Here is a 56817-nt window from a genome sequence, read left to right as displayed (position 1 = left end):
CTTGCGGATGTCGGCCTCGGCATTGCCGAGCATCTCGGTGACGGTGCGGTTCATGTAGATGATGTCGAGATCGTTGTTGGCGATCATCACGTTGGCCGAGACGTTATCCAGCGCACTCTTGATCCGCGCGTTGTACTCGGCGGCGTCGGCGTTGGCCTTGAGGCTGTCGCGCACGCCGTCGATGGCCTCGGTGATGATGGCTTTCTTGCCCGGCAGGCGGTCCATCTCCACCGAGTAGTCACCCTTGCCGTAGGCGGTCACGGTAGCAACCACCTTCATTTTCACCGCGATGTGCGCGGCGACCAGGTCGTTGATGCCCTTGGCGATGCGCGCCGGGCGGCCGGCGAACTTGTCTACCGGGATCACCTCGTCGATCCAGCCCAGCTCGTGCTGGCGCGTCATCTCCACCAGCCCGGCCTCCAGGGCTTCGGCCTGGGCCAGTTCAGTGCGCTGCTCGCGCAGGCTGCGCTGGACATTGCGCAGCCCGTCGTACAGGCGCTCGTAGCCGGGCGCGGGGGCTTCGCCGATGGCGACGTCGAGGTTGCCGTCCACCAGGCTGTGGAGGATGGCGGTGATGCGGTCGGCGCGTTGCTGCGCCACGGCGTGTGCGTTGAACAGACCCATGTTGTTTGTCCTCGGTCGCGATCAGGCGGCGGTTTCGTCGACCAGCGCCATCTCACGGCTGGTCATGAGTTTTTCGATGTCCACCAGGATGAGCATCCGCTCACCCGCGGTGGCCAGGCCCAGCAGATACTCGGTGTCGAAGCTGGCGGCGAATTCAGGGCGCGGCTTGATCTCCTCGCCGGCCAGGGCGATCACGTCGGAGACCGAATCCACCACCGCGCCGACGATGCGCCGGCCGACGTTGAGGATGATCACCACGGTGAACTGGTCGTAGCTGATGTCGGCCAGGTTGAACTTGATGCGCAGGTCGACGATGGGAACGATGGCGCCGCGCAGGTTGATCACGCCCTTGATGAAGGCGGGGGCGTTGGCGATCGCCGTGACCTGGTCGTAGCCACGGATTTCCTGCACGCGCAGGATGTCGATGGCGTATTCCTCGCGGCCCAGGGTGAAGGTCAGGTACTCCTGCACCGGGCTGCTTGCCGCGCTGGCTTCAGCTGCGCTCATGGGTGGGTTCTCCTTGTGCCGCCAGACGTGGCAGGGCATCGACATCGAGGATCAGGGCGACGCTGCCGTCGCCCATGATGGTGGCGCCGGCGATCCCGTCGATCCGGCGGAAGTTCTGTTCCAGGCTCTTGATCACCACCTGCTGCTGGCCGACCAGTTCGTCCACCTGCAGGGCGAAGCTCTTGCCCTCGGATTCGAGGATCACCACGATCCCCTGCTCCGGCGGCATGGGCTCGGCGCCGATGCGCAGCAACTGGTTGAGGGAGAACAGCGGCAGGTATTCGCCGCGCACGCGGATCACCGTCGACTCCTCGCCGGCCAGCCCGCGCACGTCGTCGGCGCGGGCCTGCAGCGACTCGACGATGTAGGTCAGCGGCACCACGTAGTTGACCTGCTCCACGGCGACGATCAGGCCGTCGAGGATGGCCAGGGTCAGCGGCAGGCGGATGCTCATGCGGGTGCCCATGCCCGGTGCCGAATCGATGTCGATCCGCCCGCCCATGGCCTGGATGTTGCGCCGCACCACGTCCATGCCGACGCCGCGACCGGACAGCTCGGTAACCGCTTCGGCGGTCGAAAAGCCGGGCATGAAGATCAGTTGCCAGACCTCGCCGTCACTCATTCCGTCGTGCACCGGCAGGCCTTTCTCGCGGGCCTTGGCGAGGATGCGCTCGCGCGACAGGCCGCGGCCGTCATCGGAGATTTCCACCACCACACTGCCGCCCTGGTGGCTGGCGGCGAGCTTCACCGAGCCCTGCGCCGGCTTGCCGGCCGCCAGGCGTTTGGCGGGCGTTTCTATGCCGTGGTCGATGCTGTTGCGGACAATGTGGGTGAGCGGGTCGCTGAGCTTTTCGATGACGCTCTTGTCCAGTTCGGTGTGCTCGCCCTGGAGGATCAGTTCGACCTGCTTGCCCAGGCGCGCGGAGGTGTCGTGCACCAGGCGCGGGAAGCGGCTGAAGATGAAGCTGATCGGCAGCATGCGGATCGACATCACCGATTCCTGCAGGTCGCGGGTGTTGTGCTCGAGCTGCGCCAGGGCCTGCTGCAGGCGCTCGAAGTGCGCGGGATCGAGGTCCTCGCTGAGCTGGCTGAGCATGGCCTGGGTGATGACCAGCTCGCCGACCAGGTTGATCAGGCTGTCGATCTTCTCGACGCTGACGCGGATGGAGCTGGATTCGCTGTCAGGGCGCGGCGCGGCGGCTGCCTTCGCCACGGTCGGTGCGGCTTTTGGCGCTTCGCTGGCGGCGGCTGGAGCGGCGGCGGGTGCGCCCGGTGCCTTGTCGAAGATGCCGTAGGGCTCGACGGGGCTGGCGTCCGGCGCGCCGGGGGCGTCGTCGAAGAAACCGAAATCGTCGTCACTGCTGGCGACCGCTGCGCTGGCGCCGGGCATGCCGGGCGCATCGTCGAAGAAGCCGAAGTCCTCTTCGCTGGCGCTGGTCCCTGCCGCGGCAGGAGCGTCTTCGAACAGACCGGAGTGGTTATCGGCAGTTGCCGCAGCCGGTGCTGCCAGCCAGGCGCGCAAGCGCTCCACGGTGGCGGCGACGGGCACGTCCGGATCGGGCACCTGGCTGCGGTGTGCGTCGAGCAGGCGCTGCAATACATCGCGGGCTTCGAGGAATGCGCCGATCATGTCCACGTGCAGGGCAGTCTGCCCGCAACGAATGCGGTCGAGCAGCGTCTCTAGCTCGTGGGTCACGGCGGTCAGGTCGTCGAAGCCGAACATGCCGCTGGAGCCCTTGATCGAGTGCGCCGCGCGGAAGATGCCATTGAGCGTCTCGGCGTCCGGCTGATCGAGGTCAAGCCCGATCAGCAGGAGTTCGAGGGTCGCCAGGTGTTCGTCGGTTTCCTCGAAGAACACCTGGAGGAATTGCTCCATACCGGTAGCCATTCAGGATTCCCCTAGGGCAGGACCTTGCGGGTCACTTCCAGCAGTTTCGGCGGGTCGAACGGCTTGACCAGCCAGCCGGTGGCGCCGGCGCTCTTGCCCTGCTGTTTCATGGCGTCGCTGGATTCGGTGGTGAGCATCAGGATCGGCGTGCTGCGGTAGCCGGCCATGTCGCGCAGGCTGCGGATCAGCGACAGGCCGTCCATGTTCGGCATGTTCTGGTCGGTGAAGACCAGGTTGTAGGTCTTGCGCTGGGCCTTGCCCAGGCCGTCCTTGCCGTCCACGGCCTCGTCCACCTCGTAGCCGGCGGACTTGAGCGTGAAGCTCAGCATCTGCCGGATCGAGGCCGAGTCATCGACGATCAGAATCTGCTTTCCCATTGCGTTGGTTCTCCTCGGATTGCAATGCGTTTGTTGTCGCCAGGCGCACAGAAACTCGCGCCATCCCGGCGCGCGGAAATGGTGTGTGGGGCTCAGCCGATGAGGGCGAGGTTGGCGAGCCAGCGTTCGTTAAAGCGGGCGAAGACGGACTGCAGCATGTCGGGGCTCCTGCTTTGCCTTCAGTTCAGAACAGTTCCACCTCGCCAGCGCTGAGGCTGGTCTGGGCGACCGGATTGCTCAGGGGGCGACCGAGTTCGGCGACTTCGCCGCGCAGGCGCTCGCCCCATTCGCCGGGCTCGCGGCCGTCCAGCGCGCCCAGGCCCCCGGCGAGTGCGCCGAGGCGGGCGCTGTGCTTGCCGACCTGGCCGAGCAGCTGGCTGCTCATGTCCTGGAATTGCAGGGCGGTGACCGCGGCGTTGACGCCGTCGCCCACTTCCAGGGAGATGCGGTCCAGCTCCTGCACCACCTTCACGGTGTGCTGGTTCATGGTGTCGAGGTCGTCGAGCATGTGCTGGATCTTCCTGCGCGAATCCAGGGCGAAGCTCATGTCCTTGTCGGCCAGCTGGCTGATGGCGCCTTCGGCGTCCTTGATCTCGTGGTAGACCACGTCGACGTGTTCGCGGATGGCCTGGGAAAAGTGCGTGGAGCGGGTCGACAGCGCGCGCACCTCGTCGGCCACCACGGCGAATCCGCGGCCGCTTTCGCCGGCGCGGGCGGCCTCGATGGCGGCGTTGAGGGCCAGCAGGTTGGTCTGCTTGGCGATGGCGTCCATGTCCTGGGTGGACTGCAGGATCTCGGCGATCTTGTGGGTCACGCGGTCCATGCGCTCGACCAGTTGCTGCGAGGTGCGGCTGGTTTCCAGGGTGGCTTCGACGAACAGTCCGAGGGTTTCCTGGGTGGCATGGATGAAGCGCTGGAAGTCGATGTCGCCGTCCATGTGGCCGCGGCCGTCGTAGCGTTCGATCAGCGAGTGGGACAGGCCGCGCTGGGTGTCGATGCGATCAGCGAGGGCGTGGAAGCTGTCGGTCAGCTGGCGGATCGCCTGGTGCAGGAGGCTGTCGATCTGGTGGGTATGGCCGTTGAGCTGGGCCAGGTGGCTTTCCACGGCTTCCTGCAGCGGGCGCCACTGAGGCAGCTCGTCGCTGTGCAGCGTGACTGCCTGCGCCTCGGCAGCGGCCTTGCCGGTGCCGCACAGCAGGCTGCTCAGCACCAGGCTGGAGATCCAGCCGATCGGCAGCATCCACCAGAACGGCACGCCGACCGCGCAGAGCACGGCGACCACCGCCCAGGGCAGGGTCTGGATGATGAGGCGCCGCGGCCAATCCTGGCCGGCTTCTTGAACCGCCAGAGGGTCCAACTGTGAATCGCGCATTGAAGTGCACTCCATTGCCGGGCGCCGGTAACCGGGCCAAACGGCTGCTGACAACGTCTTGAGCAGGAATTCGGCCCGGCGATTTAAAACTAGAGTGCCAATGGGTGATGTCAAACTGACGGCATATTCCCGTCGCAAGGGATAGACCCTTGATCTAGAGGGGTTTTCAGTGAATGACCGCTTGTCGCGGCTGTTTGGATGGCGACGGGCGGTAGTGCGCAGCCCTTGTGTGGCGCGGGCTGTAGCGATTTTTCGATGGCAAAACGTGCCCGCGGGAATGGCATCCGGAGCCACGTGATGGTCTTCGGTCAGGAAGCTTGTCGGCAGGCTGGGTAGAGCGGATTACAGGCGAGCCGATATTCGCTCGGGGCTTGCCCTCACCCCAACCCTCTCCCATAGGGAGAGGGGGCAGATTGTGCCGGCTGACGCTGGAGGTTCTCCCTGCACCGAACGGTCCCCTCTCCCGCTTGCGGGAGAGTGTTAGGGTGAGGGGCTCCGCTCGTATGGGCGCGGAAGGTATTTACAGCGTACCGAGCAGCTTGCGCGCCGCCTGGGTGTGGTCGGCGATCAGGCGCTTGAGGTCGAGGCCTTCGACCTCACCGTCGACGACGCGCCAGGTGCCGCCGATCATGATCCGGTCGGCCTTGTCGGCGCCGCACAGCAGCAGCGCGGAGAGCGGGTCGTGGCTGCCGGAGAAGCGCAGTTCGTCGAGCTTGAACAGCGCAAGGTCCGCCTGCTTGCCCACGGCCAGTTCGCCGATGTCGCTGCGGCCGATGAGCTTGGCCGAGCCTTTGGTGGCCCAGCCCAGCGCGCGTTCCGGGGTGATCTGCTCGGCGCCGTAGCGCAGGCGCTGGATGTACAGGGCCTGGCGGGCTTCAAGGATCATGTTGGAGGCGTCGTTGGAGGCCGAGCCGTCCACGCCGATGCCCACCGGCGCGCCGGCGGCTTCCAGCGCCACGGTCGGGCAGATGCCCGAGGCCAGGCGCATGTTCGAGCTGGGGCAGTGGCAGACGCCGGTACCGGCGGCGCCCAGGCGCTGGATTTCCTCATCGTTGAAGTGGATGCCGTGGGCCAGCCAGGTGCGCGGGCCGAGCCAGCCGACGCTGTCCAGGTAATCCACGGTGCGCTGGCCGAAGCGCTGCAGGCAGAAGTCCTCTTCATCCAGGGTTTCGGCGAGGTGGGTGTGCAGGCGCACGTCTTCTCGCTCAGCCAGTTCGGCGCTGGCGCGCATGATTTCCGGGGTGACCGAGAAGGGCGAGCAGGGCGCCAGGGCGATCTGCACCTGGGCGCCTTCGCCGCGCTGGTGGTACTCGCGGATCAGCCGCTGGCTGTCGTCGAGAATGTCTTCGGCGCTCTGCACGGTCTGTTGCGGCGGCAGGCCGCCATCGGCTTCGCCCAGGCTCATGGAGCCACGGGTGAGCATGGCGCGCATGCCCAGTTCCTGGACCACGCCGGCCTGCACGTCGATGGCCTGCTCGAGGCCGTCGGGGAACAGGTAGTGGTGGTCGGCGGCGGTGGTGCAGCCCGAGAGCAGCAGTTCGGCCAGGGCGACCTTGGTGGCCACGCCGAGCTGGTCAGGAGTCAGGCGCGCCCATACCGGGTACAGGGTCTTCAGCCAGGGGAACAGCGGCTGGTTCACCACCGGCGCCCAGGCGCGGGTGAGGGTCTGGTAGAAGTGGTGGTGGGTGTTGATCAGGCCGGGCGTCAGCACGTGCTGGCTGGCGTCGAAGGTCTGCTGGACGGGGGCCGAAGGCTGCCGGCCGGCAGCGACCAGTTCGACGATGCGGCCGTCCTGGACGACGATGCCGCCACGGGCGTCCTGATCATTAGCGGTGAAGATGGCCAGCGGGTTGCGCAGCCAGAGACGCGGGGAAGACATGGATGAATTCTCCAAACGGACGGAGCCGTTCGTTCGAGCCGGCTCCATGGGTTCATGGGAAGCCAGCTCAGTGTTCACCCTGTCTGCTGATCCAGGTTCGCTGACTCTGGAGTCAGGCGTGGGCGCATGGTAACGCCCACGGCGCGACTCGTCACCAGTCGATCGTCGTTCCCTGGTAGTCCAGGTAGAACTGGCCGCCACGGCCGGCGTGGCCTTCGACCTGGTCGGCAAGGCCTTTCACGCTGGTCTGCACGTCCAGCGGCGCGGACTCGCCGCCCATGTCGGTGCGCACCCAGCCCGGATGCAGGTTGAGCACGGTGATGCCGGTTTCGCCCAGTTCGGCGACGAAGCTGCGGGTCAGCGAATTGAGCGCCGCCTTGCTCGCGCGGTACAGCGCCATGCCGCCGGATTCATTGCCGGCGACGCTGCCCAGTTCGGAGGTCATGAAGGCCAGCACGCCGTTGTCGCCGTCCAGGCGTGGCAGCAGGCGTTCGGCCAGGCGCAGCGGGGCGATGGCGTTGACCATGAACAGCTGGCCGACATCGGCGAGATTGGCGTCGATGGCCGACTGGTGCGGCGGACCGTAGATGCCGGCGTTGATGTAGATGAGATCGAAGCGTGTGCCGGCCAGGGTTTCGGCGAGGCGGTCCTGGGAGTGCACGTCGTCCAGCAGGAGTGACTCGACACGCACCGGCAGTGCGGCCAGTTCGCCGGGTTGGTTGGCGTCGCGCACGGTGGCGGTGACGTCCCAGCCGCGGTCCAGCAACTCGCGCACGAGGCCCAGGCCGAGGCCGCGCGAGGCGCCGATGATCAAGGCGGATTTCGGGGTGCTCATGGCAGGCTCCTGTGGCGGGGAAAGGTGCCCAGCATACGCCAGCGCCGCTCAGTCGTCGGCACGCAGGCGATCCAGGCGCAGGCGCTCGCGCGGGTCGGTCAGCCGCCACAGCGACAGGTACACCGCGCCCAGTGCGGCGATGAACCCCGCGCCGGCGAGCAGGAACATCAGCAGGATCTGGTAGCGCGCGGCATCCAGTGGGTCCATGCCGGCGAGGATCTGGCCGGTCATGATGCCCGGCAGGGTGATGATGCCGGCGGCGGCCATCTGGTTCAGCGTGGGAATCAGCCCGGTGTAGAGCGCGCGGCGGATTGGCCCGCTGAGTGCGGTGTGGCGGTCGGCGCCCAGGGCCAGGCGCGCCTCGATGGCCGCGCGCTCGCGGGTGACGTTGGCGAACACCTGGTTCAGCGCCAGGCTGGCGGCGTTCATCGCCGTGCCGAGGATGATGCCCACCAGCGGAATGGCGTGGCGCGCGTCGTACCACGGCGTTGGCCGCAGGCTACCGGCCAGGGCGAACAGGGCGATGCCCAGGGTGGCGATGCCGACCGCGCTGCCGCCGATGCCCAGGTGCCAGAGGCCGGTCAGCTGCCGGCGTTGCCGCGAACCGACCTCGAAGGTCGCCGCGCCAAGCATCACGGCGATTACCAGCGCCGTCAGCCAGGGCGAGGACAGTGCAAACACCTGGCGCAGGAAGAATCCCACCAGCACGAGTTGCACCACCAGGCGCGCGGCGGAGATCAGCAGCGTGCGTTGCAAGCCCAGGCGCAGCGCCCAGGACAGCGCCGCCGCCGCGACGATCAGCAGCCCTGCCAGGGCCAGCTCCGGAACGCTCAATTGCAGCGGCGTCATGGGCGCAGCTCCGTCAGTCCGTCGTGGTCCAGGTGCAGTTGCCGCTCGCCGAGGCGCCGCGCCTGTTCGGCATCGTGGGTCACCACCAGCAGGCCCATGCCCTGCGCCTTGGCCGCCAGCAACAGGCGTTCGACATGCTCGCGATTGTCCGGATCCAGCGCGGCGGTGGGCTCGTCCAGCAGCAGGAAATGCGGGCGTTGCAGCAGGGCGCGCAGCAGGGCCAGGCGCTGCCGTTCGCCGGTGGACAGATGCGCGACCTGCGCCTGCAGCCGCGCCGGGTCGAGATTGAGCTGCGGGAGCAGCCGGCGGGCGCCGTCGAGGTCGCTGAAGTGCGCGGCAACGTCGTCTTCCCACCAGCCGGATTCGGCCGGCACATAGGTCACCCAGCGGCGCCAGACATGGGCCGGCTGGCTCTCGCGGTTCACCCCGCCGAGGCTGACCTCGCCCTGGTTCGGGTCGAGGTCGGCAAGCAGGCGCAGCAGCAGGCTCTTGCCGACCCCCGAAGGGCCGCTGAGCACCGTGCAGTGGCCGGGTTCCAGGTCGAGATCGAATGGCCCGCTGAGGGCTCCGCGCAGAGCGCGCGCGCTCAACGTGCCGGCGGGAAAGGGGGAAGGGCTCATGGGATTGGCTACGCGACCGTGACGCTGGCGAGGATAGCGCAGCGTCGCGCGTCACCGTAGAAACGACAAGGCCCGGCATGCGCCGGGCCTTGTGGATAAAAAGCCCCGGCGAGTGTGCGCCGGGGCCTGGGCAAGGAGCCCAATCAGTCGGTGGTGATCTTCGAGTGCTTCTGGGTGTCCTTCATGGTCACGTAGACCAGCAGCGAGCAGGCGATGCACGCGGTGACGTACCAGTAGAAGCCGCTCTCCATGCCGACGCTCTTGAACCACAGCGCCACGTACTCGGCGGTGCCGCCGAAGATGGACACGGTCAGTGCGTACGGCAGGCCCACGCCCAGGGCGCGGATTTCGGTGGGGAACAGCTCGGCCTTCACCACGGCGTTGATCGAGGTGTAGCCGCTGACGATGACCAGCGCGGCCATGATCAGGAAGAACGCGCCCCACCAGGTGTCGATGGTGTGCAGGGTGCTGAGGATCGGGTAGGTGAACACGGTGCCCAGCACGCCGAAGGCGATCAGGATCGGGCGACGGCCGATCTTGTCCGACAGCGCGCCGACGATGGGCTGCAGCAGCATGAACAGGAACAGTGTGGCCGCCGAGATCATGGTCGAGTCGTTCTTGCTCATGCCCACGGTGTTCACCAGGTACTTCTGCATGTACGTGGTGTAGGTGTAGAAGGCCAGCGTACCGCCCATGGTCAGGCCGACCACGGTCAGGACTTCCTTGGGATGGCGGAACAGGGTGCGGATCAGGCTTTCCTTGGGCTCGTCCTTCTTGGTGCTGAAGGATTCGGTCTCTTCCATGCCGCGACGCAGGAACATGGCTACGACCGCGCACAGCGCGCCGATGAAGAACGGAATACGCCAGCCCCAGCTTTCCAGCTGCTCGACGGTCAGGGTCTGCTGCAGCACGATCAGTACCGCCAGGGCGATGAGCTGGCCGGAGATCAGGGTCACGTACTGGAAGCTGGAGAAGAAGCCGCGCTGCTCCTTGTTGGCCATCTCGCTCAGGTAGGTCGCGGAAGTGCCGTATTCGCCGCCGACCGAGAGGCCCTGCAGCAGGCGCGCGAGCACCAGCAGGATCGGTGCGCCGACGCCGATGGTTTCATAGCTGGGGGTCAGGGCGATGATCAGCGAGCCGAAGCACATCAGCAGGACCGAGGCCAGCAGGGCGGCCTTGCGGCCTTTGCGGTCGGCATAGATGCCCATCAGCCAGCCGCCGATCGGGCGCATCAGGAAGCCCACGGCGAAGATCGCGGCGGTGTTCAGCAACTGGGCGGTCATGTCGCCCTGGGGGAAGAATGCCTTGGCGAAGTACAGCGAGAAGGCGGCGTAGACGTACCAGTCGTACCACTCGACCAGGTTGCCGACCGAGCCACTGAAGATCGACTTGATTCGCTGGGAAGTCGTGCGGGGTGCGGCAGAAGCGGAGACGGCGCTTGCGCTATCCATGGGTGTTCCTCTTGTCGTTGTTGTCGTCAGGCGTGCGGACTACGGGTTACGTCACGCCGGCGCGCCGCGAGGGCGGCGCAGTGCCGAGGGCGATAGCAGGCACCGTGCCAAGGCGCGAAAGCCACGTGGCACTAGGGTTTTATCGATTCATGGGGTGGCGGCGGCAGGCGAAGCGGCGCCGATTGGCGAGGGTGTTGAGCGGAAATCCGCCGATGCATGTACCTGTAGGAGCGAGCTTGCTCGCGAACGAATTTCCGGCGACACCGAGGTTGGGCGATTCGCGAGCAAGCTCGCTCCTACACCAGAGACGGTGGTGCGGGGTTCAGCCAGTCGCGGACGGCGTCCGCACCCACGCGGGGACTGGCTTGGGGTAGGAGCGGACTTCGTCCGCGATCGCCACCCGCTGGCACGGTCACCGCTGGCGGAACAAATCCCCCGGCGTAAAGCCGAACAACCCCTTGAACGAGGCGATATAGGCCGAGGTGGAGTCGTAGCCGCAATCCAGCGCCGCCGCCGTGACGCTGTCGCCCGCCTCCAGCGAGCCGAGGGAGGCGAGCAGACGCTGGCGCTGGCGCCACAGGCGGAAGGTCATGCCGGTCTCACGCTGGAACAGCCGCGACAGGGTTTTCTCCGACGTGCCGATGCGCTGCGCCCAGTCACCCAGGGTGTGGCTGTCGGTGGGGTGGTCGATCAGCGTCTGGCACAACTGCAGCAGCCGTCCCTCCTGCGGCATCGGCAGGGAGAAGGCGACCTCCGGCAGATCGCGCAACTGGTCCAGTAGCACTTCCACCAGCCGCGATTCGGCGCTGTCGCCTTGTGGATAATCCACCGGCAGCTCGCAGAAGCTCTTGATCAGCTCGCGCGCCAGCGGCGTGACCTCCAGTACCCGGCAGCGGTCCGGGGCCCAGCGGCAGGCGTCGTCGCGGATGTACAGGCTGCGCATTTCCGCCTGGGTCGAGGTCACCACCTCATGGTCGAGGAAGGCCGGAATCCAGATGGCCCGCTGCGGCGGGGCGAAGAAGCTGCCCTCGGCGGTGTGTACGCCCAGTACGCCGGTGATGGCATAGGACAGCTGCACCCACGCGTGGTGGTGCCGGCTGGTCCAGGAGCCTGCGCGTAGCCGCTCGGCCCGCGCGTAGACCGGCCGCGGCAGGCGGTCGAGCACTGGAATCAGGCGTTGCAGCTCGGGGGGTTGTCCCTTCATCGGTACATCTTCGGAAAGTGTCGCTGATGGCCAAAGTCTGGCAGGCCTGCCCTGGAGCCTCAAGCGTGGCCCTTGGCAGTGCCGGGAAACCGCTGTGCCCATGGTCTCCGGCAGCGCCGCAAAGCGCGACCGCCCGGCGGCCCGAGTCAACCTGACAGGTGTAGTCACCGCCCTTGTCTGGCATCATCCGCGCCCGGAAAAACGCGTGGTGTATTCCGACGGCTGTTGGGTAGATTTCCCACAAGGGAGTTGTATACACAATTTGTGTTGATTCGTTTCAACACAGGTTTGTCATGTATCCAATCTTCCGGATGGCGGTTGCCATTCCTGTGCTTCCCGATGGCGCGATGCCCTTCAATCAGGCGAAGTTGTCCTGTGAGTCAAGAAATGGCCCGGCCCGTGCACCCGCGTCTTCTCTGCCAAAGGAGCGGATCCCGAGGGGTTCGTCATAAAAATGGAACATCTGGTCAGGATTGGCTCCAATCTTGCTTTTCCTCGCCAGGCCTGACCGACCGGACAGGTTCCACCGACAATTAAAAAACGCAACACGACTGCACTGATTAGGAGCAACGCATGACTCGCACTCTCGCATCCCTGCTGCTCGCCGGCGGGCTGCTCGCGGCCGGGCAGGCCATGGCTGGCGGTGAAGACCTGACCCCGGCTCCGGCATCCAATGACGGCCCGCTGATCTGGCACAACGAAAGCCTGACCTACCTGTGGGGCAAGAACTTCAAGGTAGACCCGCCGATCCAGCAGACCTTCACCTTCGAGAGCGCGAGCGCCTGGACCTGGGGTGACATCTGGTTCTTCGTCGACCAGATCAACTACAACGGCAAGGAAAGCGCCACCAACGGCAAGAACACCTACTACGGTGAGTTCAGCCCGCGCCTGTCGTTCGGCAAGATCACCGGCACCGACCTGTCCTTCGGCCCGATCAAGGACGTGCTCCTGGCCAGCACCTACGAGTTCGGCGAAGGCGACGTCGAGTCCTATCTGCTCGGCCCGGGCTTCGACCTGGCGCTGCCGGGCTTCGATTACTTCCAGCTGAACTTCTACTACCGCAAGCCCGACGGCAACCGTGTGCCGTCCGGCGCCTGGCAGATCACCCCGGCCTGGGCCATCACCATCCCGGTGGGCAACTCCGACATCCTGTTCGACGGTTTCATGGACTGGGTCGTGAACAACAAGAGCGCCAGCTCCAGCGAGCGCAATCAGTCGGACTACCACGCCAACCTGCACTTCAACCCGCAGGTGAAGTACGACCTGGGCAAGGCCATGGGTTACGAGGCCAAGCACCTGTACGTCGGTATCGAGTACGACTACTGGTCCGACAAGTACGGCATCAAGGACTCGCAGTTCTTCACCACCGACCAGAACACCGTCAGCGCACTGGTCAAGTACCACTTCTGATGTTCCGACTGACCCCGCCGCCTGGCGGGGTCGGTCTTTCTGGGGCGCTTACATCGGTTTCGTGCGCTGCATTCCAATGTCTGCAAATTTTTCGGAAATGGCCGACGCTTAATCCGGCTAGCGACCAATTGGTCGCGCCTCCGCCAGCCTCTAGCTTTGCATCTCTTTCGCTTCACCTAGGAGATGTGAGCCATGAAGAAATTGTTGATCGCGACCATTGTTGCGAGCATGTGCACCCCCGTGCTGGCTGCGCCGCTCGGACACGAGAGCATTCAACCCACTGAGGTCCACGATAGGACTCATGCGGGAGGCTTCTATCAGGATGTAGTAACGCGTGCAGAGCCTGTAGCACCAGAGGAGCCGGAGCGGGAAGAAAAGGCTGTGGTCGCCGCGGGTGAGTGCCAACCCCTCTGGGGTGGCGGCACGAAGGATGACCAGGACGTCGCTCGCCAGGATGAACAGGACTCCAGGGAGCGTGGGGTGGCTGCCGCCACCGTACCCGATGGTTGTGCCGGCCTGGGCCTCGCCCGTCCGCTTTACGGTGAGCTGTCTGTAGGCGCTGCCGTTGGCATTGGCGCGGCGATCGTCGCGGTCGGCGCTGCCGTTGGCAACCACGGCGGTGGTGGCCACCACGGCTCGTCCGGTACCACCGGCACTACCCGGTAACGTCGACGCCCCTCGGTCTACGCCGAGGGCGTTGTCTCCGGAAGGCTGGAGCCGGTTGCCGCGCAGGTGCCGGTTCCCAGCTTTTTCCTTGCTTTTGCTTGAATCCCGCTACCCGCCTGGGTTATCCATGCAGCGCCACCGCTCAATGCACGGATATCCCGCATGACCCTCCAGGTACCCGCCCATACCGCGCCCAACGGCGAGAAGCCCGCTGGCCGCATTCGCCAGAAGAACGAGGAAGCCATCCTCGCCGCCGCCGAGGAGGAGTTCGCCCGCCACGGCTTCAAGGGCACCAGCATGAACACCATCGCCCAGCGCGTCGGCCTGCCCAAGGCCAACCTGCATTACTACTTCAGCAACAAGCTGGGGCTGTATGTGGCGGTGCTGAGCAACATCCTCGAGCTGTGGGACAGCACCTTCAACCACCTCACGGTGGATGATGATCCAGCGGTTGCGCTGGCGACCTACATCCGCGCCAAGATGGAGTTCTCCCGCCGCTACCCGCAGGCCTCGCGGGTGTTCGCCATGGAGATCATCAGTGGTGGCGAATGCCTCTCCGAACACTTCAGCCAGGACTACCGCACCTGGTTCGCTGGCCGCGCCGCGGTGTTCCAGGCCTGGATCGAGGCCGGCAAGATGGACGCCGTAGACCCGGTGAACCTGATCTTCCTGATCTGGAGCAGCACCCAGCACTACGCCGACTTCGCCACCCAGATCGGTTTCGTCACCGGTCGCAAGCGCATGTCCAGGCAGGATTTCAGCGACGCCAGCGACAACCTCATCCGCATCATCCTCAAGGGTTGCGGGCTGACGCCGCCGTCGACCTCCGCATGAGTTTCACCCTGGCCGGCCTCGCCCGCTACGAAGAAGACATCCGCAAGAGCCGCTTCCAGTGCGTGGCCGCACCGATTGCCAGCGAGGCCGAGGCCCAGGCCTTCCTCGCCGCGCACCGGGACGCCAGCGCCGGGCACAACTGCTGGGCGTGGAAGCTGGGCAACCAGTACCGCTTCAGCGACGACGGTGAGCCCGGCGGCACCGCCGGCCGGCCCATGCTGGTGGCCATCGAGGGGCAGGACATGGACCGCGTAGTTGTCGTGGTCAGCCGCTGGTTCGGCGGCATCAAGCTCGGTACCGGCGGCCTGGCCCGCGCCTATGGGGGCTGCGCAGCGAAATGCCTGCAGGACGCCGAGCGGATCGAACTGGTGCCCAGCAGGCGAGTGGCCTTCGATTGCACCTTTGCCGAGCACGCGCTGTTCAAGGCGCGAATCCTTGCGCTCGGTGCCAGCATCGAGGGCGAATCCTTCGGTGGCGAGGGCGTGCAGGTGACGGCGGTCCTGCCGACCACGCAGATCGAGCCGTTGCAGAAGCTGCTCGGCGACCTCAGCCGCGGTCGCATCCAGGCGCGCTTGCTGGACGCCTGATTCTTCTCCCCAATCCCCGTGGAACCACCTGTGGATAACCTGTGGCTGGTCGGCTCCTGCCTACGTCGTCCGGAGGCTGCAGGGCATCGCTCATTTTCTGAGCAATTCGTTGCCAGCCTGTTGAGCAAAATATGAACAAGCTGTGGGAAAGTTGTGGATGAATTGCGCCGGGAACGCCGCTTGGGATCACTCCTGACCATTCGGTAAATTATTCACTGGATTGATGCAGGGCTTGCGGGGCCTGGGCCCGGGCTTTTGGCTGGATGGGCGGACGGCACCCGACAGGTTGGGGGCAAGTCTCTGGACAATCTGTGGGCAACATGTGGGCAAGGTGTCTCGTCTTTGAGACATGTCGTGCGCTGATCGGTCGTCATCCACCGCCAGCCATGGCGGAAAGCCTGCCGCTTCGCTTTGAAAATCTGTGGGTAACTCTGGGGAAAAGGCGCCGGCATATTGCCGGCGCCAGCGTCTTCAAAGACGGAACTGCGCCATCTGCCGCGTCAGGTCGTCGGCCAGGGTGCGCAGCTCGCGGCATTGCTCGCGGCCATGCTGCACTTCGCGGGTGGTGGCGTGGGCGAGATCGGCGATGCCCTGCACGTTGCGATTGATCTCTTCGGTCACCGCCGACTGCTCCTCGGTGGCCGTGGCGACCTGGTGGTTGATGTCGCTGATGCGCTCCACCTGGTCGGCGATGGCGCCCAGGGAAGCGCCGGCCTGTTCGCTGGCCGCCAGGCTCTGCCCGGTGGTCTGCTGGCTGGATTGCATCGAGCGCACTGCGGCCTCCGCGCCGCCCTTCAGGCGCTGGATGATCGTGAGGATTTCGTCGGTGGAGCCCTGGGTTCGGCTGGCCAGCGTGCGTACCTCATCGGCGACCACGGCGAAGCCACGGCCCAGTTCGCCGGCGCGCGCCGCCTCGATGGCGGCGTTGAGGGCAAGCAGGTTGGTCTGCTCGGAGACGCCGCGGATCACTGCCAGCACCTGGTCGATGCTCGCCACCTGCCCGGCCAGTTCGCCTACCGCGCCGGCCGCCTCGCCGATCTCCCCGGACATGCGCTGGCCGACCTGCAGCGAGCCGCCGACCACGCGCCGCGCTTCGCCGGCTTCGTCGCGCGCCTGCTGCGATGCGCTGGCCGCCTGCTCGGCGTTGCGGGCGATTTCCTGCACCGTGCTGCCCATCTCGTTCACTGCCGTGGCGACCATGTCGGTCATTTCCTGCTGGCGGCCGGCACGGTCGGCGGTGTTGTCCACCACCTGCGCCACTTCGCCGACGGTGCGCAGCAGTTGCTGGCTGGTGCCGAGCACGGCACTGATCAGCGCGCGCTGGCCTTCGAGGAAGCGGTTGAAGCCGCGCGCCAGGTCGCCCAGTTCGTCCGCGCGGCTGTCGTCCAGGCGGCGGGTGAGATCACCGCCGCCACCGCCGATCTCCAGCAGCGCACTGGTCACCTGGCGGATCGGCCTGGCGAGGCTGCGCGCCATGAGTACCACCAGCGCCAGGCAGAGCAGGGCGACCACTGCTCCGGCGAGGCCGGAGAAGGCCAGCGCCTCGCGGGCGTCGGCATAGATTTCCGCCTCCGGCACTTCGCTCACCAGGGTCCAGCCCAGGTCATGCAGCGGCAGGCTGGCGGCGAGGTAGGCCTCGCCGTTGCGTTCGAAGCGAGCGCTGTGGAAACCCTGCTGGCCGAGCAGTGCGCTCGCCGCGCCGGGCCCGATCAGGTCGCCCAGGCTGCGCCCTTTGGGCAGCGTGGCGTCGGGATGAATCTGCACCTGGCCGTCGTTCTTCACCAGGTACACGCGCCCGGATTGGCCGAAGCGGAAGTCGCTGATCAGCGTCGACAGTTCGCGCATCTCCAGGCCCAGGCCGGCGATGCCGAGCAGCTTGCCGTCGCGCTCCACACGCTGGTCGATGAACAGCGCCAGTTCGCCGGTGCTGCCGTCGGTGTCGATGTTCCACATGCGCGGCTTGCCGCTGTCGATGAACTGGAAGTACCAGCTGTCCTTCGGCTCGCTGCGGCTCAGCGTGCGTTCCTTGCCCTTGTCGCTGTAGTAGGCGCCGCTGGTGTTGGAGGTGATCAGCGCGGAGAAGGCCTTCTGCGAGGCGCGGATGCCGCCCAGGTAGCGGGTGAACTCGGCCAGTTGCGCGGGGCTTTCGCCGGCGGCCAGCCAGTCCTGCACCAGGGTGTTGTCGGCGATGCCGGCCGCTGCGGTGATGGGGCCGGTGAGGCGCTTCTCGAAGTCATTGGCAATCGCCTGGATGCTCGCGGGCAGCGCCTGTTCGAGCAGGTAGCGCTCGCTGAGGCGGTTGACCAGCACGGCATACAGGCCGAGGACGATGAGCAGGCTGATGAGCAGGGCGGCGCCCATGCTGAGGATGAGCTGGGTCTGGATACTTCGCAGGCGCATTTTCTTGTTTTCCTCCGAACGCACAACGAAACGCCCGCCGGGCGGCGGGCGAAGAGACGGGGTCGTTGAGTGTATCGGCGGTAGCGGGAAAAACTGTTGTCCCACTGGTCAGGTTTTTGCGCCCGCTGGCGTGTCATTGCACGCATCTTCGCTACACAGCGCGGCCCATTCCACGCCGTCACGCGTCTGCCGGGCGGGGGCGTCCTGGTGATAGCGGGCGATGACCTGGGCGGCGACCGAGATGGCCACTTCCAGCGGGCGCTTGCCGGGTACTTCGGAGAGGCCGATGGGGCAATGCATCTGCTCGATCACCTGCTGTGGATAACCATGCTGCTCCAGCCTCATCTGGAAGCGCCGCGCCTTGGTGCGCGAGCCGATCATGCCGAGAAAGCCGGCGTCGCCGCGCTTGAGGACGGCTTCGGCAATGGCGTAGTCCAGCGGATGGTTGTGGGTCATGACCAGGAAGTAACTGCCCGGTGGCGCTTCGTGCACGGCGTCTTCCGGCTCTTCCAGCAGGCGCATGCGCACGCCCTCGGGGACGGACTGGGGAAACTCCGCCGCGCGGCTGTCCACCCATTCCAGGCGCAACGGCAAACCTGCCAGCAGCGGCGCGAGGGCGCGGCCGACGTGCCCCGCACCGAACAGCACCACCTGTGGCCCACGCGCGGCAAAACACTCGAACAGCAGGCTGGCGCGCCCGCCACAGCACTGGCCCAGCCGCGCGCCGAGGGGGAAGTGTTCCAGCGCCTGGCGATCCTTGCCGGCCAGCAGCAACTGGCGGGCGTGCTCGATGGCAGCGAACTCCAGGTGACCGCCGCCGATGGTGTCGAAGATTTCCCCGGCGGTGACCAGCATCTTGCTGCCGGACTCGCGGGGCGTGGAGCCCTGCACGCCGACCACGGTGATCAGCACGTAGCCCTCGGCGCTGTCGCGCAGGCGGGCGATGGCGTCCATCCAGGTTCGGGTCATGCTCCGTTCTCCTGGCGCATCGCCTCGCAGGCCCAGAGCACCCGCTCCGGTGTCGCCGGCGTATCCAGGTCGGGGCTCAGGCGGTAATCCGCGAGGCTGGCGATGGCATCGCGCAGTGCCGACCACACCGAGATCGCCAGCATGAACGGCGGCTCGCCCACGGCCTTGGACAGGTACACGCTGTCCTCCTCGTTGGGGCGCTCGAACAGTGCCACGCGGAAGTCTTCTGGCGTGTCGCTCACCGCTGGGATCTTGTAGGTCGCCGGCCCCACCGTGAGCAGCTTGCCCGCGTCATCCCAGCGCAGCTCCTCGGTGGTCAGCCAGCCCATGCCCTGGATGAAGCCGCCCTCGATCTGGCCGATGTCGATGGCCGGGTTAACGCTGCGGCCGACGTCATGGAGGATGTCCACGCGCAGTACGCGGTACTCGCCGGTCAGCGTGTCCACTTCCACCTCGGACACCGCCGCGCCGTAAGCGAAGTAGAAGAACGGATGGCCCTGGCCCTTCTCGCGGTCGTAGAAGATTTTCGGCGTGCGGTAGAAACCGGTGGCGGAAAGCTGGATGCGCGCGAAGTAGGCAGCCTGGATGGCCTCGACGAAGTCGAGGTGCCGGGTTCCCACCGTTATGCCGCCGTGTTCGAAACGTACTTCCTGCGGCTTCACCTCGTCGCGTTCGGCAAGGAAGTCGACCAGCCGTTTCTTCAGCGTACGCGCCGCATCGCGGGCGGCCATGCCGTTCAGGTCGGTGCCGCTGGAGGCGGCAGTGGGCGAGGTGTTCGGCACCTTGTCAGTGCGCGTGGCGGTGATCACCACGCGCTCCAGCGGCACCTGGAATTCCTCGGCGACGATCTGCGCGACCTTGGTGTTCAGGCCCTGGCCCATCTCGGTGCCGCCGTGGTTCAGATGGATGCTGCCGTCGGTGTAGAGGTGGATCAGCGCGCCGGCCTGGTTCAGGTGCTGCGCGGTGAAGGAGATGCCGAATTTCACTGGTGTCAGGGCGAGGCCTTTCTTCAGCACTGGGCTCCGCGCGTTGAAGTCATGGATCGCCGAGCGGCGCGCGGCGTAGTCACTGCTCGTTTCCAGGCGCGCGATCAGCTCGCCCAGCAGGTTGTGCTCGACCTTCTGGTGGTAGGGCGTCAGCTCGCGCCCCATTCCGCCGTAGAGGTTGAGTTTGCGCACGTCGAGCGGGTCCTTGCCCACCGCGCGGGCGATGTCGTCCATGGCGCGCTCGATGACCATCATCCCCTGCGGCCCGCCGAAGCCGCGAAAGGCGGTGTGCGAGACGATGTTGGTGAAGCTGCGGTAGCCGGAGATGGCCACGTCGGGGATGAAGTAGGCGTTGTCGGCGTGGAACATCGCGCGGTCGACGATGGCGTCGGAGAGGTCCGGCGAATGGCCGCAGTCGCCCACCACTTCCAGTTGCGCGGCGAGCAACCGGCCCTCATCGTCGAAGCCGACGCGGTAGCGGTTGTGGAAGGGGTGGCGCTTGCCGGTCAGGCGCATGTCGTCGGCGCGTGGCAGGCGCAGCTTCACGGCTTGCCCGGTCTTGCGTGCGAGCAGCGCAGCGAGGCAGGCGAAGGGCGCGGCCTGGGTTTCCTTGCCGCCGAAACCGCCGCCCATGCGGCGCACTTCCACGGTGACCTTGGCCAACGGGATCGCCAGCACTTCGGCCACCAGTTTCTGTACTTCGCTGGGGTGCTGGCTGGACGTGTGCACCAGCATGCCGCCGTCGTCGCCGGGCAGCGCCAGCGAAGCCTGGCCTTCGAGGTAGAAATGCTCCTGGCCGCCGATGAACTGGCGGGCTTCCAGCAGGTGCGGGGCTTTCTCCAGCGCCGTTTGCGCATCGCCCCGGCGCATGTGGTGCGGCGGGCGTACGAAGCGTTCCTCGGCCTTTGCCTTGAGCGGATCGATCAGCGGGTCTTCCGGCGCGTATCCGACCTTCGCCAGGCGTACCGCCCGGCGTGCCTGGATCAGGCTGTGCGCCGCGACGGCGAACAGTGCCTGCCCGTGGTACTTCACCCGCTCGCCGGCCAGCAACGGGTCGCCGGGGAACACCGGGCCGATATCGGTGTGGCCGGGCACGTCGTCCAGGGTCAGCACGGCCACTACGCCGGGGGCGCTTCGCACCGCGTCGAGGTCGAGGGAAAGAACGGCGCCGCAGGCGATTTCCGTGATACCGACGGCGGCGTGCAGCAGGTCGCGCGGCTCTTTCAGGTCGTCCACGTAGCGCGCGGTGCCGCTGACGTGCAGCGCTGCGCTGTCGTGTTCACGGGGCTTGCCCGCGCTGTGGATGGCGATCGCGACGCCATTGCTGGCCAGCGGTGGCAGGCTACGCATGGCGCACCTCCGCGGCATTGTCGGACAATTCCAGTAGTGCGCGCTGCAGCAGGTTCTGCGCCACCTTCAGGCGATAGGCGGCGCTGGCGCGCAGGTCGTCGATGGGCTGGAAATCCTCCGGGATCGCGGCCTGCGCCGCAGCGATGGCCGCCGCGTCGAATGACTTGCCGCGCAGCGCCGCTTCAGTCCGCAGGCCGCGCAGGGGCGTGGCCGCCATACCGCCGCAGGCGAGGCGCACGTCGGTGACGATGGCGTTGTCATCGAGGTCCAGTCGCAGCGCCATGCACACGGCGGAAATGTCGTCGTCGCGGCGTTTGGACACCTTGTCGACACGGAACCGCTGGTGGCTGCCCAGACGCGGGATCAGCACCGCTTCGATGTACTCGCCGGGCTGCAGGACGGTCTTGCGATAGCCGGTGAAGAATCCATCGACAGGGACCTCGCGCACGGCTCCCGACTGGCGCAGGCGCAACGTCGCATCCAGGGCCAGCAATACCGGTGGCATGTCGCCGATGGGCGAGGCGTTGGCGATGTTGCCGCCCAGGGTGCCGCGCTGGCGGATCTGCAGGGAGCCGAGGCGTTCCAGCAAGGCGATCACGCCGGGGAATTCGTCCAGTGCAGCGAGGCAGTCGGCATAGGGGCGCGCGGCACCGATCAGCAGGTGGTCGGCATGGCGTTCCAGGCGTTGCAGCTCGTCGACGCGGTCGAGGTGGATCAGCGCCGGGAAGGCTTTAAGGTTCTGCGTCGCTTCAAGCGCCAGGTCAGTGCCGCCGGCGATCAGCCGCGCCTGCGGGTGACGCTGAAGCAAGTCGTCCAATTCGTCCAGCGAACCGGGCAACCAGGCCTGCGCCGAGCCTTCGCAAAGGGCACCGGCTGTGGAGATGTCCCGCAGGCGGGCGACCGTCAGGGTACTGTTCTGCTCGAAGCTGTCCAGGCACGGCTGCCCGGCGATCTGCGCGGCAGCATCGAGGATCGGCCGGTAGCCGGTGCAGCGGCACAGGTTGCCCGAAAGTGCCGTCAGCGCCGTCTCGCGGTTATGTGGCGGGGGTGAATGGCGCCAGGCGAACAGCGACATGACGATGCCGGGTGTGCAGAAGCCGCACTGCGAGCCGTGGCAATCGACCATGGCCTGTTGAACCGAGTGCAGCGCGCCGGGTTCGCCCAGGTGCTCAACGGTCAGCACCTGGCGTCCGTGGACCGCCCCCAGCAACGTGATGCAGGCGTTCACCGCACGGTAGCGCAGGGCTTCGCCCTCGGGCTCGGCGAGCACCACGGTGCAGGCGCCGCAGTCGCCCGAGGCGCAGCCCTCCTTGGTGCCGGTGCGGGCGCGGTAGATGCGCAGGTAGTCGAGCAGGCTGGTCTCGGGCGCGAATCCGTCGGCCTGGACTGCTTCTTCGCCGAGCAGGAACTGGATCATCGGGAGTCCTCGTCGTCATGCGTGCGGCGTGCCGCTTCGCGAAGGCTGACCGGAACGGGCGAGAACCCTGCGTTAGCGGCCCACGCAAACAAGCATAGGCGCGCGGGCGGGCAGGGCAAAAAAGCAGGGGCTGGCAAGGTAGGGCGAGGCACCGTACGTCGCGTTTGCCGTTGCCCTGGAGCGGCTTTCGCGCCAAGGTGTGAAGACCGGCGCCAGCCGCCGGACTCAGGGGGGAGGGCTTGAGGCCGCCAGGCAGAGCCCTTGAAGCGGGTATTCAGGTGTAGGATCCCGCGGTTCGCTTGATAGGAAACTTCTTCCTTTTATAGCTACCCTCATAGAAATACTCAATATTCCTAATGCCCTAAATCAATGGGCCTTTTTTGTCATCAGACGATAATCTTCTACCTGTCGAATTTCTAACGATCGACCCACTCGATTAAACGACAACTCTCTACGAGGAATTGCCTAATGAACCTGATCAACACCCAAGTCCAACCGTTCAAGGTCAACGCTTTCCACAATGGCAAGTTCATCGAAGTCACCGAGCAGTCCCTGAAGGGCAAGTGGTCGGTACTGATCTTCATGCCGGCAGCCTTCACCTTCAACTGCCCGACCGAGATCGAAGACGCCGCCAACAACTACGCTGCGTTCCGTGACGCTGGTACCGAGGTTTACATCGTGACCACCGACACCCACTTCTCCCACAAGGTGTGGCACGAAACCTCCCCGGCTGTTGGCAAGGCTCAGTTCCCGCTGATCGGCGACCCGACCCACCAGCTGACCAACGCTTTCGGCGTGCACATCCCGGAAGAAGGCCTGGCCCTGCGCGGCACCTTCGTGATCAACCCGGAAGGCGTGATCAAGACCGTCGAAATCCACTCCAACGAGATCGCTCGTGACGTCGGCGAGACCCTGCGCAAGCTGAAAGCTGCCCAGTACACCGCCGCTCACCCGGGCGAAGTCTGCCCGGCCAAGTGGAAAGAAGGCGAGAAGACCCTGGCTCCTTCCCTGGACCTGGTCGGCAAGATCTAAGAACGGCCGGGAAGCGGTTGCGCGGCAGCTCCTGCCGCGCAACCACCGGGCGCCCGCCCACAGCGCTTCCCCCACCGTTTTGCAGTACCCCGAGGATGCCTACCGGCATCCTCCCTGCCTAAAGCCAAAAGCGTGCGTAGGGTGGGCCAGAAGGCTCGCCGGGGAACCCCTTTGCTCAAATTCCGAGGATCTGGATCATGTTGGACGCCACTCTTAAAACCCAGTTGAAGGCCTACCTGGAAAAGGTTCAGCAGCCGTTCGAGATCGTCGCTTCCCTCGATGACAGCGACAAATCCCGCGAACTGAGCGAACTGCTGCACGACATCGTCGGCCTGACCGACAAGATCACCCTGCGAGAAGATGGCAGCGATGCCCGCAAGCCGTCGTTCTCGCTGAACCGCCCGGGGGCGAACATCGGCCTGACTTTCGCCGGTATCCCCATGGGCCACGAATTCACTTCCCTGGTGCTGGCGCTGCTGCAGGTCGGCGGCCACCCGTCCAAGCTCGAGGCCGATGTGATCGAGCAGGTCAAGGGTGTGCAGGGCAAGTTCGAGTTCGAAACCTACTTCTCGCTGTCCTGCCAGAACTGCCCGGACGTGGTGCAGGCGCTGAACCTGATGGCCGTGCTCAACCCGAACATCCGCCACGTCGCCATCGACGGCGCGCTGTTCCAGGATGAAGTCGAGCAGCGCCAGATCATGTCGGTGCCGAGCATCTACCTGAACGGCGAAGTGTTCAGCCAGGGCCGCATGGGCGTGGAAGAAATCCTCGCCAAGATCGACACCGGCGCCGCTGCCCGCGAAGCCGAGAAGCTGTCGGCCAAGGAAGAGTTCGACGTACTGGTCGTCGGCGGTGGCCCGGCCGGCGCTGCGGCTGCCATCTACGCCGCCCGCAAGGGCATCCGCACCGGCGTTGCCGCCGAGCGTTTCGGCGGCCAGGTGCTGGACACCATGGCCATCGAGAACTTTATCTCGGTGACCGAGACCGAAGGTCCGAAACTGGCTCGCCAGCTCGAAGAGCACGTCAAGCACTACGAAGTCGACATCATGAACCTGCAGCGCGCCAGCGCGCTGATTCCAGCCAAGAGCGTCGGCGGCCTGCACGAAGTGCAGTTCGAGGGCGGCGGCAGCCTGAAGGCCAAGTCCGTGATCCTGGCCACCGGCGCCCGCTGGCGTGAAATGGGCGTGCCGGGCGAGAAGGAGTACAAGGCCAAGGGCGTGTGCTTCTGCCCGCACTGCGACGGCCCGCTGTTCAAGGGCAAGCGCGTGGCGGTGATCGGCGGCGGCAACTCCGGCGTCGAAGCGGCCATCGACCTGGCCGGTATCGTGTCCCACGTGACCCTGCTGGAGTTCGACAGCAAGCTGCGCGCCGATGCCGTGCTGCAGCGCAAGCTGTTCAGCCTGCCGAACGTGGACGTGATCACCAGCGCGCTGACCAGCGAAGTGAAAGGCGATGGCCAGAAGGTCACCGGCCTGGTCTACAAGGACCGCAACTCGGAAGAGTTCAAGTCCATCGAGCTGGAAGGCATCTTCGTGCAGATCGGCCTGCTGCCCAACAGCGAATGGCTCAAGGGCACCATCGAGCTGAGCCCGCGTGGCGAGATCATCGTCGATGCCCGTGGTGAAACCTCGCTGCCCGGCATCTTCGCCGCCGGCGACGTGACCACCGTACCGTACAAGCAGATCGTGATCGCGGTCGGCGAAGGCGCCAAGGCGTCGCTTTCCGCCTTCGATCACCTGATCCGCTCCTCCGCGCCAGCCTGATGACCTCGCGCTAGAGAAAGAAACGCCCGGCTCACGAGAGTGAGTCGGGCGTTTTCTTTTGTGCGGCAAAAGCATTCGCGAGCAAGGACTAGGCGTCCCCCTCGGTCCTACGAAGTGCGAGCCCACCATGAGCCTGTAGGAGCGAGCTTGCTCGCGAACATGGCCCGCACCAGAGCCTTCAGAGAATCGGCGACACCAGCCGCGCCACCCGCATCCCCAGTTGCTGCAGCCGGTGCACGCGCCTGCGGTCGTCCAGGGTCATCTCCACCGACTGGGCGAAGTCCTCTTCCAGCATGGCTTCCACGTCGCGGGCGAAGCCTTCGTCGACGGTGATCACCATGATCTCGAAATTCAGGCGGAACGAGCGGTTGTCCAGGTTGGCGCTGCCCACCGCGGCGCTGTCGTGGTCGATCAGCACCACCTTCTGGTGCAGGAACCCTGGCTGGTAGCGGAATACCCGCACGCCAGCACGCACGGCCTCCAGCGCATAAAGGCTGGAGGCGGCGTATACCGTCTTGTGGTCCGGCCGCGAGGGCAACAGGATTCGTACGTCCACGCCGCGCAGCACCGCCAGGCGCAAGGCAGCAGCGACGGCTTCGTCCGGGACGAAGTAGGGCGTGGTGATCCACACCCGCTCAACCGCCGCGTTGATCGATTCGACGAAGAACAGCGAGCAGGTTTCCTGGGTGTCCGCCGGGCCACTGGGAACGACCTGGCAAAGCATCCCGGCGTCGTCGTAGCCATCGGGCAGGATCAGTGTCGGCAGGGTATGGGTGGCCCAGAACCAGTCCTCGGCGAAACACTCCTGCAGGCACGCTACCGCCGGCCCGCGCAGCTCGATGTGAGTGTCGCGCCAGGGCGCCAGCGGCGGCTTCTCGCCCAGGTACTCGACACCGACGTTGTGCCCGCCGACGAAGCCGCGCAGGCCATCGACGACCACTATCTTGCGATGGTTGCGGAAGTTCACCTGGAAGCGATTGATCATCCCGCTGCCGGTGCTGAACGCATGCACCTGCACGCCGCCCTGGCGCAGCTTGTCGATGTAACGGCGCGGCAGCGAGTGGCTGCCAATGCCGTCGTACAGCAGGAACACGTCGACGCCATTCGCCGCGCGCTCCAGCAGCAGCTGCGCCAGGCGCTGGCCGAGGGCGTCGTCGCGGATGATGAAGAACTGCACCAGCACGACCTTCTTCGCCGCCGAGATGGCTTCGAACATCGCATCGAAGGACGCCTTGCCGTTCACCAGCAGGCGCACCTCGTTGTTCGCCAGCGTCGGCATGCGCGCCAGCCCGACCATCGCCTTGAGCGCCTTGTAGCCATCGTACTGGCGGGCGGCGAGGGCCTCTTCCACCCAGGGGCGCCAGTCCAGTTCGGCGGCGGCCACGTGCATCTCCTCGTTGGCTTGCCGGCGCGCGCCGATGTAGGCGTCGAAGCGGCTGCGGCCGAAGACCAGGTAGGGCACCAGGGTCAGCAGCGGCATGAATACCAGCGAGGTCGCCCAGGCAATGGCGCCCTGCGCGGTGCGCACGCTGAGCACGGCATGGACCGCAGCGATGATCCCGAGTAGCTGGACCACCACCAGGAAGTGGGCGATGTAGGCAGAGTAATGCATGGGCGCGCGATCGGTTCCTTGTGGTCGGCGATTGGGCTGAGCTTAGCTGGCTGCCGGATACTGCGGCCAACGGTGGATGGGGCCGCGCCAATGTTCGTAGGCCTTGCCCAGGCGCAACACCTCGACGTCGGCGAAGCGCGGGCCGACGATCTGCAGGCCGATGGGCATGCCTTCGGCAGTGAAGCCGCAGTTGATTGAGAGTGCCGGTTGCTCGGACATGTTCCATGGCACGGTAAAGCCGATGTGCTCGAAGGGCTGCGCCGGGTCGTTGGTGGGTGAGGCCCACTCGGCGGGGAAGGCGGCGACCTGGTTGGTCGGCGAGAGCAGGAAGTCGATCTCGTGGAATTGCTCGGCGGCCCGGCGGCGCATCTCGAACGTCTGGTTGAAGCCGCGTACTGCTTCGGCACCGCTCACCGCCGCGCCGCCCTCGGCCCACTGGAAGATGTAGGGCAGCACCTTGGCCTGGCGGTCCGCCGGCAGGTTCTCCAGCTCGGCCCACAGGCGCGCGCGCCAGAACCTGTCCAGGCCCTCGAGCAGCTCGCGGTCGAGGATCGGCCGAACCTCGATGATTTCCGCGCCGGCCTCGGCGAACTGTCTTGCGGCGGCTTCCACCGCAGCGCACACCTCGGGCTCGGGGCGCAGGCCGCAGCCGGGGTCCAGCTGCAGGCCGATGCGCAGGCCGCGCACCTCGGCGTAGTCGATGTGCCAGTCGAGATCGGCTGGCGGCAGGGCCGTGGCGTCGCGCCAGTCGGGGCGTGCCAGGTGCTTCATCATCAGCGCCGCGTCGTCCAGCGTGCGGGTCATGGGGCCGGCGCAGCGCCCTGTGAAGTAGGGATCGATGGGGATGCGCCCCAGGCTCGGCTTGAAGCCGACCAGCCCGCACCAGCCCGCCGGCAGGCGCACCGAGCCGCCAATGTCGGTGCCGATGTGCAGCGGCCCGTAGCCGGCCGCGGCCGCCGAGGCTGCACCGGCGCTGGAGCCGCCCGGATTCATGCGCAGGTCCCAGGGGTTGCGGGCCAGCTTGTGGAAGCTGGAAAGCCCGGAGGAGAGCATGCCGAAGTCCGGCACCGTGGTCTTGCCCAGCAGGATGGCGCCGGCCTCGTTCATCCGCGCGGCGGGCGGGGCGTTCCCGGTCGCCGGTTGCAGGAGGGTGGCGGCGCTGCCCTGCGGAATCGGGTCGCCGGTGGTGGCGATCAGTTCCTTGATGGTCACCGGTACGCCGTCCAGCTCGCCGCAGGGCGCGCAGCGGATCCAGCGCGCCTCGGAGCGCCGTGCCTGCTCGATCGCTCGCTGCGGGTCGAAGGCATAGAGGGCGCAGAGCTGCGGTTCCCAGCGTTCGATATGGGCGATCAGATGGTCGAGGTACTCGACCGGGGAAAGCTGGTGCGAGCGGTAGAGGGCAAGCAGTTCGACGGCGGACAGATCGTGCAACGGTGGCATGGCGGTCTCCGGCGGGGGCTGTGCCTCACCCTAACCGAATCCGCGCGCCGAGGGGATGGGGTGCGGCACTCATGCCGCACCCGCTTGCGTGGCTCAGGCGCGCTGACGCGACTGCTGGTCGATCAGGTACTGCAGGCGATACAGATGACGGTAGCCCGCTTCCCAGGCGCCGTGGCCGGATTTCACGTTGATGTGCCCGGCGGAAGGCAGGATCACGGTTTCGGCGCCCCAGGTGCGACCCAGCGCCATGGCGCGCTGCGGGCTGCAGGCGGCGTCGTTGTCCGAGCCCACCAGCACCGTCGGGAACGGCAGCGTCTGGGCGGCAATGGGGGCAAAGTTGCGCAGCGCGTCGTGGCAGGTTTCCCGTTCCACATCCGCTGGCGCAACCAGCAGGGCGCCGGATACCCGGGCCAGCGCGCGGCGGTCGGCGCGGGCCGCCCAGGTGGCGACGGTGACGCAGCCCAGGCTGTGGGCGATCAGCACCACGCGGCCGGGCTCGCGGCGGATTTCGCGGTCGAGTTCGGCGACCCAGTCGGCACGTTGCGGGGTGATCCAGTCCTGCTGCTGCACCCGCGCGGAGTTCGGCAGGGCGCGCTGCCAGTGGCTCTGCCAATGGGCGTCGTCGGATCCGTGCCAGCCCGGCACGATCAGGTAGCGGATGCGGTCGTTGCGCATGGAGCGGCCCTCTCGAATCGTCATGAGAAGGCATTCTAGGGAGGGTTTTAATATTCGTTAAGGAATAAGAAATTCTTTGCTTATGCAGTATTTAAGCTAAACGAATGGCTATAAGCGGTTATTCCTGCGCCCGGCGCAACGGGCAGCAGCGCGCCAGGATGCCTTCCAGATTGAGGTCGGGCATGGCGTATTCACGCAGTGCGCGGGCGGTCTGCTCGACGTAGTCGCGGGTGGTGCCGAAGTGGCCCTGGGCGCTGGCCAGCACGTGCTCGACGATGTTGTCGGGCAGGGAGCCAGCGTAGCTGGGCAGGTGGCGTTCGAGGACGAAGCCCAGGGCGCGCACGCGCGTGCCGTCGTCGAGGCGGCAGTTGAGCCATTCCGGGCGATAGGAGGCGTAGGGCATCTCCCTTTCCCAGAGCGCGTAGAGGTTGGCGTCGAGGTGATCTTCCGGCAGGCGGAAGGCGAAGCCTGAGCAGGAGCCGCCGCGATCCAGGCCGAGTACCAGGCCGGGTGCTTCCGGGGTGCCGCGGTGGGTCAGGGACCACAGGTAGAGCCCGCGATGATAGCCGTGCACCCGCGCGCGGCGAGCTTCGGCCACCGGGAACTCCGGGCGCCAGATCAGCGAGCCGTAGGCGAACAGCCACACCGGGCCGGCGCCATGTTCGCTCATGGTGATATCGAGCGAGGCGCGCAGCTGTTGTGGTGTGAAGCGTTCCGGCACCCCCAGTGTCGGCGGATAAAACGGGCCTTCCGAAGCGGGAGACGATGTCATGCGGTACCCCTCAGGTCTCCGAACTGTCTTCAACTTAGTGGAAGAGCGGCGGCCACGGAAGGGCCTGAAAGGCATAGGTTTATTGCCGAGGCGGGGATGACGACGAACGGCGGAGGCGAGGCTGTGGATGTTAGCGCCAAAGCCCGTCTCCCTTAAGGGAGAGGGAGCCGATTGGCGTTGCCGGGAGGTACGGGGTTCCGCTTGATGCCATTCAGTCCCCTCTCCCTGCGGAGCGGGGCGCGCAGCCAGGGTTAGGGAGAGGGTGCTACCGGCGGCTCGGCCCCTGGGAATCGCGAATAAAAAAAGGCCGCTCACCCCTGCCTGAGTATTGGGAGAGCGGCCTTGAAGCTCGGTACGTTGTGGAGGTCCCTTTCTACACCCGCTCTGTTTCAGGTGTCTTACAGGTGCCTCAGCGCGCGGTAATGACCGCCAGTTTGGTAATCCCGGCCTTCTCGATGGAGGCCATGGCCTTGGCCACCTGGCCGTAGTTCACGGTTTCGTCGGCCTGCAGTTGCACGCGGACTTCGGCGTCCTTGGCCTTGGCCGCCGCCAGATTGCTTTGCAGCAGGTCCGGCTGGATCTCGTCCTTGTTGATGAACCACTTGCCGGCGCCGTCGATGCTCACCACCAGCGGGTCCTTCTGCTCCGGCGGGGCGACCGCCTCGGTCTTGGGCAGGTTGATCGGGATGGCGTTGGTCAGCAGTGGCGCGGTGACGATGAACACCACCAGCAGCACCAGCATCACGTCCACCAGCGGGGTGACGTTGATCTCGGAGAGAACCTCGTCGCTGTCCTGGGTCGAGAAGGCCATGTCAGCTCGCCTCCTTCACGCTGGCGCCGGCAGCCGGCTTGCGTGCAGCGGTGGGCAGGGCGACGACGCGGAAGGCGCTCTTCTGCGCGAGGCTGTAGAAGTCGTGGGCGAAGTCGTCGAGGTCAGCCGCAGTGAGCTTCAGGCGACGGAGGAAGTAGTTGTAGACCAGCACCGCCGGCACGGCGACGGCGATACCCACGCCGGTGGCGATCAGCGCGCTGCCGATGGGGCCGGCGACGGTTTCCAGGCTGGCCGAGCCGGCCGCACTGATGCCCTTGAGCGCTTCCATGATGCCCCAAACGGTGCCGAACAGGCCGATGAAGGGCGAGGTGGAGCCGATCGAGGCGAGCACGGCAAGGCCCGACTCCAGGGAGCGGCGCTCGCGCTGGATCTGCTGGCGCAGGGCGCGCTCAAGGCGGTCCTGGTGGTTGATCGACTGGGCCAGGTCCGGCTGGCCGTTGTCCTGTACCTGGATGGCGGCAAAGCCCGCCTGGGCCACACGGGCGCCGGCGCCGGGCTTGCCGGCGGCCTGGTCACCGGCGGATTCGAGGCTGGTGGCGCTCCAGAACTGCTTCTGGAAGCGCTTGTCCTGGGACTTCTGGCGGGTGAACTGGACGCCTTTCACCAGGGCCAGCGCCCAGGTGACGACGGAGAAGCCGACCAGCAGCCAGATGACTGCGCCTTCGACGGATTCCAGGGGGTTCAGGGGCAGACTCATGGGTGTTCTCCTTCCGCGATTCTTGTGCGGCTGATCTGGGCAAGTGGAATCAATGCAATTTGAAGTCGATGGGTACGCTGACCCAGCCGTCCTGGGCCACATCACCGCGCTTGGCGGGGACGAAGCTCCAGCGTTTCACTGCGCGCACCGCGGCATCGTCCAGGGCGTCGCGGCCGCTGCTCTTCTGCACCTGGATCTCGCTCGGGCTACCGCTGGCAAGCACGTGCACACGCAGCAGCACGGTGCCTTCCCAACCGCGACGCTGGGCCAGGGGCGGGTATTCCGGCGCCGGGTTCTTCAGGTAACCGGCGCTGGCCGAGGGCGGCGTCAGCGGGGCCGGAGCCGGCGCTGGCGGAGCAGGTGGCGCCGGTTGCGGCGGCGGAGTTTCAGCCTTGGGCGGTGCCGGTTGCTCGACCGGCTTGGGAACGGGCTTGGGAACCGGTTTCGGCTTGGGTTTGGGGATCGGCTTGGGCGGCGGCGGTTTCACCGCGTTTTCGTCCACCACCGGGGGTGGCGGCTCCTGCACCACTGGCTCGGGGATCGGCTCGGGCGGTGGTGGCTCAACTACCGGCGGTGTCGGCGCGGTGAATTCGATGGTCATCGGCGGCACCTGTGGCGGTACCTCCGGCAGCTTGGGCGTAGGCTGCTGGCTCAGCCAGTAGATCACCGCGCCGTGCAATGTCAGGGCGAACAGGCCGAGCAGCACGCCTTCGCGGCGGCTCAGCGCGCGGGCTTTCGCCGGCACGTGGCGGCCCAGCTCCAGCGCGTGGCGCAGCGGGCGGCCGAGATCGACCAGGTCGCCGCCGGGCACGTGGCGCAGGAACGCATCCGGCGCGAGGGCATGCTGGGGTTGAGCCATGAACGATCTCCTTGCAGGTCTGCGCGGCTCTGCGTCGCGCTTGAAACGGACCTGCATGATTGGTGGAGCGTCTTAGCTCTTGAAGTGATTATTTTCGTTATTGAAATAACTTTCTGAACTATATGGTTTTGCTGGGTCGCTGCAGGCCGCGCCATTCGCGCCTTTGAGCGAAATCGAAAAAAACCGATGCCTTTGCGGCATGGAAAATATGCAGGGAAGGTTGGCGAAAATTTGTCCAGAAGCGCCGAAATAGACGGTTGCCTGTAGGAGCGAGCTTGCTCGCGAACGGGATTTTCAGGCCGCTCCGGAGCTGGGCGGGTTCGCGAGCAAGCTCGCTCCTACCAAAAACCAAAAACCAAAAACCAAAAGCCGAAAACGAAAAAGCCCGGTCATTCGACCGGGCTTTTCAGCGGGTGAAGCTGCGTCGGCGATCAGAACGCCGGAACGACGGCACCCTTGTACTTCTCGAGGATGAACTGCTTCACCTCGGGGCTGTGCAGGGCGGCGGCCAGCTTCTGCATGGCGGCGCTGTCCTTGTTGTCCGGGCGGGCAACCAGGATGTTCACATAGGGCGAGTCGGCGCCTTCGATGGCCAGCGCGTCCTTGGTGGGGTTCAGCTTGGCTTCCAGGGCGTAGTTGGTGTTGATCAGGGCGAGGTCGACCTGGGTCAGCACGCGCGGCAGGGTGGCCGCTTCCAGCTCACGCACCTTGATGTTCTTCGGGTTCTCGACGATGTCTTTCGGGGTCGCGGTGATGGACTTGTTGTCCTTGAGCTTGATCACGCCGGCCTTGTCCAGCAGCAGCAGGGCGCGGCCGCCGTTGGTAGCGTCGTTGGGGATCACCACGGTAGCGCCCGAGGGCAGCTCTTCGAGCTTCTTGAACTTGGTGGAGTAAGCGCCCAGCGGCTCGATGTGCACGCCGGTGACGGCGATCAGGCTGGTGCCCTTGGTCTTGTTGAACTCATCCAGGTACGGCTGGTGCTGGAAGAAGTTGGCGTCCAGGCGCTTCTCGGCGACCTGGGTGTTGGGCTGCACGTAGTCGGTGAACTCCTTCACCTTCAGTTCCACCCCTTCCTTGGCCAGGATGGGTTTGACGAAATTGAGGATCTCGGCGTGCGGCACCGGGGTGGCGGCGACGGTCAGGCTGTCGGCAGCCTGGGCCAGCGGGGCGGCGATCACGGCGGCGGCAGCGAACGCGGCGAACAGTTTCTTCATGGTTGGCTCCTTGGCGGCCCGCATCCGGCGGGCCTTGTGGTTATTTGCGGGAATAGTGGACCACCAGCTTGTCGCCGACGGTCTGCAGGATCTGGACGAGTACCACCAGCATCACCACGGTGAGCAGCATCACGTCGTCCTGGAAGCGTTGGTAGCCGTAGCGGATCGCCAGGTCGCCGAGGCCGCCGGCGCCAACCACACCGGCCATCGCGGTGTAGGACACCAGGGTGATGGCGGTGACCGTGATGGCGGCGATGATGCCCGGGCGGGCTTCGGGCAGCAGGGCGTTCCAGATGATCTGCCGGGTGCTGGCGCCCATTGCCTGGGTGGCTTCGATGATGCCCTTGTCCACCTCGCGCAGGGCGGTTTCCACCAGGCGCGCGAAGAACGGCGTGGCACCCACCACCAGCGGCGGGATGGCCCCGGCGACGCCCAGCGAGGTGCCGACCAGGATCACCGTGAGCGGGATCAGCACGATCAGCAGGATGATGAACGGCAGCGAGCGCAGCACGTTGACGATGAACGCCAGCACGCCGTAGATGCCGCGGTTGGCGAACATCTGCTTGGGCCCGGTGAGGAACAGCAGCACGCCTAGGGGCAGGCCGAGGATGACGGTGAACAGCAGCGAGCCTCCGAGCATCCAGAAGGTGTCGAGGCTGGCCTGGAGAATTTCAGACCAATCGATGTTTACAAAAAAATCGCTCATGCGCGCAGCACCTCCACATGGACTTCGGCGGCGTTCAACTGCGTCATCGCGGCCTCAATGTCACCGCCCACCAGGGACAGGGTGAGCTGGCCGTAAGGCTGGTCCTTGATGCGGTCGATGCGCCCCGCGAGGATGCTGTAGTCGACGCCGGTCTGGCGCGCGACGGTGCCCAGCAGCGGCGCGTAGGTCGCCTCGCCACGGAAGGTCAGGCGCAGGATGCGGCCCGGCACGTGGGCGAAGTCATCGTGCTGCTCGTTCTCGTCCACACGCTCGGCCTCGAAGACGAAGCGGCGGGTGGTTTCGTGCTGCGGGTGGAGGAAGACGTCGGCGACGTCGCCCTGCTCAACGATGCGCCCGGCATCCATGACGGCGACCTGGTCGCAGACCCGGCGGATCACGTCCATCTCGTGGGTGATCAGGACGATGGTCAGCTTCAGCTCGCGGTTGATCTCCGCCAGCAGTTGCAGGACCTGGCCGGTGGTCTGCGGGTCGAGGGCACTGGTGGCCTCGTCGCAGAGCAGGATGGTCGGCCGGCAGGCCAGGGCGCGGGCGATGCCGACGCGCTGCTTCTGGCCGCCGGACAGCTGTGCCGGGTACTTGCGGGCGTGGTCCTGGAGGCCGACGCGCTCGAGCAGTTCGTCCACCCGCGCGGTGATCTCGGCGGCGCTGAAGGTGCCGGCGAGCTTCATCGGCATGGCGATGTTGTCGGCGACGGTCTTGGAGGCCAGCAGGTTGAAGTGCTGGAAGATCATCCCGACGCGCTGGCGGAAGCGGCGCAGGCCGTCGGCGTCCAGGGCGGTGATGTCTTCGCCGTCGATGACGATGCGCCCGCCGCTGGGTTCTTCCAGGCGGTTGATCAGGCGCAGCAGGGTACTTTTACCGGCGCCGGAATGGCCGATCAGGCCGAAGACCTGGCCGCCTTCGATGGACAGGCGGGTCGGCTGCAGGGCCGGGATATCGCGTCCGGCGACGCGATAGGTCTTGTGGACGTCGTGGAATTCGATCACGTAGCGAACCTTGTGGGTACGGGGAGGCGCTGCCCGTTGCCGGAGCCGTTGGATGAACGAGTGCTGGCAACGAGCGTAGGCGGTCAGCCAAAACCGCGCATTTTAACCTGCTTTTTTATGGCTGATTAATCTTTGTTCAACTAACTACGGAACAAAAGGGAATAACCGGCGCCGCGAGCGGGCGCCTTGGGCTTACGGGGTGCAGGTCGGCTGGGCAGCCGGCGCCACGGGAGTGGCGGGCTTCTGCAGGCCGCTCACATCGGCGGCGACGCCGGGGGCGCGGGGCATCAGCGAGCGGGCGCGGGTCAGGGCGGTGGTGGCGCCGTTGACGTCGCCCTTGGCCAGGGCCTCGCGGCTGCGCTCCAGGTAGGCGTCGGCCAGGCGCTTGCGGCGCTCCGCGAGCTGGGTGGCGTCTTCCTGCTCGGAACCCAGCGCGAGCTGCGCGGATTCCAGACGGCCGGCGGCCAGTTCGGTCTCGAAGGCGCTGCTGCTGGTTGGGGTGGTCGCGGTGCTCTGGCAGGCCGCCAGGGCAAGCGCCATGGCCATCAGCGCGAACAGGCGGATGACGAACGACTTCATGCGTCAGGGTCTCTTTTGATCAAAAAATCGCCAAATTCTACACCGTCCGGCGCGGCAGGACAAAGCTCAGCAGGAACAGGGCTGCCGCGCTGACCACGATGGAGGGGCCGGCAGGAGTGTCCTTGAACCAGGACAGCGAGAGGCCGGCGCACACTGCCACCAGGCCGATCAGGCTGGCGCCGAAGGCCATCTGTTCAGGGCTGCGCGCGTGCCGTTGGGCAGCGGCGGCGGGAATGATCAGCAACGAAGTGATCAGCAGCACGCCGACGATCTTCATGGCCACGGCGATGACGATGGCGATCAACAGCATCAGCGCCAGGCGGATGGCGGTCACCGGCAAACCTTCGACCCGCGCCAGTTCTTCGTGCACGGTGATCGCCAGCAGCGGCCGCCACAGCCAACAGATCAGCCCTAGCACCAGGGCGCTGCCGGCGACTATCCACAAGAGGTCGGTCTGGCTGACGGCGAGCAGGTCGCCGAACAGGTAGGCCATCAGGTCGACGCGCACTTCCTTCATGAAGCTCAGCGTCACCAGGCCCAGCGACAGCGTGCTGTGGGCGAGGATGCCCAGCAGGGTGTCGGCGGCCAGCGGCTGGCGCTGCTGCAGGGTGACCAGCAGCACGGCGAGCAGCACGCAGCCGACAGTCACTGCCAGGGTCGGGCTGACGTCCAGCAGGAAGCCGAGGGCGACGCCCAGCAGGGCGGCGTGGGACAGGGTATCGCCGAAATAGGCCATGCGTCGCCAGACGACGAACGAACCCAGGGGGCCGGCGACCACCGCCAGGGCCAGCCCGGCGAGGAGGGCGTTGAGCAGGAAATCAGCCATGGTTGCAGTCGGGGCCGTGCTGGTGGACCGGAGTGAAGCGCGTGCCGGCGGGGAAGGCGGGTTTCACCACCTCGCCGTGCAGGTCGTGGGAATGGTCGTGGTGGTGGTGATAGACCGCCAGGCTGCGGGCATCCTGGCCGAACAGCTCGACGAAGGCCGGGTCGCCGCTGACCTGTTCCGGATGCCCGGAGCAGCAGACGTGGCGGTTCAGGCAGACCACCTTGTCGGTGGCGCTCATCACCAGGTGCAGGTCGTGGGAGACCATCAGCACGCCGCAGCCGAGGCGGTCGCGCAGGCGGCCGATCAGGCGATAGAGCTCGGCCTGCCCGGCGACGTCGACGCCCTGTACGGGTTCGTCGAGTACCAGCAGTTCCGGCTTGCGCAGCAGGGCGCGGGCCAGCAGCACGCGCTGCAGCTCGCCGCCGGAAACGCTCTGCAGCGGCTTGTCGATCACGTGCGCCGCGCCGACTTCCTTCAGCGCGTCGAGCGCCTGGGTGCGCTGCACACCGGGCACCAGGCGGAGGAAGCGGAAGACGGTGAGCGGCAGGGTCGGGTCGACGTGGAGTTTCTGCGGCATATAGCCGATGGACAGCTTCGGTGCGCGCCAGACGCTGCCGGTGTCGGGCTTGAGCAGGCCGAGTACGCTGCGCACCAGTGTCGTCTTGCCAGCGCCGTTGGGGCCGATCAGGGTGACGATCTCGCCGGGAGCAATGGTCAGGTCGACGTTCTGCAGCACCGCTTGGCCGGCGTAACTGACGCCGACGCCTTGCAGGCGGATCAGGGCGTCGCTCATCACGCCTCCCGCTGGCCGGGGGCGCAGGCGCCGCAGAGGCCGACGATTTCGACGGTCTGGGTTTCCACGGCGAAGCCGACGCCTTTGGCCCCGGCGACAATCGCCTCGCTGATAGCCGGTTGTTCCAGCTCGATGGCGGTGTGGCAGGCGCGGCAGATCAGGAACTGGCCTTCGTGGGCGTGTTCTGGGTGGGCGCAGCCGATGAAGGCGTTGAGCGAGGCGATGCGGTGCACCAGGCCGTTTTCCAGGAGGAAGTCCAGCGCGCGGTAGACCGTCGGCGGCGCCGCCTTGCGGCCGTCTTCCTCACTCAGCACGGCGAGGATGTCATAGGCGCCCAGCGGCTTGTGGCTCGCCCAGACCAGTTCCAGCACGCGCCGGCGCAGCTCGGTCAGGCGCACGCCCTGGCGCGCGCACAGCGCGTCGGCGTCGGCCAGGGCGCTGGCCACGCAGTTGGCGTGGTCGTGCGGGCGGCAGGCGAGGGGAGTCTTCGGGGCGATCTTGTACATGCGCGGCGACGCTCGGATTCAGAGACGTTATTATATTACTCTTTCATGTCTCCCCTGTGTGAGTGCCGCCGTGTCCTTCCGTCCCGTCGCCCTGCTGACCGCCTGCTGCGCGCTGCTGCTCAGCCTCCCCGTGCGTGCCGAGGTCAGCGTGCTGACCAGCATCAAGCCGCTGCAACTGATCGCCGCCGCCATCCAGGACGGTGAAGGGACGCCGGACGTGCTGTTGCCGCCGGGCGCCTCGCCGCATAGCTACTCATTGCGCCCGTCGGACATCCGCCGCGTGCGCGATGCGCAGCTGTTCTACTGGGTCGGCCCGGACCTGGAGAACTTCCTGCCCAAGGTGCTGGACAGCCGCAAGGGCCCGAGCGTGGCGCTGCAGGACCAGGCCGGCATGCACCTGCGCAAGTTCGCCGACTTCAGCGAGTCCAACCACCCGGACCATGACGATCACGATCATGACGACCTTGGCCATGATCACGACCACCGTCCCGGCATGATCGACGCCCACCTCTGGCTGCTGCCGGCCAACGCCCAGGTGATCGCCGCGCGCATGGCCGAGGACCTGGCCATCGCCGACCCGACCAACGCGAGCCGCTATCAGGCCAACCTGAAGGCCTTCGACGAGCGCATGGAGACGCTCAATACGCGCCTGAAACAGCGCATCGATCCGCTCAAGGGCAAGCCGTTCTTCGTCTTCCACGAGGCCTTCGACTACTTCGAGGAGGCCTACGGCCTGCGGCACGCCGGGGTGTTCGCGGTTTCCGCCGATGTGCAGCCGGGCGCCCGCCACGTCGCGGCCATGCGCACGCAACTGCAGAAGGCCGGCCCGTCCTGCATCTTCAGCGAACCGCCGATCCGCCCGCGCCTGGCTGACACCCTGAGCCAGGGCCTGCCGGTGCGGTTGGCTGAGCTGGATGACCTGGGCGTGAGTGTGAAGGTGGATGCGCAGGGGTACGAGAATCTGCTGGGCAACCTGGCGGATGAATTTGCGGGGTGCCTGGAGAAGCTCTGAGTCGGGCTACTGCCGTAGCTTCCCTGATCGTAGGGCGAATAACGCCTCGGGCGTTATCCGCCGCTGGGCTTCGGATGGCGGATAAAGCGTTCCGCTTTATGCGCCCTACGATACTGTCCGGAGCCCCCTGAACCCGACCCGAGCGTGGGAGCGGCCTTCGTCCGCGATAGGTCCGCCACGCGCCGGGAAATATCGCGGACGGAATCCGCTCCTACGACAGTCATCGTCGCGCCTGATCGTCGCACTATTCCTGCCTGAAATTTCCCTCCCGATGGGCGGCCCATGCCCCGCCAATCGTCGCCTTCGTGCATCTTTTTCAGCGTCTTCCGATCAACCGTCTATCGTGTGTAATGGTGCGAGTCAGGCACAAGATATTGATGCCGGTCAGTCTTCTGTGTCTACATATTGGGTCTACTCGCGCTTCTTTGCGCCCTGCCACCCAACCGACAGGAGGTTATTTCTCGGATGGCCAAGACCGATGCGCGCCCCCGTGGCGCCGACCAAGGAGTTCTCGCCCTGCAACCTGCCTCGCAGGATATCTGGGACAGCAAGTACCGCCTCAAGCACAAGAGCGGGAAACCCATCGACGGCAGCGTCGACGAGACCTGGCAGCGGGTCGCCCGTGCCCTGGCCGACGTCGAGGCGAACAAGGCACTGCGCGAGCACTGGTACGAGCGTTTCCTCTGGGCATTGCGCAACGGCGCGATCCCGGCCGGGCGGATCATCTCCAACGCCGGCGCCCAGGGGCACAAGCCGGCCACCTCGACCATCAACTGCACCGTGTCCGGAATCATCCGCGACTCCATGGACGACATCCTGGAGAAGGTCCACGAGGCCGGGCTGACGCTGAAGGCCGGCTGCGGCATCGGCTACGAATTCAGCACCCTGCGCCCGCGTGGCGCCTACGTTTCCGGTGCCGGCGCGCACACCAGCGGGCCGCTGTCGTTCATGGATATCTACGACAAGATGTGCTTCACCGTCAGCTCCGCCGGCGGCCGCCGCGGCGCGCAGATGGGCACCTTCGACGTCAGCCATCCGGACGTACGCGAGTTCATCCGCGCCAAGCGCGAAGACGGCCGCCTGCGCCAGTTCAACCTCAGCCTGCTGATCACCGACGGCTTCATGGCGGCGGTGGAGAACGACGAGGACTGGCCGCTTATCTTCCCGATTCACGAGAAGGAGCGCGACGAGGTCGACCTCAAGGACCCGGACGAAGTCGTCTGGCGCGACTGGCCGGTGCACGACAACTACCTGATCGGCGACGACGGCCGCGTGGCGTGCAAGGTCTACGGCCGGGTCAAGGCGCGGCACCTGTGGGACATGATCATGGTGTCTACCTACGACTACGCCGAGCCCGGCTTCATCCTCATCGACCGGGTCAACGAGATGAACAACAACTGGTGGTGCGAGGCGATCCGCGCCACCAACCCGTGCGGCGAGCAGCCGCTGCCGCCCTACGGCTCCTGCCTGCTGGGCTCGGTGAACCTGACCACCTTCGTAGTCGATGCCTTTGGCGGCAACGCACGCTTCGACTGGGAGCGCTACCGCGAAGTTGTCCGGGTGTTCACCCGCATGCTCGACAACGTGGTGGAGATCAACGGCCTGCCGCTGGAACAGCAACGTGCGGAAATCCTCGGCAAGCGTCGCCACGGCATGGGCTTCCTCGGCCTGGGCTCGGCGCTGACCCTGCTCAAGCTGCGCTACGGCAGCCCGGAAGCCTGTGTGTTCACCGAGGAAGTGGCGCGCGAGATGGCCCTGGTGGGCTGGGAAGTGGCGCTGGAGTTGTCCCGCGAGAAAGGCCCGGCGCCGGCGCTGGTCAAGGAATACGAAGTCACTGCCGAGATGCTGCGCAAGCGGCCGGAAATGAAGGCCGATGGCCTCAAGGTCGGTGACAAGGTCGCGGGGCGCGTCCTGCATGCCAAGTATTCGCGCTACATGCAGCGTGTCGCTGAGCATGCGCCGCAACTGATCGAGGAGCTGGCCGAGCACGGTGCGCGCTTCACTCACCACAGCTCCATCGCGCCCACCGGCACCATCAGCCTGAGCCTGGCCAACAATGCCTCCAATGGCATCGAGCCGAGCTTTGCGCACCATTACTCGCGCAATGTGATCCGCCCGGGTCGCAAGACCAAGGAGAAGATCTCGGTCTTCAGCTACGAATTGCTGGCCTACCGCGACCAGGTGGACCACCACGCTGTACCGGGCGCGGAGGAGGAGAAGCACCGCCTGCCGGAGTACTTCATCACCGCCGATGACATCACCCCGCAACAGCACGTGGACATCCAGGCCGCCGCGCAGAAGTGGATCGACTCGTCGATCTCCAAGACCGCCAACGTCCCCACCGACTATCCGTTCGAAGACTTCAAGGACATCTACCTCTACGCCTGGCGCCAGGGCCTGAAGGGCTGCACCACCTTCCGCTTCAACCCGGCGGCCTTCCAGGGCGTGCTGGTCAAGGAGTCGGACCTGGAGAAGACGGTGTACCGTTTCGAGCTGGAAGATGGCAGCGTGGTGGAACTCAAGGGCAATGAGGAAGTGGAGTACGACGGCGAGATCCATACCGCCGCCAACCTCTTCGATGCCCTGAAAGAAGGCTATTACGGCAAGTACTGATGCCCCTGGAGAATGCTATGAGCGTCAAGATCAACCAGAAGATCAAAGGCTTCCAGGTGGTGGACGTGGCCGAGGAAAAGGCCCGCGTGGAAGCCGCCGCGGCCGCCGCCGTAGTGAAGATGGATGAAACCCTGCAGCGGCCGGAATTGCTGGTAGGCGCGACCTACAAGATCAAGTCGCCGCTGTTCGAGCACGCGCTGTACGTGACCATCAACGACGTGGTGCTCAACCCTGATACCCCGTACGAGCAGCGTCGGCCCTTCGAGATCTTCATCAACTCGAAGAACATGGACCACTTCCAGTGGATCGTTGCACTCACCCGGATCATGTCCGCGGTGTTCCGCAAGGGCGGCGACTGCACCTTCCTGGTGGAGGAGATGAAGGCGGTGTTCGACCCGCGCGGCGGCTACCTCAAGCGCGGCGGCATCTATATGCCGTCGATCGTCGCCGAGATCGGCGCCGTAGTGGAGCGCCACCTGGTCGCTATCGGCCTGATGGAAGGCGCGCAGATGGACGAGGAGCAGCGCCTCTACCTCGCCGAAAAGCGTGCTGCCTACGAGGCTGCCCAGGGCACCAACAAGGCTGAACCCGGCGAAGGCTTCCCCGCCGGCGCGCAGTTGTGCGGCAAGTGCAACACCATGGCGGTGGTGCAGATGGATGGCTGTGCCACCTGCCTGAACTGCGGGCATTCGAAGTGTGGGTGAGCCGGAGCGACGCGACGTATACGTCGCGCCGGCGAACGCTTGGCCATGGATGGCCAGGCTGGGGCTGACCTTGAGTAGAGGATCAACGGCAGGGATGTCCGCTCCGGTTCAGATCTTCACTCCCGCATTACACCGGCCTGCTCTTTTGTAGGAGCGAGCTTGCTCGCGAACAGGCCCCGCAGCGGAGCTGGTTCGCGAGCAAGCTCGCTCCTACGAAGAGCCGTCGGAGCGTTTACAGCGCAAACGGCAAATGAATACCTACTGTCTGCCGCTGCGCCAGTCGGCGCTCGAACTCCTGCGGATCGTGGATCAGCACATCCTGCCCCGCAAACGCCTCGGCCGCGATCAGCCGCGACAGCCAGAAGCGCACGCACGCCACCCGCAGCATCTCCGGCCACAGCTCGGCTTCCAGCGCGGTAAACGGCCGCTTGGTCGCATAAGCCGCCAGCAGGGCGCGGGCGCGCGGACCATCGAGGGAGCCGTCGTCGTTGGAGCACCAGTCGTTCACGGTGATCGCCAGGTCGTAGAGCATCCAGCCGGAGCTGGCGTTATAGAAGTCGATCACCCCCGCCAGGTGCGGGCCATCGAACAGCACGTTGTCGCGGAACAGGTCGGCGTGCAGGTTGGCGCGTGGCAGTGCCGGTTGTTCGGCAAGCAGGCGGGCAATCTCTTCGAGTGCATCGCCCAACAGCGTGGCCGCAGCACCGGAGAGGTGCGACTGCATTGCCTCGCCCTCGTGCAGCATCCAGCTCAGGCCACGATCGCTGGGGCGCTCGATGATCCGCTCGCGGGTCGCCAGGTGCAGGCGCGCCAGCAGGTCGCCGACTTCCTGGCAGTGATGGTTGTTCGGCGAGCGCTCGTGGCGGCCGGCAAGGCGCGGTTGCAGCAGCGCCGGTTTGCCTTCGAGCTGGCGCAGGGCTTCGCCGTCCTTCGTGCGCAGTGCATAGGGCACCGGCAGGTCGGCTTCGTGCAGCACGTCGAGCAGTTCGATGAAGAACGGCATCTCCTGCACCGGGCCGCGCTCCACCAGGGTCAGGACGAATTCGCCCTGTTCCAGGCTGACGAAGAAGTTGCTGTTCTCCGATCCTTCCGCGATTCCACGAAAGTCGCGCAGGCGGCCGAGGCCGTAAGGGGCGAGGAAGTCTTCGAGAACCGGACGTTCCAGAGGCGTGAATACCGACATGCTCAATCCTCTGGAGCGTCGTGGTGGGAAGGGTTTACCAGCTGAAGATCTGCCACTGCGGAATCAGCTTGTCGGGCTGGTCCGAGCGGATGAAGTTGCCGTCGCTGCCGTCCTGGCGCACCAGGAAGTACGGCTTGCCGTGCTTGGGCACGACCTTGATGGCGTAGAGGAAGCCGTTCACACGGTATTCCTGGATGGTCTTGTCGCCCTCCTGGCGGATGGTCACATCCGGTTCCGGCGTCGGGGCGTCGTCCGCCGCCATGACGGAAGTCGCGCCAAGACCCAGTAGAGCGGCGAGCAACAGGCGGTTCAACGTACGCATGATAACCTTGTCCCTTTGTCGAATTGGCTACGGACATTTTAGCCCGAGCCCTTCTGAAAAGGTTGATTCCCCTCATGAGCCAAGCACCCCTCGTCCTCGTGGACGGCTCGTCCTACCTGTATCGCGCCTTCCATGCCCTGCCGCCGCTGATGACCTCCACCGGCATGCCCACGGGAGCGGTGAAGGGCGTGCTGAACATGCTCAAGAGCCTGCGCAAGCAGTACCCGGACAGCCCCTTTGCGGTGGTCTTCGATGCCAAGGGCGGGACCTTCCGCGACGAGATGTTCGCCGAGTACAAGGCCAACCGCCCGTCGATGCCGGACGACCTGCGCGTGCAGGTGGAGCCGCTGCACGCCACCGTGCGCGCCCTCGGCCTGCCACTGCTCTGTGTGGAGGGTGTGGAAGCGGATGACGTGATCGGCACCTTGGCCCGACAGAGCGCGGCCGGAGGCCGGGCGGTGGTGATCTCCACCGGTGACAAGGACATGGCACAGCTGGTCGACGGGCACATTACGCTGGTCAACACCATGACCGGTAGCACGCTCGACGTGGATGGCGTGAAGGAGAAATTCGGTGTCGGTCCTGAGCTGATCATCGATTACCTGGCGCTGATGGGCGACAAGGTCGACAACATTCCGGGCGTGCCCGGTGTCGGCGAAAAGACCGCCCTCGGCCTGCTCACCGGCGTAGGTGGCGGCCTGGATGTGCTCTACGCCAGCCTGAACAAGGTGCCCGAGCTGCCGATCCGCGGCGCCAAGGGCCTGCCGGCCAAGCTCGAAGAGCACAAGGACATGGCCTACCTGTCCTACAAGCTCGCGACCATCAAGTGCGATGTCGAACTGAACATCGAGATCGATGCTCTGCACCCCGGCAAGCCGGACCGCGAGGCGCTGACCGAGCTGTACCGTACCCTGGAATTCAAGACCGGGCTGGATGACCTGCAGCGCCAGGCGGCCAAGGCCGGAACTTCCCAGCTGGCGCTGGAAGAGGCCCCGGCTGCAGAGGCGGAGAAGCGTTACGAGATCGTCCTGGAGCAGAGCCAGTTCGATGCCTGGCTGAAGAAGCTGGAAGCCGCCGACCTGATCGCTTTCGACACCGAGACCACCAGCCTCGACCCGCAGCAGGCGCAGGTGGTGGGTGTGTCCTTCGCGGTCACGGAGGGTGAAGCCGCCTACGTACCGCTGGCGCACAGCTACATGGGCGTGCCGGCGCAACTGGACCGCGACGCTGTGCTCAAGGCCCTCAAGCCGCTGCTGGAGGACCCGAAGAAGCGCAAGGTCGGCCAGCACGCCAAGTACGACATGAACGTCCTGGCCAACGCCTCGACGCCCATCGCCGTGCAGGGCATCGCCTACGACACCATGCTCGAATCCTACGTGCTGGACTCCACCGCGACCCGCCACGACATGGACAGCCTGGCGCTGAAGTACCTCGGCCACAGCACCATCCGTTTCGAGGACATCGCCGGCAAGGGCGCCAAGCAGCTGACCTTCGACCAGATCGCCCTGGAACAGGCCGGCCCCTACGCCGCGGAAGACGCCGACGTCACCCTGCGCCTGCACCAGACCCTGTGGCAGAAGCTGGAGGCCATCCCCTCGCTGGCCAAGGTCCTGACCGAGATCGAGATGCCGCTGGTGCCGGTGCTGGCGCGTATCGAGCGCAACGGTGCGTTGGTCGATGCCAACCTGCTGGGCAAGCAGAGCGTCGAGCTGGGCGAGAAGATGGTCGAGCTGCAGCGCCAGTCCTTCGACCTGGCAGGCGAAGAGTTCAACCTCGGCTCGCCCAAGCAGCTGGGCGCCATCCTTTATGAAAAACTGGGCCTGCCGGTGCTGTCGAAGACCGCCACCGGCCAGCCGTCCACCGCCGAGAACGTCCTCGCGGAATTGGCCGAGCAGGATTACGAGCTGCCCAAGGTGATCATGCAGTACCGCTCCCTGAGCAAGCTCAAGAGCACCTACACCGACAAGCTGCCGGACCAGATCAACCCGCGCACCGGGCGCATCCACACCAGCTACCACCAAGCGGTGGCGGCCACCGGCCGGCTGTCCTCCAGCGACCCGAACCTGCAGAACATCCCGATCCGTACCGCGGAAGGCCGGCGCATCCGCCAGGCTTTCGTCGCGCCCAAGGGCTACAAACTGCTGGCGGCGGACTATTCGCAGATCGAACTGCGCATCATGGCCCACCTGGCCAAGGACGAGGGCCTGCTGGACGCCTTCCGCCACGACCGCGACGTGCACCGCGCCACCGCCGCCGAAGTCTTCGGCGTGCCGCTGGATGACGTGACCTCCGATCAGCGCCGCAGCGCCAAGGCGATCAACTTCGGCCTGATCTACGGCATGAGCGCCTTCGGCCTGGCCAAGCAGATCGGCGTCGAGCGCAAGGAAGCCCAGGCCTACATCGACCGCTATTTCGCTCGCTATCCGGGCGTGCTGGCCTATATGGAGCGTACCCGCGCCCAGGCCGCCGAGCAGGGCTTCGTCGAAACCCTGTTCGGCCGTCGCCTGTACCTGCCGGAAATCGCCTCGAAGAACGGCGCCATGCGCAAGGCGGCCGAGCGCACTGCGATCAACGCGCCGATGCAGGGCACGGCGGCGGACATCATGAAGCGCGCCATGGTGGCTGTGGATAACTGGCTGCAGGAAAGCGCCATCGATGCCCGCGTCATCCTCCAGGTACACGACGAACTGGTGCTGGAAGTGCGCGAGGACCTGATCGATCAGGTTCGTGATGGCATTCGGCCGCTTATGAGTGGTGCGGCGGAACTGGACGTACCGCTGGTCGTCGAAGCGGGTGTGGGAGCGAACTGGGACGAGGCCCACTGATCGGCTGGACGAGCGGTCGGAAGGCCCGCCAGCCGGGCTTTCCGGCTCGATTTTCCGAGCGCTTTCGGGGCTGTCAGAAAAAATCTTTTGTGACCTGCTGAACTTTCCCACAAGGAGCCGAGTCAGAACTCGTGAATGGCTGGTGAAGCCCTTCGATGCTCCTTTGCAGTGTTTAGTGTTGGCAGATTACTGGACCCCGCCCTAGCGGTCCGGACTTAAACCCCGAACTTCCCCCTCCCCATACGAAGCTCGGGGTTTTTTTTGCCTGCGATTTGGCCTCAGGCCTCCTCGCCGGCCTCCTCTTCTTCCTCATCCAGCAGCCCCAGCCAGCCGGCCAGGACCAGTTGCGCCTCTTCCACGCCCTGGCGCTTGGGCGCCGAGAACAGCTGCAGGGTGGCGACATCGCCCCAGCCGTCGAGGATTTCCTTGCGGGTCTTGAGCAGTGCGTTCTTCGCCGCGCCGTAGGCCAGCTTGTCGGCCTTGGTCAGCAGCACGTGGATCGGCAACTGGCTGGCCTGGGCCCAGTCGAGCATCAGGCGGTCGAAATCGGTCAGCGGATGACGGATATCCATCATCAGCACCACACCGGCTAGCGCATTGCGGCTGGAGAGATAAGCTTCCAGGTGCTGCTGCCAGTGCAACTTCAGCGGAATCGGCACCTTGGCGTAGCCATAGCCGGGCAGGTCGACCAGGCGGCGCTCGTCATCCAGGCGGAAGAAGTTCAGCAACTGGGTGCGGCCGGGGGTCTTGGAAGTGCGCGCCAGGTTCGCGTGGGTCAGCGCATTCAACGCGCTGGACTTGCCCGCGTTGGAGCGGCCGGCGAAGGCGACTTCCAGGCCGGAGTCTTCCGGGCACTGGTTCACCTTGGCGGCGGAAATGAGGAAAGTGGCCTGTTGGCAGAGGCCGAGAATCGGGTTTTTCGTAGCGTTATTCGAGGACATGGGTAACTTCGCGGCGGGTGCGACGCGGTGTCGCGGGGGGCGGTTTCGTTTCCGTTTGGGCATCTGAAGTATATAATGCCGCGGATTTTGTGTGCGCTTTATCCCCCAGGGTCGAGCCACACGGGAACGTTGGAGTCCGCGCAATCAAGAACGCGGATGTTCCCTGCGATGAGGATAATCATGAAGAAACTGCTGTTCGCAGCCATCGTTGCCGCGCTGGCGTCCAGCGCCCTGGCGGCCCAGGATCCGGAAGCCGTTTTCAACAGAGCCTGTGGCGCCTGCCACAATGGTCAGTTGCCAATGGCGCCGAAGAAGGGCGACGCCACCGCTTGGAAGCCGCGCCTGGACAAGGGCATGGACACGCTGGTGCAACATGTGACCAACGGTTTCAACGCGATGCCGCCTCGCGGCCTGTGCACCGACTGCAGCGCCGAGGATTACCAGACAATTATCCAGTGGATGTCGAAGTAACTTCTCAGGCCTTACTCTTTCACCCTTAGCCGTTATTGGATTAGCTGATGAACAAATTGATCGTGAGTCTGCTGTTGACCCTGGGTCTTGTCGGTGTGGCGCACGCCGCTGGCGATGCCAAGGCCGGTCAGGCGAAAGCTGCTGTCTGTGGTGCCTGCCACGGTGCCGATGGCAACAGCATGGCGCCCAACTTCCCGAAACTGGCCGGGCAGGGTGAGCGTTACCTGCTCAAGCAGATGCACGACATCAAGGACGGCAAGCGCACCGTGCTGGAAATGACCGGCCTGCTGACCAACCTCAGCGACGAGGACCTGGCCGACATCGCCGCCTACTTCTCCAGCCAGAACGGCAGCGTTGGCGCCGCCGATCCCAAGCTCGTCGCCCAGGGTGAAGCCCTGTTCCGCGGCGGCAAGCTCGCCGAAGGCATGCCGGCCTGCACCGGTTGCCACAACCCGGCTGGCCAGGGCAATGCCGAAGCCGGCTTCCCGCACCTGGGTGGCCAGCACGCGGCCTACACCGCCAAGCAGCTGACCGCCTTCCGCGAAGGCGAGCGCACCAACGACGGCGACGCCATGATCATGCGCAGCATCGCCGCCAAGCTGTCCAACAAGGACATCGCTGCGATCTCCAGCTACATCGAAGGCCTGCACTAAGCAGCCGTCCGGCCCCAACGCCGGATCGAAAAACTGCTTCGAAAAAAAGGGTGGCCTCGGCCACCCTTTTTTGCATCCGCCCCCACTACAATGCTGGAACCGTGTCTGGCCCCTCCGGTCAAACCGCTTCATCCCGCCGCGCTGCAGCGTGGCGGTTCCGCTCAGCCAAGGAGTGAACCATGCGTAACCTGATTTTCACCGCCGCTCTTGCCTTCGCCGGCCTGTTCGCCGTCAACGCGAACGCCGCCGACTTCGAAGCGGGCAAGAACTACACCGAGCTGAACCAGGCCGTCCCGGTCTCCCAGCCCGGCAAGATCGAGGTGGTGGAGCTGTTCTGGTACGGCTGCCCGCACTGCTATGCGTTCGAACCGACCATCAACCCGTGGGTCGAGAAGCTGCCGGCCGACGTTCATTTCGTGCGTATCCCGGCCATGTTCGGCGGCCTGTGGAACATCCACGGCCAACTGTTCCTGACCCTGGAATCCATGGGTGTGGAGAAGAAGGTGCACCACGCCATCTTCGAGAAGCTGCACAACAACCCCAAAGCCCTGACCACTCCGGAAGAAATGGCTGACTTCGTCGCCGAGCAGGGCGTGGACAAGGACAAGTTCCTCAGCACCTACAACTCGTTCGCCATCAAGGGCCAGATCGAGAAAGCCAAGAAACTGGCAATGGCCTATCAGATCAGCGGCGTGCCGACCATGGTGGTCAATGGCAAATACCGCTTCGACATCGGCTCGGCCGGTGGCCCGGACGAGGCGCTGCAGCTGGCTGACCAGCTGATCGCCAAGGAACGCGCCAGCGCTAAGGCCGCCCAGTAAGGGCCGATGACGATGCTGCGCCGGCGGACTCGTGAGCGTGTCGCGGGAGCCTGCGTCCCTCGGGTGAATACGGCCCAGGGGACCTCCGCCGGCCTGCCCGACGACGGCCGGCTGCGCCTGCTCAGCTTCAACATCCAGGTGGGCATCAGTACCGAAAGGTACCGTCACTACCTGACCCGCGGCTGGCAGCACCTGCTGCCCGCCGCCGGCCGCGCTACCAACCTGCAGCGCATCGGCGAACTGCTCTCCGACTACGACGTAGTCGCCCTGCAGGAAGCCGACGGCGGCAGCATCCGTTCCGGCAACATCAACCAGGTCGAGCACCTGGCACAGCTCGGTGCCTTCCCCTACTGGTACCAGCAGCTCAACCGCAATCTCGGGCGCATCGCCCAGCACAGCAACGGCCTGCTCAGCCGCCTGCAGCCCACTGCGCTGGAAGACCACCCGCTGCCCGGCCCGCCCGGCCGCGGCGCGATCCTCATGCGTTTCGGCGAAGGCAAGGACGCGCTGGCCGTGGTGATGATGCACCTGGCCCTCGGCGCGCGGACCCGCACCCGCCAGCTCGCCTATATCCGCGAGCTGCTGCAGGACTACCGCCATCACGTGCTGATGGGCGACATGAACACCCATGCCACCGACCTGCTGGAAAGCTCGCCATTGCGCGACCTCCAGCTCATCGCCCCGCAGGTCGAGGCCACCTTCCCCAGCTGGCGCCCGCAGCGCTGCCTGGACCACATCCTGCTCAGTTCCGAGCTGGCGCTGGAACGCGTCAGTGTCCTCCCGCACCCGATTTCCGACCACCTGCCCGTGGCTGTGGAAATCCGCCTGCCGGATGCCCTGCGTTCGTCCTCGTCGCTCGCCTTGCGCGGCGAGGACCCTGAATGAGTCGCGACGACGACCAGCGCTGGAAACAGAAATACCTGGATAACCTCGAACAGCAGGAGAAGCTCGAGCGCCGTTGGGATGCTCGCCTCGACCTGCTGCGTCGCGGCCTGGTGCGCAGCAGCCTGGCGGCCGAAGGCAGCGACAAGGCGGTGGACGCCTGCATGAAGGAGCTGCGCGAAGTGCTACGCCGCGACGACATGGACGCCGGCCTGTCGCGCCTGATCCCGCAGCTGGAAAAGGCCGTGCTCGACTCCGAGCAGCGCCGCCAGCAGCGCATCGAGCAGAATGTCGCTGCGCTCAGCCAGCTGTCGCAGCAACTGCTGTCCCTGGAAATGCCGGGTGACGTGCGCAAGCCGCTCAAGCGCCTGTCCAAGGACATTCCCAGCCGTGGCAGTTCCTCCCGCGAGCTTCCCGCGCTGCTGGGCGAACTGAGTCGTCTGCAGCGCCAGGTGCTGGATCATTTCGGCAACGGTGGCGGGGAGCAGCGCCCCGGTTTCCTGCAGCGGCTGTTCGGCAGCCGTGACGGTGATGAGGTAGATGAGCCGAATTCGGCACCCAGCACACCGGCCGCCCCGGCAGACAGAACGCCGGTGACGGAAGCGGGGGTGGATCTTCCATCGCCCAGCGAAATTCCATCTGCATCTGCATCTGCATCTGCATCTGCATCTGCATCTGCACCTGCACCTTCTGCCGAGGCAGCCGGCGCTGCAACGGTGATCGAGCACGTTGTGGCGCCAGTCGAGGTGGCCACACGGGCGGTAGCGCCGGAGCCTGCTGCCGCGCCTTCGCCGGTCGTGCGATCGGAGCCTGTCGCCGCTGCGCAGGTCATCGACAGGCCGATTACAGCAGAGTCAGTCAGCCACGATGATTCCAGCCTGCTCGACAGCCTGCCGGTACCGCCGGGGTTGTTCGGCACGCCCGAAGACGCGCGCGAGGCCAATGACCCCTACGCCTTGCCGCCTCGTCCGGAGCCCGGCTACAGCGCGGTGGCGCCGCATATCGAGGCGAGCCTGCTACGCCTGCTGGACGAGATGCACCTGCCGGCCGCCCAGCAGGTCCAGGCCGAGGCGCTGCGTTCGCGGATCCACGGCAGCCTCAACTGGTACGAACTGGTGCCGGTGCTGGATGACCTGGGCGTCCTCGTACTCTCGCTCAACGACAGCGGCCAGCACGAGTTCGAAGGCTACCTGCACCAGCTCAACGAACGCCTGGGTGCTTTCCTCGACGGCCTGCAGGCCGTCCAGGAGAACCACAGCGGCTCCAGCTCCAGCGCCCGCGACCTGGACGACAGCCTGCGCGAGCAGGTCAGCGGGCTGCAGGAAAGCGTGCTGGAGGCCACTGACCTGGAGGGTCTCAAGCGCCATGTCGAGTCACGCCTGCAAGGCCTGGTCGGCACCATGGACCGCTTCCGCGAGGAGCGCGAGGTCCGTGAGCGCGAAGTAAGCGAGCGCATCCAGTCACTGGTGACTCGCGTCGCCAGCATGGAAGAGGAGGCCCGCACCTTCCAGGCGAACATCGAGGACCAGCGCCAAAAGGCCATGACCGACGCCCTGACCGGCCTGCCCAACCGCGCCGCGCTCACCGAGCGGTTGGACCTGGAAGTGGCGCGCTGGCAGCGCTACGGCGGCGACCTGCTGCTGGCGGTGCTGGACGTCGACCATTTCAAGCGGATCAACGACGACTTCGGCCACCTCGCCGGCGACAAGGTGCTGAAGATCATCGCCAACGAACTGGCCAAGCGCGTGCGCAAGACCGACTTCATCGCCCGCTTCGGCGGTGAGGAGTTCGTCGTGCTGCTGCCCGCCACGCCGCTGGAAGGCGGACAGCAGCTGCTCGACGTGCTGCGCGGCGCCATCGAAGCCTGCCCGTTCCACTTCAAGGGGGAACGGTTGAGCATCACCTGCTCGGCGGGCCTCACGGCCTTCCGCGAAGGCGAGCGCGCCGAAACGGTATTCGAGCGAGCCGACCAGGCGCTGTACCGTGCCAAGCGCGGCGGGCGTAACCGTCTCGAAGTCGACTGAGCACACTGCGTTTCCTGCAGGAGCGAGCTTGCTCGCGAGCCCCGGCACCGCCGGTGAGTATCGCGAACGGGGCTCGCTCCTACAGAAGATCGCTTCCGTTCGTGCCAGAAATTCTTGACGAACGAAACAACATAGGTTTTGATTCGCACACTTATCTTTCGAATCGAAACTTAATCGTTCATGTCGAAACGCAATACGCCCCAACGCCGCCACGACATCCTGGCGCTGCTCGCCGACCAGGGCGAGGTCAGCGTGGACGATCTCGCGCGCCGCTTCGCCACCTCCGAGGTGACCATCCGCAAGGACCTGGCCGCCCTGGAAGGCAACGGCCTGCTGCTGCGCCGCTACGGCGGCGCGGTACCGATGCCCCATGAGCTGATCGCCGAGCCGAGCCAGCCGCTGTCGCGCTACAAGCAGGCCATCGGCCGGGCGGCGGCCGCCTGCATCCGCGAGCACGCGCGGATCATCATCGACAGTGGCAGCACGACTGCCGCGCTGATCCCGGAACTGGGCCGCAAGCCCGGCCTGGTGGTGATGACCAACTCCCTGAGCGTGGCCAATGCCCTGCGCGAGCTGGAGCGCGAACCGGTGCTGCTGATGACCGGCGGCACCTGGGATCCGCACTCGGAGTCATTCCAGGGCCAGGTGGCCGAACAGGTGTTGCGCTCCTACGATTTCGATCAGCTGTTCATTGGCGCTACCGGCCTGGATATCGAGCGCGGCACCACGACCTTCAACGAACTGCTGGGCCTGAGCCGGGTCATGGCCGAGGTCGCCCGCGAGGTCATCGTCATGGCCGAGGCCGACAAGCTGGGCCGGCGTATTCCCAACCTGGAGCTGCCCTGGAGCAGCGTCCAGACCCTGATTACCGACGAACGCCTGAGCGATGAAGCGTTCGAACTGATCCAGGCGCGCGGCGTGAAAGTGATCCGCGCGCGCTGCGAAGACTAAGGAGACCAAACCATGTGTGGAATCGTAGGCGCCATCGCCGAGCGCAATATCACCCCGATCCTCGTCGAAGGCCTCAAGCGCCTGGAATACCGTGGCTACGACAGCGCCGGTGTGGCGGTGATCCAGGCTGACGGTGCGCTGGACCGCCGCCGTCGCGCAGGCAAGGTTTCCAGCCTTGAGCAGGCCCTCGAAGAGCAGCCGCTGCTCGGTCGTTTGGGGATCGCCCACGTTCGCTGGGCCACCCACGGCGCGCCGACCGAGGCCAACGCCCACCCGCACTTCTCCCGTGGTGAAGTGGCCGTGGTGCACAACGGCATCATCGAGAACTTCGAGCCCCTGCGCGAAATGCTCAAGGCGCGTGGCTACGAGTTCACCTCGCAGACCGACACCGAGGTCATCGCCCACCTGCTGCACCTGCGCCTGGGCGAGCTGGGCGACCTGACCGTCGCGCTCAAGGCCGTCGTCAAGGAATTGCACGGCGCCTACGGCCTGGCGGTGATCAGCAGCAAGCAGCCCGACCGTATCCTGGCCGCCCGCAGCGGCAGCCCGCTGGTGGTTGGCCTGGGCCATGGCGAGAACTTCCTCGCCTCCGACCAGCTGGCGCTGCGCCAGGTGACCGACCGCTTCATCTACCTGGAAGAAGGCGACATCGCCGAGATTCGTCGCGACGGCCTGCAGCTGTGGGACGTCAACGGCAACCCGGTGCAGCGCGAGGAAGTGCGCTACCACGAGGGCGCCGAGGCGGCCGACAAGGGCGGCTACCGCCACTTCATGCTCAAGGAAATCCACGAGCAGCCGGCTGTGGTGCAGCGCACCCTGGAAGGTCGCCTGGGCAGCGGGCAGGTGCTGGTGGACAACTTCGGCCCGCAGGCCCGCGAGCTGCTGGCCAAAGTACGCACCGTGCAGATCGTCGCCTGCGGCACCAGCTACCACGCCGGTATGGTCGCCCGTTACTGGCTGGAAAGCCTGACCGGCATCCCCTGCCAGGTCGAAGTGGCCAGCGAGTTCCGCTACCGCAAGGTCGCGGTGCACCCGGATTCCCTGTTCGTCACCATCTCCCAGTCCGGCGAAACCGCCGACACCCTGGCCGCGCTGCGCTACGCCAAGGAGCTGGGCTTCCTGTCCAGCCTGGCTATCTGCAACGTCGCCACCAGCTCGCTGGTGCGCGAGTCGGACATGACCCTGCTGACCAACGCCGGGCCGGAAATCGGTGTGGCCTCCACCAAGGCCTTCACTACCCAACTGGTCGCCCTGTTGCTGCTGACCCTCGGTATCGGGCAGGTACAAAAGCGCCTGAGCGACGGCGTTGAAGCCGAACTGGTGAACGAGCTGCGCCGCCTGCCGACCCACCTGGAAGAAGCCCTGTCCATGGACAAGGTGGTGGAGAAGATCAGCGAGCTGTTCGCCGAGAAGCACCACACCCTGTTCCTCGGTCGTGGCGCCCAGTACCCGGTGGCGATGGAAGGCGCACTGAAGCTCAAGGAGATCTCCTACATCCACGCAGAGGCCTACCCGGCCGGCGAGCTGAAGCACGGCCCCCTGGCTCTGGTGGACGCCGACATGCCGGTGGTGACCGTGGCGCCGAACAACGAGTTGCTGGAGAAGCTCAAGTCCAACCTGCAGGAAGTGCGCGCCCGCGGCGGCGAGCTGGTGGTCTTTGCCGAAGGCGGCAGTGGCATCAGCGACGGCGAGGGCACCCACGTGGTGGGCATGCCGGCAATCCACGACTGCCTGGCGCCGATTCTCTACACCGTGCCGCTGCAGCTGCTGTCCTACTACGTCGCCGTGCTCAAGGGCACCGACGTCGACCAGCCGCGCAACCTGGCCAAATCCGTGACGGTGGAATAAGCGCGCAGGCGCCAGGAGAAAGGTCCCTTCGGGGGCCTTTTTTCGTTTCGGGGTGCTGGAATTCGAAAGGGGGGTGCGAGGGGACGATCAACATTCCCCCGGTGCCTGCACGTCCGGGGGTGTGGACGGGGCACCGAGGCCAGGCGGCTTGAGCCGCTACACGAGGGGAATGGAAATCGACCTTGTCTTGTGGACAAGGTCGGGCTCCGGCCCTGCGAGGGGTACCTGACAAGTCTCCCGCAGGGTGGGGAGCGGGCCAACGATAGAAGCTGGCTACTGGCCGGTCAATCGGAAACGACAAACGCGCGTTCGTGAGTGTCCGATATTCGAACCAAAAGGCCCGGTCCAGGCCGCGGATTTCGTTAGCCGGCTATCGGAAGCGTCTATACTGTTTCTGATTGTGTCAGTGAAAAATGCCTGGCGGCAATTCGCTGGCAAGGGCGGCGAGGGAGTTCCGTCCTCACGTCCGGGATGCAGTTAAACCGACAAGAGAATCCCCATGAACGCACCTGCCGCACCGCAGTATTCCGCCCATGAGCGCCGCTCGCGCATCCTCGCCATCGTCGGCGCCTCGTCGGGCAACCTGGTGGAGTGGTTCGACTTCTACGTCTACGCCTTCACCGCCCTGTACTTCGCCCACGCCTTCTTCCCCTCGGACGATCCGACGGTGCAGTTGCTCAACACCGCGGGGGTGTTCGCCGCGGGCTTCCTGATGCGCCCCATCGGCGGCTGGCTGTTCGGCCGCATCGCCGACAAGAAGGGCCGCAAGACCGCGATGATGATCTCGGTGCTGATGATGTGCGGCGGCTCGCTGGCCATCGCGGTGATGCCGACCTACGCCACCATTGGCGTCGCGGCGCCGGCGCTGCTGTTGCTCGCGCGGCTGTTCCAGGGGCTGTCGGTGGGCGGCGAGTACGGCACCAGCGCGACCTACATGAGCGAAGTGGCACTCAAGGGGCAGCGCGGCTTCTTCGCCTCCTTCCAGTACGTCACCCTGATCGGCGGCCAGTTGCTGGCCGTGCTGGTGGTGGTGATCCTGCAGCAGTTGCTGACCACCGATGAGCTGAAGGAGTGGGGCTGGCGAATTCCCTTCGTGGTCGGCGCGATCACCGCGGTGATCGCCTTCTATCTGCGCCGCTCGCTGAGTGAAACGGCCAAGGAGTCCAACCTCAATCGCAAGGAGTCGGGCACGCTCACCGAGCTGTTCACTCACCACAAGCGCGCCTTCTTCACTGTGCTCGGCTTCACGGCCGGCGGCTCGCTGATCTTCTACACCTTCACCACCTACATGCAGAAATACCTGGTGAACACCGCCGGGATGGACGCCAAGGTGGCCAGCGGCGTGATGACCTTCGCGCTGTTCTGCTACATGTGCATGCAGCCGCTGTTCGGTGCGCTGTCCGACCGTATCGGCCGCAAGACCTCGATGCTCTGGTTCGGCGCCCTGGGCATGCTCTGCACCTGGCCGATCCTTGCCGCGCTGAAGACCGTCAACAGTCCCTACGCGGCGTTCGGCCTGATCATCCTGGCGATGGCCATCGTCAGCCTGTACACCTCGATCAGCGGCCTGATCAAGGCGGAGATGTTCCCGCCGCAGATCCGCGCCCTGGGCGTGGGCCTGTCCTACGCGGTGGGCAACGCGATCTTCGGTGGCTCCGCCGAGTACGCTGCGCTGGGACTGAAGAGCATCGGCATGGAGGACGTGTTCTACATCTATGTCTCGGTCATGTGCGGCGTGGCGCTGCTGGTCTGCCTGCTGCTGCCGGACCTGCGCAAGGTCAGCTACCTCAACGACGAGGACTGACCCCGCGCCATTCGCTAATCGTTGCTCCGGCCGCGCAGTGCGTGGTCGGGCAGCGACAGGGCGATCAACAGGGCCAGGGCGCCGAACCCGGCGTTGATCAGGAACAGGTGCCCGAACACCCCATCCAGCGCCAGGCGCTGCGCTTCATGGCCTTCGCCGCTCAGGCTGGCCAGCAGGGCGCTGGCCGACAGGCCATGGCCGGCGTCGCCTGCCAGCGGTTGCAGC

Annotated in this window: 51 protein-coding genes and 1 pseudogene (2 of these 52 running past the window's edge); 17 read left to right on the top strand and 35 right to left on the bottom strand. The window is 65.9% G+C overall.

Annotated features, from left to right (window positions below):
• From A6723_RS29385 to A6723_RS29335, 11 genes are all read right to left on the bottom strand, one after another.
• On the bottom strand, positions 1-624 hold the 5' portion of the coding sequence (locus A6723_RS29385; RefSeq protein WP_054910297.1) for a methyl-accepting chemotaxis protein. Its footprint begins 1401 nt before the window's first position; 624 of the gene's 2025 nt are visible here — the first part of the coding sequence; it begins with the start codon at positions 622-624; the stop codon falls past the left edge of the window.
• Between the two features lie 21 nt (positions 625-645).
• Positions 646-1131 carry a chemotaxis protein CheW gene (locus A6723_RS29380; protein ID WP_037012409.1) on the bottom strand — a complete coding sequence of 162 codons (486 nt, stop codon included), beginning with the start codon at positions 1129-1131 and terminating at the stop codon, positions 646-648.
• On the bottom strand, positions 1118-3019 hold the full coding sequence (locus A6723_RS29375; protein ID WP_054910296.1) for a chemotaxis protein CheA: 1902 nt from the start codon (positions 3017-3019) through the stop codon (positions 1118-1120). The genes A6723_RS29380 and A6723_RS29375 overlap by 14 nt, the downstream gene beginning before the upstream one ends.
• 11 nt (positions 3020-3030) lie before the next feature.
• Positions 3031-3396: a response regulator gene (locus A6723_RS29370; protein WP_054910295.1), complete on the bottom strand. Its 366-nt coding sequence runs from the start codon at positions 3394-3396 to the stop codon at positions 3031-3033.
• Positions 3397-3580: 184 nt separating this feature from the next.
• Complete coding sequence (locus A6723_RS32785) at positions 3581-4333, bottom strand: methyl-accepting chemotaxis protein (RefSeq protein ID WP_256234925.1); 753 nt, start codon at positions 4331-4333, stop codon at positions 3581-3583.
• 955 nt (positions 4334-5288) lie between these two features.
• Positions 5289-6647 carry an 8-oxoguanine deaminase gene (locus A6723_RS29360; RefSeq protein ID WP_054910293.1) on the bottom strand — a complete coding sequence of 453 codons (1359 nt, stop codon included), beginning with the start codon at positions 6645-6647 and terminating at the stop codon, positions 5289-5291.
• Positions 6648-6798: 151 nt separating this feature from the next.
• Entirely contained in the window at positions 6799-7482 is a 684-nt protein-coding gene (locus tag A6723_RS29355; RefSeq protein ID WP_054910292.1) for an SDR family oxidoreductase, read from the bottom strand.
• A 48-nt stretch (positions 7483-7530) separates the two neighbouring features.
• Complete coding sequence (gene fetB / locus A6723_RS29350) at positions 7531-8331, bottom strand: iron export ABC transporter permease subunit FetB (RefSeq protein ID WP_054910291.1); 801 nt, start codon at positions 8329-8331, stop codon at positions 7531-7533.
• A complete protein-coding gene (locus tag A6723_RS29345) occupies positions 8328-8951 on the bottom strand; it encodes an ATP-binding cassette domain-containing protein (RefSeq protein WP_054910290.1) in 624 nt (207 codons plus the stop codon). Before A6723_RS29345 ends, fetB begins: the two co-directional genes overlap by 4 nt.
• Positions 8952-9094: 143 nt before the next feature.
• The gene (locus A6723_RS29340) at positions 9095-10402 is read right to left on the bottom strand and encodes an MFS transporter (RefSeq protein ID WP_045213459.1); all 1308 of its coding nucleotides are present in this window, start codon (positions 10400-10402) and stop codon (positions 9095-9097) included.
• 412 nt (positions 10403-10814) lie between these two features.
• Positions 10815-11606 carry a helix-turn-helix transcriptional regulator gene (locus tag A6723_RS29335; RefSeq protein ID WP_054910289.1) on the bottom strand — a complete coding sequence of 264 codons (792 nt, stop codon included), beginning with the start codon at positions 11604-11606 and terminating at the stop codon, positions 10815-10817.
• Between the two features lie 573 nt (positions 11607-12179).
• On the opposite strand from A6723_RS29335, the gene A6723_RS29330 reads away from it, so the two are divergent.
• Positions 12180-13016 carry an outer membrane protein OmpK gene (locus A6723_RS29330; protein ID WP_054910288.1) on the top strand — a complete coding sequence of 279 codons (837 nt, stop codon included), beginning with the start codon at positions 12180-12182 and terminating at the stop codon, positions 13014-13016.
• A gap of 150 nt (positions 13017-13166) precedes the next feature.
• Here the strand turns inward: A6723_RS29330 and A6723_RS29325 are convergent, their stop codons facing one another.
• Positions 13167-13646 (bottom strand): hypothetical protein, encoded by a 480-nt coding sequence (locus tag A6723_RS29325; RefSeq protein ID WP_054910287.1) that lies wholly within the window; start codon positions 13644-13646, stop codon positions 13167-13169.
• A gap of 198 nt (positions 13647-13844) precedes the next feature.
• Here A6723_RS29325 and A6723_RS29320 point away from each other — a divergent pair, with 198 nt between their 5' ends.
• Both A6723_RS29320 and A6723_RS29315 read left to right on the top strand, forming a co-directional pair.
• The gene (locus A6723_RS29320; protein WP_054910286.1) at positions 13845-14516 is read left to right on the top strand and encodes a TetR/AcrR family transcriptional regulator; all 672 of its coding nucleotides are present in this window, start codon (positions 13845-13847) and stop codon (positions 14514-14516) included.
• Positions 14513-15103 carry a YigZ family protein gene (locus A6723_RS29315; RefSeq protein WP_054910285.1) on the top strand — a complete coding sequence of 197 codons (591 nt, stop codon included), beginning with the start codon at positions 14513-14515 and terminating at the stop codon, positions 15101-15103. The genes A6723_RS29320 and A6723_RS29315 overlap by 4 nt, the downstream gene beginning before the upstream one ends.
• A 471-nt stretch (positions 15104-15574) precedes the next feature.
• Here A6723_RS29315 and A6723_RS32780 read toward each other — a convergent pair whose 3' ends face one another.
• From A6723_RS32780 to xdhA, 5 genes and pseudogenes are all read right to left on the bottom strand, one after another.
• Positions 15575-16303, bottom strand: coding sequence for a methyl-accepting chemotaxis protein (locus A6723_RS32780; RefSeq protein WP_371914086.1), 729 nt, complete (start codon positions 16301-16303; stop codon positions 15575-15577).
• Positions 16304-16441: 138 nt separating this feature from the next.
• Positions 16442-17464 (bottom strand): annotated as a pseudogene (locus A6723_RS32775) (cache and HAMP domain-containing protein); the annotation flags it as partial.
• A gap of 147 nt (positions 17465-17611) precedes the next feature.
• The gene (gene xdhC, locus A6723_RS29305; RefSeq protein WP_054910283.1) at positions 17612-18472 is read right to left on the bottom strand and encodes a xanthine dehydrogenase accessory protein XdhC; all 861 of its coding nucleotides are present in this window, start codon (positions 18470-18472) and stop codon (positions 17612-17614) included.
• Positions 18469-20808 (bottom strand): xanthine dehydrogenase molybdopterin binding subunit, encoded by a 2340-nt coding sequence (gene xdhB / locus A6723_RS29300; protein WP_054910282.1) that lies wholly within the window; start codon positions 20806-20808, stop codon positions 18469-18471. Before xdhB ends, xdhC begins: the two co-directional genes overlap by 4 nt.
• Entirely contained in the window at positions 20801-22225 is a 1425-nt protein-coding gene (gene xdhA, locus A6723_RS29295) for a xanthine dehydrogenase small subunit (protein WP_054910281.1), read from the bottom strand. The genes xdhB and xdhA overlap by 8 nt, the downstream gene beginning before the upstream one ends.
• 468 nt (positions 22226-22693) lie before the next feature.
• On the opposite strand from xdhA, the gene ahpC reads away from it, so the two are divergent.
• Together ahpC and ahpF are read left to right on the top strand one after the other, a co-directional pair.
• Positions 22694-23257 carry an alkyl hydroperoxide reductase subunit C gene (gene ahpC / locus A6723_RS29290; protein ID WP_037016170.1) on the top strand — a complete coding sequence of 188 codons (564 nt, stop codon included), beginning with the start codon at positions 22694-22696 and terminating at the stop codon, positions 23255-23257.
• 197 nt (positions 23258-23454) lie between these two features.
• A complete protein-coding gene (gene ahpF, locus A6723_RS29285; protein WP_054910280.1) occupies positions 23455-25020 on the top strand; it encodes an alkyl hydroperoxide reductase subunit F in 1566 nt (521 codons plus the stop codon).
• Between the two features lie 178 nt (positions 25021-25198).
• On the opposite strand, the gene cls is transcribed toward ahpF, so the two are convergent.
• The 14 genes from cls to zur all read right to left on the bottom strand — a co-directional run bounded on the left by cls (position 25199) and on the right by zur (position 37538).
• Positions 25199-26632 (bottom strand): cardiolipin synthase, encoded by a 1434-nt coding sequence (cls, locus tag A6723_RS29280; protein ID WP_054910279.1) that lies wholly within the window; start codon positions 26630-26632, stop codon positions 25199-25201.
• Between the two features lie 42 nt (positions 26633-26674).
• On the bottom strand, positions 26675-28072 hold the full coding sequence (locus tag A6723_RS29275) for an amidase (protein ID WP_054910278.1): 1398 nt from the start codon (positions 28070-28072) through the stop codon (positions 26675-26677).
• Positions 28073-28165: 93 nt separating this feature from the next.
• A complete protein-coding gene (locus tag A6723_RS29270; protein ID WP_054910277.1) occupies positions 28166-28747 on the bottom strand; it encodes an alpha/beta hydrolase in 582 nt (193 codons plus the stop codon).
• A 118-nt stretch (positions 28748-28865) separates the two neighbouring features.
• Entirely contained in the window at positions 28866-29519 is a 654-nt protein-coding gene (locus tag A6723_RS29265) for a gamma-glutamylcyclotransferase (RefSeq protein ID WP_024766995.1), read from the bottom strand.
• A 409-nt stretch (positions 29520-29928) separates the two neighbouring features.
• Positions 29929-30330, bottom strand: a complete 402-nt coding sequence (locus A6723_RS29260) for a biopolymer transporter ExbD (RefSeq protein WP_024766994.1) — start codon at positions 30328-30330, stop codon at positions 29929-29931.
• 1 nt (position 30331) lies between these two features.
• Entirely contained in the window at positions 30332-31048 is a 717-nt protein-coding gene (locus tag A6723_RS29255) for a MotA/TolQ/ExbB proton channel family protein (protein WP_024766993.1), read from the bottom strand.
• Between the two features lie 49 nt (positions 31049-31097).
• A complete protein-coding gene (locus A6723_RS29250) occupies positions 31098-31907 on the bottom strand; it encodes an energy transducer TonB (protein ID WP_037016173.1) in 810 nt (269 codons plus the stop codon).
• 431 nt (positions 31908-32338) lie between these two features.
• On the bottom strand, positions 32339-33121 hold the full coding sequence (locus tag A6723_RS29245) for a MetQ/NlpA family ABC transporter substrate-binding protein (RefSeq protein WP_024766992.1): 783 nt from the start codon (positions 33119-33121) through the stop codon (positions 32339-32341).
• Between the two features lie 40 nt (positions 33122-33161).
• On the bottom strand, positions 33162-33827 hold the full coding sequence (locus A6723_RS29240; protein WP_024766991.1) for a methionine ABC transporter permease: 666 nt from the start codon (positions 33825-33827) through the stop codon (positions 33162-33164).
• Positions 33824-34834 (bottom strand): methionine ABC transporter ATP-binding protein, encoded by a 1011-nt coding sequence (locus A6723_RS29235; RefSeq protein WP_054910276.1) that lies wholly within the window; start codon positions 34832-34834, stop codon positions 33824-33826. Before A6723_RS29235 ends, A6723_RS29240 begins: the two co-directional genes overlap by 4 nt.
• A 192-nt stretch (positions 34835-35026) precedes the next feature.
• Positions 35027-35413, bottom strand: a complete 387-nt coding sequence (locus A6723_RS29230; protein WP_054910275.1) for a hypothetical protein — start codon at positions 35411-35413, stop codon at positions 35027-35029.
• A gap of 37 nt (positions 35414-35450) precedes the next feature.
• Positions 35451-36239 (bottom strand): zinc ABC transporter permease subunit ZnuB, encoded by a 789-nt coding sequence (znuB, locus tag A6723_RS29225; protein ID WP_017521234.1) that lies wholly within the window; start codon positions 36237-36239, stop codon positions 35451-35453.
• Complete coding sequence (znuC, locus tag A6723_RS29220; RefSeq protein ID WP_054910274.1) at positions 36232-37032, bottom strand: zinc ABC transporter ATP-binding protein ZnuC; 801 nt, start codon at positions 37030-37032, stop codon at positions 36232-36234. Before znuC ends, znuB begins: the two co-directional genes overlap by 8 nt.
• Positions 37032-37538: a zinc uptake transcriptional repressor Zur gene (zur, locus tag A6723_RS29215; RefSeq protein ID WP_017521236.1), complete on the bottom strand. Its 507-nt coding sequence runs from the start codon at positions 37536-37538 to the stop codon at positions 37032-37034. The genes znuC and zur overlap by 1 nt, the downstream gene beginning before the upstream one ends.
• Before the next feature lie 70 nt (positions 37539-37608).
• Between zur and znuA the strand changes: the two genes are divergently transcribed.
• The 3 genes from znuA (at position 37609) to A6723_RS29200 (ending at position 41867) form a co-directional block, all read left to right on the top strand.
• Positions 37609-38550, top strand: coding sequence for a zinc ABC transporter substrate-binding protein ZnuA (gene znuA, locus A6723_RS29210; RefSeq protein WP_054910303.1), 942 nt, complete (start codon positions 37609-37611; stop codon positions 38548-38550).
• Between the two features lie 465 nt (positions 38551-39015).
• Positions 39016-41163, top strand: coding sequence for an adenosylcobalamin-dependent ribonucleoside-diphosphate reductase (locus A6723_RS29205; protein WP_054910273.1), 2148 nt, complete (start codon positions 39016-39018; stop codon positions 41161-41163).
• 17 nt (positions 41164-41180) lie between these two features.
• Positions 41181-41867, top strand: a complete 687-nt coding sequence (locus A6723_RS29200) for an NrdJb (RefSeq protein ID WP_054910272.1) — start codon at positions 41181-41183, stop codon at positions 41865-41867.
• Positions 41868-42099: 232 nt separating this feature from the next.
• Here A6723_RS29200 and A6723_RS29195 read toward each other — a convergent pair whose 3' ends face one another.
• Both A6723_RS29195 and A6723_RS29190 read right to left on the bottom strand, forming a co-directional pair.
• Positions 42100-43050, bottom strand: coding sequence for a homoserine kinase (locus A6723_RS29195; protein ID WP_054910271.1), 951 nt, complete (start codon positions 43048-43050; stop codon positions 42100-42102).
• A gap of 34 nt (positions 43051-43084) precedes the next feature.
• Positions 43085-43372, bottom strand: a complete 288-nt coding sequence (locus A6723_RS29190) for a DUF2782 domain-containing protein (protein ID WP_024766803.1) — start codon at positions 43370-43372, stop codon at positions 43085-43087.
• Between the two features lie 74 nt (positions 43373-43446).
• Here A6723_RS29190 and polA point away from each other — a divergent pair, with 74 nt between their 5' ends.
• Entirely contained in the window at positions 43447-46197 is a 2751-nt protein-coding gene (polA, locus tag A6723_RS29185; RefSeq protein WP_054910270.1) for a DNA polymerase I, read from the top strand.
• 278 nt (positions 46198-46475) lie between these two features.
• Here polA and yihA read toward each other — a convergent pair whose 3' ends face one another.
• Positions 46476-47138 (bottom strand): ribosome biogenesis GTP-binding protein YihA/YsxC, encoded by a 663-nt coding sequence (yihA, locus tag A6723_RS29180; protein ID WP_045213409.1) that lies wholly within the window; start codon positions 47136-47138, stop codon positions 46476-46478.
• A 180-nt stretch (positions 47139-47318) separates the two neighbouring features.
• Between yihA and A6723_RS29175 the strand changes: the two genes are divergently transcribed.
• The 8 genes from A6723_RS29175 to A6723_RS29140 all read left to right on the top strand — a co-directional run bounded on the left by A6723_RS29175 (position 47319) and on the right by A6723_RS29140 (position 56592).
• A complete protein-coding gene (locus A6723_RS29175) occupies positions 47319-47609 on the top strand; it encodes a cytochrome c5 family protein (RefSeq protein WP_024766806.1) in 291 nt (96 codons plus the stop codon).
• 47 nt (positions 47610-47656) lie between these two features.
• Positions 47657-48262, top strand: a complete 606-nt coding sequence (locus tag A6723_RS29170; protein WP_024766807.1) for a cytochrome c — start codon at positions 47657-47659, stop codon at positions 48260-48262.
• A 179-nt stretch (positions 48263-48441) separates the two neighbouring features.
• On the top strand, positions 48442-49083 hold the full coding sequence (locus tag A6723_RS29165; protein WP_054910269.1) for a thiol:disulfide interchange protein DsbA/DsbL: 642 nt from the start codon (positions 48442-48444) through the stop codon (positions 49081-49083).
• 12 nt (positions 49084-49095) lie between these two features.
• Positions 49096-49968: an endonuclease/exonuclease/phosphatase family protein gene (locus tag A6723_RS29160; protein ID WP_065348224.1), complete on the top strand. Its 873-nt coding sequence runs from the start codon at positions 49096-49098 to the stop codon at positions 49966-49968.
• On the top strand, positions 49965-51989 hold the full coding sequence (locus A6723_RS29155) for a GGDEF domain-containing protein (protein WP_054909472.1): 2025 nt from the start codon (positions 49965-49967) through the stop codon (positions 51987-51989). Before A6723_RS29160 ends, A6723_RS29155 begins: the two co-directional genes overlap by 4 nt.
• 180 nt (positions 51990-52169) lie before the next feature.
• Positions 52170-52940 (top strand): DeoR/GlpR family DNA-binding transcription regulator, encoded by a 771-nt coding sequence (locus A6723_RS29150; RefSeq protein WP_024766810.1) that lies wholly within the window; start codon positions 52170-52172, stop codon positions 52938-52940.
• A gap of 12 nt (positions 52941-52952) precedes the next feature.
• Positions 52953-54788, top strand: coding sequence for a glutamine--fructose-6-phosphate transaminase (isomerizing) (glmS, locus tag A6723_RS29145; protein ID WP_054909473.1), 1836 nt, complete (start codon positions 52953-52955; stop codon positions 54786-54788).
• 499 nt (positions 54789-55287) lie between these two features.
• Positions 55288-56592, top strand: coding sequence for an MFS family transporter (locus tag A6723_RS29140; protein ID WP_054909474.1), 1305 nt, complete (start codon positions 55288-55290; stop codon positions 56590-56592).
• 14 nt (positions 56593-56606) lie between these two features.
• Here A6723_RS29140 and A6723_RS29135 read toward each other — a convergent pair whose 3' ends face one another.
• Positions 56607-56817: the final stretch of an MDR family MFS transporter gene (locus tag A6723_RS29135; protein WP_054909475.1), read on the bottom strand. The gene runs 1262 nt beyond the window's last position; only the last 211 of its 1473 coding nucleotides appear in the window; its start codon lies off the right edge, out of view; it ends in the stop codon at positions 56607-56609.

Source organism: Pseudomonas sp. AU11447, from assembly GCF_001672555.2.
GTDB classification, from domain to species: Bacteria; Pseudomonadota; Gammaproteobacteria; order Pseudomonadales; family Pseudomonadaceae; genus Pseudomonas; species Pseudomonas nitroreducens.
Note: the sequence above shows the minus strand (reverse complement) of the source record. Positions and strands in the feature narration are given on the sequence as shown.

Coding starts and splice junctions, on each gene's coding strand:
- A6723_RS29380 (WP_037012409.1), bottom strand. CDS start 1,131: ATGAGCGCAGCTGAAGCCAGCGCGGCAAGCAGCCCGGTGCAGGAGTAC.
- A6723_RS29375 (WP_054910296.1), bottom strand. CDS start 3,019: ATGGCTACCGGTATGGAGCAATTCCTCCAGGTGTTCTTCGAGGAAACC.
- A6723_RS29370 (WP_054910295.1), bottom strand. CDS start 3,396: ATGGGAAAGCAGATTCTGATCGTCGATGACTCGGCCTCGATCCGGCAG.
- A6723_RS32785 (WP_256234925.1), bottom strand. CDS start 4,333: ATGGACGGCGACATCGACTTCCAGCGCTTCATCCATGCCACCCAGGAA.
- A6723_RS29360 (WP_054910293.1), bottom strand. CDS start 6,647: ATGTCTTCCCCGCGTCTCTGGCTGCGCAACCCGCTGGCCATCTTCACC.
- A6723_RS29355 (WP_054910292.1), bottom strand. CDS start 7,482: ATGAGCACCCCGAAATCCGCCTTGATCATCGGCGCCTCGCGCGGCCTC.
- fetB (WP_054910291.1), bottom strand. CDS start 8,331: ATGACGCCGCTGCAATTGAGCGTTCCGGAGCTGGCCCTGGCAGGGCTG.
- A6723_RS29345 (WP_054910290.1), bottom strand. CDS start 8,951: ATGAGCCCTTCCCCCTTTCCCGCCGGCACGTTGAGCGCGCGCGCTCTG.
- A6723_RS29340 (WP_045213459.1), bottom strand. CDS start 10,402: ATGGATAGCGCAAGCGCCGTCTCCGCTTCTGCCGCACCCCGCACGACT.
- A6723_RS29335 (WP_054910289.1), bottom strand. CDS start 11,606: ATGAAGGGACAACCCCCCGAGCTGCAACGCCTGATTCCAGTGCTCGAC.
- A6723_RS29330 (WP_054910288.1), top strand. CDS start 12,180: ATGACTCGCACTCTCGCATCCCTGCTGCTCGCCGGCGGGCTGCTCGCG.
- A6723_RS29320 (WP_054910286.1), top strand. CDS start 13,845: ATGACCCTCCAGGTACCCGCCCATACCGCGCCCAACGGCGAGAAGCCC.
- A6723_RS29315 (WP_054910285.1), top strand. CDS start 14,513: ATGAGTTTCACCCTGGCCGGCCTCGCCCGCTACGAAGAAGACATCCGC.
- A6723_RS32780 (WP_371914086.1), bottom strand. CDS start 16,303: ATGGTCGCCACGGCAGTGAACGAGATGGGCAGCACGGTGCAGGAAATC.
- xdhC (WP_054910283.1), bottom strand. CDS start 18,472: ATGACCCGAACCTGGATGGACGCCATCGCCCGCCTGCGCGACAGCGCC.
- xdhB (WP_054910282.1), bottom strand. CDS start 20,808: ATGCGTAGCCTGCCACCGCTGGCCAGCAATGGCGTCGCGATCGCCATC.
- xdhA (WP_054910281.1), bottom strand. CDS start 22,225: ATGATCCAGTTCCTGCTCGGCGAAGAAGCAGTCCAGGCCGACGGATTC.
- ahpC (WP_037016170.1), top strand. CDS start 22,694: ATGAACCTGATCAACACCCAAGTCCAACCGTTCAAGGTCAACGCTTTC.
- ahpF (WP_054910280.1), top strand. CDS start 23,455: ATGTTGGACGCCACTCTTAAAACCCAGTTGAAGGCCTACCTGGAAAAG.
- cls (WP_054910279.1), bottom strand. CDS start 26,632: ATGCATTACTCTGCCTACATCGCCCACTTCCTGGTGGTGGTCCAGCTA.
- A6723_RS29275 (WP_054910278.1), bottom strand. CDS start 28,072: ATGCCACCGTTGCACGATCTGTCCGCCGTCGAACTGCTTGCCCTCTAC.
- A6723_RS29270 (WP_054910277.1), bottom strand. CDS start 28,747: ATGCGCAACGACCGCATCCGCTACCTGATCGTGCCGGGCTGGCACGGA.
- A6723_RS29265 (WP_024766995.1), bottom strand. CDS start 29,519: ATGACATCGTCTCCCGCTTCGGAAGGCCCGTTTTATCCGCCGACACTG.
- A6723_RS29260 (WP_024766994.1), bottom strand. CDS start 30,330: ATGGCCTTCTCGACCCAGGACAGCGACGAGGTTCTCTCCGAGATCAAC.
- A6723_RS29255 (WP_024766993.1), bottom strand. CDS start 31,048: ATGAGTCTGCCCCTGAACCCCCTGGAATCCGTCGAAGGCGCAGTCATC.
- A6723_RS29250 (WP_037016173.1), bottom strand. CDS start 31,907: ATGGCTCAACCCCAGCATGCCCTCGCGCCGGATGCGTTCCTGCGCCAC.
- A6723_RS29245 (WP_024766992.1), bottom strand. CDS start 33,121: ATGAAGAAACTGTTCGCCGCGTTCGCTGCCGCCGCCGTGATCGCCGCC.
- A6723_RS29240 (WP_024766991.1), bottom strand. CDS start 33,827: ATGAGCGATTTTTTTGTAAACATCGATTGGTCTGAAATTCTCCAGGCC.
- A6723_RS29230 (WP_054910275.1), bottom strand. CDS start 35,413: ATGAAGTCGTTCGTCATCCGCCTGTTCGCGCTGATGGCCATGGCGCTT.
- znuB (WP_017521234.1), bottom strand. CDS start 36,239: ATGGCTGATTTCCTGCTCAACGCCCTCCTCGCCGGGCTGGCCCTGGCG.
- znuC (WP_054910274.1), bottom strand. CDS start 37,032: ATGAGCGACGCCCTGATCCGCCTGCAAGGCGTCGGCGTCAGTTACGCC.
- zur (WP_017521236.1), bottom strand. CDS start 37,538: ATGTACAAGATCGCCCCGAAGACTCCCCTCGCCTGCCGCCCGCACGAC.
- A6723_RS29205 (WP_054910273.1), top strand. CDS start 39,016: ATGGCCAAGACCGATGCGCGCCCCCGTGGCGCCGACCAAGGAGTTCTC.
- A6723_RS29200 (WP_054910272.1), top strand. CDS start 41,181: ATGAGCGTCAAGATCAACCAGAAGATCAAAGGCTTCCAGGTGGTGGAC.
- A6723_RS29195 (WP_054910271.1), bottom strand. CDS start 43,050: ATGTCGGTATTCACGCCTCTGGAACGTCCGGTTCTCGAAGACTTCCTC.
- A6723_RS29190 (WP_024766803.1), bottom strand. CDS start 43,372: ATGCGTACGTTGAACCGCCTGTTGCTCGCCGCTCTACTGGGTCTTGGC.
- polA (WP_054910270.1), top strand. CDS start 43,447: ATGAGCCAAGCACCCCTCGTCCTCGTGGACGGCTCGTCCTACCTGTAT.
- yihA (WP_045213409.1), bottom strand. CDS start 47,138: ATGTCCTCGAATAACGCTACGAAAAACCCGATTCTCGGCCTCTGCCAA.
- A6723_RS29175 (WP_024766806.1), top strand. CDS start 47,319: ATGAAGAAACTGCTGTTCGCAGCCATCGTTGCCGCGCTGGCGTCCAGC.
- A6723_RS29170 (WP_024766807.1), top strand. CDS start 47,657: ATGAACAAATTGATCGTGAGTCTGCTGTTGACCCTGGGTCTTGTCGGT.
- A6723_RS29165 (WP_054910269.1), top strand. CDS start 48,442: ATGCGTAACCTGATTTTCACCGCCGCTCTTGCCTTCGCCGGCCTGTTC.
- A6723_RS29160 (WP_065348224.1), top strand. CDS start 49,096: ATGCTGCGCCGGCGGACTCGTGAGCGTGTCGCGGGAGCCTGCGTCCCT.
- A6723_RS29155 (WP_054909472.1), top strand. CDS start 49,965: ATGAGTCGCGACGACGACCAGCGCTGGAAACAGAAATACCTGGATAAC.
- A6723_RS29150 (WP_024766810.1), top strand. CDS start 52,170: ATGTCGAAACGCAATACGCCCCAACGCCGCCACGACATCCTGGCGCTG.
- glmS (WP_054909473.1), top strand. CDS start 52,953: ATGTGTGGAATCGTAGGCGCCATCGCCGAGCGCAATATCACCCCGATC.
- A6723_RS29140 (WP_054909474.1), top strand. CDS start 55,288: ATGAACGCACCTGCCGCACCGCAGTATTCCGCCCATGAGCGCCGCTCG.